Source organism: Sporosarcina aquimarina (genome assembly GCF_023715615.1).
Lineage (GTDB): Bacteria > Bacillota > Bacilli > Bacillales_A > Planococcaceae > Sporosarcina > Sporosarcina aquimarina_A.
Genome location: NZ_JAMBOM010000005.1, coordinates 1 through 57,671, shown reverse-complemented (window position 1 = coordinate 57,671; position 57,671 = coordinate 1). Strand labels below are relative to the sequence as shown.

Genomic DNA, 57,671 nt, shown 5'->3' with positions numbered 1-57,671 from the left:
GTATCGCTTATTTATGGAGAACCAGTTGAAGTTGGTTTGAACAAAGTAATTCCTGTTGCCAAGCTGAAGTATGCTATTGGGGGTGGAGGTGAAGGTGCTGGTGGAAGTTTCTCCGTCAAACCTGTTGGTGTGTTTGAAATCACACCAGATCACGTTACTTTCAAAACTACAAACAGTTATCGGAAGGCAGCTACAATTGGTCTGATTGTTACTGGAATAATAGGCATTCTGATCTCGCGAAAGAAATAATAGGAACTACCCTTTGCAGCGACTCCATGTTGAGTCGTTGCTTTTTTGTTTTGCTCAGGAATTAGCACTCTAAACATCACGTATTTATCATAATGACAAAACAACAATCATTAATTATGAATATTTGACAGTTAACTTTCATAAATGATATAGTGCCAATAGATTGAAAACGCTTACTAGTTATTTCTCGTTCAACGTCAAACAGCAAGGAGACTATCCATGAACAGCCAAGATTTACTGAAGCAAATACAACATTCCCTCGTTGTCTCTTGCCAGGCATTAGAGGATGAGCCGTTACACAGCTCATTCATCATGAGTAAAATGGCGCTCGCCGCAAAACTGGGTGGAGCGGTTGGCATCCGTGCAAATTCTGTAGAAGATATCCAAGCAATTAAACAAGAAGTCGATCTCCCTATTATTGGAATCATTAAGAAAGACTATCCGGACGAGGAAGTCTTCATAACTCCAACGTTTGCAGAAATATCTGCGCTAGCTGAAGAAGGCGTGAGTATTATTGCACTAGACGGTACCAAAAGAATGAGACCGGGTAACCAAACATTTGAAGAACTCCTCAGACAAGCGAAGGAAATGTTTCCTGAACAACTCTTTATGGCGGATGTTTCGACGCTGGAAGAAGGGGTGTATGCAGTAGAGGCAGGTGCGGACATTGTCGCTCCGACATTAGCAGGATACACGCCCTACTCAAAAGACGTGAAGCCATTAGAGCTTGTGAAGCAACTCGTTGAAAAAGTGAACGTGCCAGTCATTGCAGAAGGGAACTTTGATACTCCTGAAAAGGCAAAGTTAGCAATTGAACTCGGTGCTCATGCAGTTGTCGTAGGAAGCGCCATTACACGCCCTATGAACATCACAGAAAAATTTGTAACAGCAATTCATCATAAATAAGACATTCAAAACAATTAGTTAAAACAGAGGAGCGGATAAGCATGAAAGGTATTTTTACAGCACTAATGTGTGCATTTGACGAGCAGGGCAATATTCACGAAAAAGGATTACGTCAGTTAGTACGTCATAACATCGATGTCTCTAAAGTGGACGGATTATACGTCAACGGAAGTACAGGAGAGAATTTCCTAATCTCAACAGAAGACAAAAAGCGGATCTTTGAAATCGTCAAAGACGAAGCTGGAGACCAAGTGAAGCTCATCGCGCAAGTCGGTGCACTTAACATTGATGAAGCTGTTGAACTTGCTAAATATGCGACAGAACTTGGTTATGATTCTTTATCTGCCGTTACACCGTTCTACTATAAATTCGATTTCGAAGAGGTAAAAGATTACTACAATATGATTATTAATAGCGTTGATAATACGATGATTATCTATTCGATTCCAGCTTTAACAGGTGTCAACATGAGTTTAGAGCAATTTGGTGAGTTGTTTGAAAATGAAAAAATCATCGGTGTTAAATTTACAGCGCCTGATTTCTATTTACTTGAGCGCCTACGCCATGCGTATCCAGAGAAGCTCATCTATTCAGGATTTGACGAAATGTTATTATCTGCAGCAGTTTTAAACGTGGATGGTGCAATCGGAAGTACGTTTAACGTCAATGGTGCACGTGCACGATCAATTTTTGACCTTGCTCGAGAAGGAAAAATTGACGAAGCACGAGAAATTCAAAAAGTGACAAACGATCTCATTTCAGGCATTTTAGCAAACGGTCTTTATCAGACAATCAAGGAAATGTTGAAAACTCAAGGAGTGGAAGCGGGAGTTTGTCGCAAGCCAATGAAACAACTTTCAGCAGACAAAGTGAAAGTAGCACAAGAACTTGCAACAACGTTTTTATCTAAGTGAAGAATAAAAGACTTCTGCTGAAGTCTTTTGAAGTACAAGTAAGCGCTTACCTATAGACAAAGAAAAGTTAGGGGGAAAAGGGATGGATGGGAAGTTTGCAGTAATAGATTACGTTATTTTGGTTGCGTATTTGCTTTTAATTCTTTACATCGGAGTTGCTGTTGCAAAAAAGGAAATGAAAGGGAAAGAGTTCTTTAAAGGAGACGGCAGTATCCCGTGGTGGGTGACGTCTGTAAGTCTTTTCGCAACACTGCTCTCTCCAATTTCGTTCTTATCACTTGCTGGGAACTCATATCTTGGAAACTGGCAGCTTTGGGCAGGACAAATTGGATTGTTCATCGCTGTTCCAGTAGCGATTTACTTCTTCTTGCCGGTGTATCGCAATCTCAACATCGATACAGCATATGAATATTTAGAAAAACGATTTGGCAAAGGCTTACGAATTATGGGAAGTTCTCTTTTCATCATTTACCAAGTTGGACGAATGTCAATCATCATGTACTTGCCAGCGCTCGCATTATCAGCAGTTACTGGTATTCATACTGTGGCAATCATTCTATTCATGGGGGTCATTGCGACAATTTACTCCTCAATTGGTGGCATTAAGTCCGTTCTGTGGACAGATTTCATCCAAGGGATTGTCCTAATAGGTGGCGGGGTTTTCGCACTCATCGTACTGATTGTCTCTGTTAAAGGCGGCCTTCCTGAGATTATGAAAGTCGGTGTCCAAGACAACAAGTTCTTTAGTGAAGCAGTAATCTTTGACCCGAATATCTTCAATGATAGCTTGTTCATCATTTTCCTTGGTGCTGGCTTATCTACATTGTTCTCGTACATTTCGAGTCAAGACATGGTACAACGTTATTTAACTACGACAGATTTGAAACAAATGAATAAAATGACCATCATGAACGGTGTACTTTCTCTAGGTACAGCAACTTTGTTCTTCTTTATCGGAACGTCACTCTACGTGTTTTATAAGCAAGCAGGTGGTGACATGCCTGAAGGTGCTAAAGATCTTATCTTTGCGAATTTCATCGTCACTGAACTACCAGCAGGAATCTCGGGATTACTAATTGCAGGACTCTTTGCGGCAGGTCAATCGACGCTCTCTACAGGTTTGAACAGTGTCGCGACTAGTTGGACATTGGATATCCAAAAGGTGTTACGTCCGGATATGACCGATGAAACAGGAACGAAAATTGCTAAAGCTGTCAGCATCATCGTAGGTGTTTTGTCGATTGTTTTTGCAATCGTTCTCGCATATTCTAACGTTAGTTCTGCATATGAATGGTTCAACGGTTTGATGGGTCTTGTTCTCGGTATTATCGGTGGTACGTTCACACTTGGCGTGTTGACAAAACGTGCGAATACAAAGGGAGCTATTGCGGGCTTCATCGTAACGTCCCTTATCGCTATCTACGTATCTTATTTCACAGACACGACGCTATGGGCGTATTCACTTATTAACCTTGTTTCATCACTCGTATTTGGTTACTTGTTCAGCTTGCTGTTTAAAGGAAAGAGTAAGGCAGAGGATTCTTCAGCACAGCTCACTTATTACGATCAAAAGTAAAGTCTATAAGAATCGTACGAAAGGACAGCGCCTGTATACTAGGTGCTGTCCTTTACCGTTTCAAATGATATAGTAAATGGAAGAGATAAGGGGGAATCACCATGTACATCGGGGCGATTGATATTGGCGGAACATCCATAAAAACAGCAATTTCAGATGAGTTTGGAAAGTTGATGAATCCTAAAGCATATCCAACAGAAGCGAAGAAAGGCGGTTCGCATCTCATGGGAAAAATCCTGATGATTTGTGAAGAGATGCAAGCAATACAAAATCTGAGTGGGATTGCGATTAGTTCAGCAGGACAAGTAGATACCGAGAATGGAACGATTATCTATGCCACAGATACGATTCCAGGCTATTCAGGGATGAATGTATGTGAGCAAGTGACTACGAAGTTCAACGTACCAGCTACGATGGACAACGATGTGAACTGCACAGCACTTGGTGAGCAATGGGTAGGTGCCGCCCGGAACGTCAACGACTTCTTGACTGTCACGCTTGGGACAGGAATCGGTGGTGCGTTGTTCATCAATGGTAGTTTATATAGAGGAGCAACTTTTTCTGGCGGTGAAATTGGTCATATGATTTTGCATCCGGGGGGGATTCCCTGTACTTGTATGCAAGCAGGATGTTATGAGCGATATGCATCCAGTGCCGCGTTAGCTGTTGCAGTTCAACAACAGTTTGGTGAGTTGGAGCTTCCTGCGTTTTTTGAAATGATCCGTTTAGGGAATGATGAAGCAAATGCCGTATTTGAAAAATGGATCGACGATTTGACTACAGGATTAGCGTCACTAGTGCTGATTTTGAATCCTTCAGTAGTTGTGATTGGTGGTGGAATTTCTGCACAAGGCGAGTTGTTGCGAGAAGCGATTCAAACGTCTCTCGAGAAGAAACTGATGCCGAATCACAAAAAAGAGTTATCTGTGGTTTTAGCGGAAAAAGGGAATGACGCAAATCTGTTGGGAGCAGTACGACACTTTTTGAACAACAATCCTATTCAGAACAACTAAGTGGACGGAGGACGATTTCTATGCAAACAGGACCCCTAAAAGGAATGAAACCTTCGGTGCTTATGGAGCAATATAAGCCACAGTTTACCAAATCCGAGCATAAAATCTATACTTATTTGACAGACAATGAACCCCATGTAATCTATCTATCCCTCACAGAATTGTGTGAGGCAAGCGGTGTAGCAGAAGCGACTGTCCTTCGTTTTTTCAGGAAGCTCGGATATAAAGGGTTCCAAGATTTTAAGTATTCCTATGCTCAAGAGTTGGCGGCTGATGCAACTTTACCAGAACACGGTACTTATTTGGACAAAATCCGCAATAATATGGTGAGGGCAGTCGAAGACTCCGCAGGACTTGTGGATGAAAAGGAACTGCAGCGAACAATAGAAGTGATGAAACAAAAAGAGAACATTGTCATCTTTGGCGTAGGGTCTTCAGGGATCGCAGGACTCGATATGCAAAGCCGATTGATCCGGATTGGTCGTCAAGCGACAGCTGTCATCGATCCGCATTTTCAAGTGATGCTTGCTTCTTCCTTAAACGAAAACAGTGTTGTCGTCGCGATTAGTATATCAGGCGGTACAAAGGATATCGTCGATTCAGTTAAAATCGCAAAGGAAAAAGGTGCGACAATTATTGTGTTGACGAACTACTTGAAATCACCACTAAGCCAATATGCAGATCATATTCTCCTAGGAGCGGCGAAAGAAAGCCCACTTGATAGCGGATCATTAGTATCGAAAATCGCTCAATTGTTTTTAATCGATGTACTTTGTACTGGGTTGGCTGTAAATGATGTAGAAAAATCAGAAGAAATCCAGTCTGAGATTTCTGCAAATATCTCGACAAAACTGTATTGATTATGATTTTTCATCAATCATTCACTCGTGATCACCAATCATCATTATAAAATAGAACTTTCTTGATTCAAGTAGAATTTTAGTGAAAGTATATCTGGAAGCCTTCATTTTTTCTAAATAACTATGAAACGTTTTAGCAAGTCATCCGACTAATCCTAATAAGAACGGACATTTAGTGAATCGAGGGGATTTTATGAAAAAGTTAGCAGGAATCGCAGTGCTATTCATGGCAGTCATGATGGCAGCTTGTGGTACTCAGTCTTCAGACGAACCAAATAAGAATCAGGCACAGGAAGTGAAATTTACAGATATCCTTTCGAATATTAAAGACGAAATTTCAGCAGATTTGAAAGATGAAGGCGTAGAGGATATGAGTCAAACCCATCAAGAAGCGGATTTGAAAGATACAGACGCTGAAAATTCTGTAGCAAATATTTGGATTGAAAAAATGAAGCTGAATCCTGAAATAGTCGCAAATGGGACAGTCATAGCGGCACTAATGAACGTCAATGCAGATGAGATTATCTTACTGGAAGCGAAAGATGAAGAACAGGTTCCTGAATTGAAAAAATCGCTTGAAAACGAATTGGCTTCACAAGTTCAAACTTGGGAGCGATACTTACCTGACCAATATGAAAAAGTGAAGAACAATAAGATTGTCACAAAAGGGAAATTTCTGTTGTATGTGACATATACAGATCCGGAAGCAATCGAGAAAGCATTCAACGAAAGTTTCTAACAAAGTAAAAGGCACAGTGTGTGCCTTTTTCTAATTGGTTTGGTGAGGGAGTGTCGCGCATGGTATTCAGCAGTTTAACGTTTCTCTTTTTCTTTTTGCCTCTCGCACTTTCACTTTATTACATCAGTCCACGCGCGATGAAAAACTTCACGTTGCTTGGTGTCAGCCTGTTTTTTTATGCATGGGGCGAACCTGTCTACATAATTTTAATGATTTTTTCTGTACTAACGGATTACATACATGGTCGTATTATCGGACGGTATCGAGAAAAAAAGCCACTCTATGCTAAATTGGGACTCGTGTCCTCACTCGTTGTAAATTTAGCTGTTTTATCATTTTTTAAGTATGCTGACTTTCTAATTGGAAGTATCAACTCAATCATTGGAACAGGCATTGAACCACTGGATTTACCACTACCAATCGGTGTATCGTTTTATACGTTTCAAACGATGTCCTACGCGATCGATGTGTACCGAGGGAATGTCCGACCGCAAAAGAATATCATAATATTTGCGCTCTATGTCTCCTTATTTCCTCAACTGATTGCAGGACCTATTGTACGCTATGAAACTATAGAGAAAGAATTGATGAATCGGACGTTTCAGCTCAGTCAATTTGCTGATGGTGTTCGGATATTCATCATCGGACTCGGTAAGAAGGTGCTGATCGCCAATTCGATTGGTCAACTGTGGGCTAGTGTTGAAAGTCAGGGTGTTTCAGACCTGACTGTATTAGCTGCATGGCTCGGCATTATTGCGTTTGCGTTCCAGATTTACTTTGACTTCAGTGGGTATTCGGACATGGCAATTGGTCTTGGGAAAATGTTTGGATTTAACTTCCCTACAAATTTCAATTATCCATACATCGCTAAGAATGCTTCTGTATTTTGGCGACGTTGGCATATTACACTCGGTTCTTGGTTCAGGGATTACGTTTACATTCCACTTGGGGGGAATCGAAAGGGACAGTTAGTGCTTTATCGGAATTTGTTCATTGTCTGGGGATTGACTGGATTATGGCATGGAGCCAGTTGGAATTATGTGTTGTGGGGATTGTATTTCGGAGTGTTGATTGGGATTGAACGCGCGGGTCTAGTCAAATGGCTGGAAAAGCTCCCACGTTTTGTCCAGCATGGTTATTTACTCATCGCCATCTTGTTCAGCTGGGTGTTATTCGTCTTTGAAGATATTAACGAAGGGATTCGCTATGCGCAAGTGATGGTCGGGCTGGGAGGGCGCCCCCTCTACGATACAGCATTTTTATATGATCTTTATACAAATGGTGTTTTGTTGCTCGTTGCTGGACTTTTATCAACACCGCTATTTACGCGCCTGTGGAAGCAGCTTGTCGAACGTAATGAAATTATTCGAAACGAATGGATCCAGACAGCTTTGCAGGTGTTTTTTTTCATGGCGATTCTCTTCCTATCGACTGCCTACTTAGTCGATGACTCGTTTAATCCATTCCTGTACTTCCGTTTCTAACACAATCTGAAATTCGAACAAGACAGGAGGGGAAGAACTGTGAAACGATTAAATACAATAATGATTGTCGTATTTGCCGTTTTTATTGGTGGGATTACATGTATGAATCTGCTAGCAGAAGACCAACCGTTTTCACAAGCAGAAAATCGTCCTCTTATGGAATTTCCCAAAGTGTCTCTGGACAGAATCACATCAGGAGCGTTTACAAAAGATGTGGAAACGTACTTGAGTGATCAGTTCGTTCATAAACGTTTTTGGACAAGCATTAAAGCATCTGCTCAAAAAGCTGTTATGAAAAAGGATAACAATGGCGTTTACTTCGGGGAAGATGGTTATTTGTTTGAGAAGTTCGAAACTCCTTCAGAGCAACTCGATGCAAATAGTGAGAGTATTTCACGGTTTCTGGAGAACACAACAGGCGTTTCGGTTTACGGACTACTTGCCCCGACCTCTATCGAAATGTATCCTGAAAAGTTGCCTAAATTCGCACAAACAGCTAGTGAAGCAAATGCTATTCAACGCATTGAAGAACAAGTGAGAGGCGAAATCAGTTGGATAGATGTAGCCAGCGCATTAAAAACGGCAAAAGAACATCCGATCTATTTCCGCACAGACCATCACTGGACGACACATGGAGCGTATGTAGCTTACCAGGCGGCAATGGAGAAAATGGGAATGGAGCCGGTCCCGTCAAATGAGTTTACCGTTCGTACTGTATCTAAAAACTTCAGAGGAACGTACGACGCAAAGGCGAATGACCCCTCAGTTGCTGCAGATGAAATCGACGTGTTTGAGCCGAAGTTTCATGTATCCTATGATGTCGACATTGACGATGGTCAATCGAAAATGGATTCACTATATGCATGGGAGTTTCTTGAAAAACGTGATCAGTATTCATTGTTTTTAGGCGGCAATCATCGCGCTGTAACCATCCATTCCAATGTGAAAAACGGACGAAAACTGATGATTATCAAAGACTCATACGCCCATGCGCTCGTTCCATTTCTAGCGAATCACTTTGAAGAAATCTATATGGTCGATTTGCGATATGACCATCGGAATATGGCACAAATCGTTAAAGAGAAAGGGATTCAAGATGTGTTATTTGTGTACAATATCGCTGGTTTTGCAGAAGACGAGAACTTGATTTGGCTACGCCAATAAAAAAAGCAAAAGAAAGGCCGAGACGTCTTCAAAGCATCTCGGCCTTTCTATCATTTCATAGTGCAATCTGGAACTTATTTTGTAACATTCATCGATTCTTTTACTTCTTGAATCTGTTCAATATGTCGTAATTCATGGTAGCCCACGAACGGAATCCATTGATCTAAGCTCATCTCGCCAAAGACAGGGTGGGGATACGATCTCTCCTTCAGCTGTTCAATGGGAACAGTGTCTTCGATTTGTTGTAGCAAGGTGTGGGATGCATTTAGTTTATCCTTCAACTCTGCAGCTGTAGCAAAGGATTCACCTGGTGTTGCAAAGTCGGGCGCTTCAACTTTTGTTGACCGATCGACTGTCCGCTCAATTGGTTTGTCGGCGGTTTCATGAGTTTCTCCCTTTGTAAGTTGCGATTGAATTGCCTTTGCAACGCTGGATTCCATTAAATAAAGATGCTCTAGCACTTGACGGACGGACCACTTGTCTTCAGAGGCTTTCCAGTTCAGCTCTTCATCGCTGAGACCATTTACTGTATCAAATAGTTTTTTGCGTGCTTCCTCATTCACTTTCATCGAATCACTCCTCCTAAACTCTATACCTATTTATACCATTCATTCAGAAAATTAAACCCTTAACTAGCTCTTGGATAGATATGAAATATTTACAAACTATTGCTTTTTAGTGTCTAAATCGAATCGTTTACCGTATAATTTTCTTGATGGAGTCGCTTAACATAAACATTCTTTAGGCACTTTCAAACGCTATAAAGTATTGTAAGTTAGAGCTTACTTGCAACAACAAGACATAAAAGTGAATCAGCCATAAAGAAGGTGAAGGAATGGAAATCTTTGAAATTATTTTGCTCATGCTGAGCGCAGTTTTTCTATCTAATGTACTCAATCGTTTTTTACCTACCATAGCAATTCCGCTTATCCAGGTCGCCCTAGGAATTGTATTAGCCATTCCACTGACCAATCATTCTCTAGAATTAAGTCCAGAACTCTTTCTGCTTCTTTTCATAGCCCCGATCTTGTTCAACGATGGAGTGAATGTAGATAAAAAAGCGATATGGCGAGAGCGTAAATCAATCCTATCTCTCTCGATAGGTCTGGTGTTTGTCACTGTTGGGTTGCTTGGAGGATTCATCCACTTATTGCTACCATCCTTACCATTAGCGGCCGCGTTTGCGCTCGCTGCTGCACTTGCGCCTACAGATGCAGTTGCAGTTAGTGCACTGGCAGAAAAAGTGAAAGTTCCTCATAAAATTATGCATACGCTCGAAGGAGAATCCCTGATTAATGATGCATCAGGACTTGTATCCTTTCAATTTGCAGTAGCTGCTTTAATGACAGGTACATTTTCATTGTTCCATGCTAGTACTACATTTATCGTCATTTCTATCGGCGGAATTATACTCGGCGCGGTGTTGAGTTTCTTGGAAATTGCGTTAATGAGACGACTTCGTGAACTAGGGATTGAAAATAGCACGTCGTTTATCCTCATGGAAGTACTCTTGCCATTTCTAATTTTTGTAATCGCAGAAAAAGTGGGAGTTAATGGTATATTAGCTGTAGTGAGCGGGGGGATTGTCCACTCACTTAGTTATAAGAAGCTGAATGTCGAAGTTGCTCAATTGAATTTATTGTCTAGAAATACCTGGTCAGTCATTACATTCAGTTTGAATGGAATCGTGTTTGTATTGCTAGGGACTCAACTACCAAGTATTTTGCAAACGATTTTAAATGATCAACACCTTGAAATCATCTCGCTACTTGGCTATATTTTAGCCATTACTATTGCCCTGCTTGGCTTGCGATTCTTGTGGATTGTTCTCTTTAATAACTTCCAGAAAACGACAGAATTTGTTAGCAAAAGAAGATTATCGGATACGCTCCTTTATACAGTTTCTGGCGTGAGGGGGACGATTACATTAGTCAGTGTACTCTCCCTTCCATTATTCTTAAGCGATGGTACGCCTTTTGAGGGGCGTGATCTGTTGCTGTTCATCGCCGCAGGGGTTATATTATTGACCTTATTGCTGGCTAACTTCACATTGCATTTGTTCGCACCCAAAGTAGAGGGAACTATGCTTCAACATGACAATGAGTGGGAAATTGAAATGCTTCGAGAAGTGAAAAAAGAATTAAGAAAACATAGGACGAGTGAGAACAAGAGAGCGATTAGCAAAGTAATTCGGATGTACAACGACCGGATTTTTTCTCTCAGTAATTTAAAGGAAATGAACAACGGTGAGCGCAAACTACGCCGGCTTATTTTAGAATGGCAGTTAGAAAATACACTGGACTTAGTAAGACAGCGCCGTATCCGTATCCAACTTGCATTCCCGGTTCTAAGAAGGCTGAACAAAAGACTTTATAAACTGACGAAAGATAAAAAGTACAGAGTGAATTCCTTCTACAGCCGACTTTTAAAAAGACATCTTCAAGGAATGCGTATGACACCGCTCACTCCAGATCAGCGTAAAGAGCAGCGGATGATTCTCTTGCAAAGCAACAGTCATTTCATAACCGAAAATTTGAAATCACTAGAAGCCGGTCAATTCTCAGCAGAACTGATTGAAGCCTTCCTGTTGAATTATGAAAGAATGGGTGGCTATGGTCTTCCGAGGGAAGCAGCTCATCATTTGCATGAATGGATCGACTTTGCACTCCATACTGAACGGAGTTACATCCAGACAGCATTTGAAAAAGGAGAGATTTCGAGAAGTGAGATGAGGCAATACCGAGAAAACCTATTAGCCATCGAAAGTAGCCTCCAACTGCAAGACTGAGGTGTGGGGATGGAAAAAGGACTGTAGACAAAAGAGATGAGAATCGATTTGATTTCCATCCCTTTTGTCTTTTTGCATCGTTGACTCAGGAAATGAAGGATGACAGGCCGTTGTTCTCCGTTCCGGACGGTCGCTTTCCGGGGGCTTGCCCTCAGCCTCCTCGTCGCTTCACTCCTGTGGGGTCTTCGCGCTGCGCTGATCCCCAGGAGTCGCCGTCCTGCATCAATCAACTGAATGTCCTAGGACACATTCACATCATTCAAGCAAAGAATGTAATTGGGGGCTTCATGTCCAGCTGGCAGGAATAACTAGATGTAGCAGAAGACTTCGATATGTAGTCCAGGAAGTGTAGAGAAATGTAAAGAGACAGTTCAAAGTGTTTTTGCCGATGCTAAGGAGAAGCATGGTATGCGATGGATAACCCTAAGAAGGCTATTGTATTGAATGAATGACATTTAATGAGAACAACAGAATCTATGCGGGATCTTCCGATTAAGGAATATAGATCTGCAACCAATGGATAAATGAAGGGAAAATCAATTGCTGCCTCTAATTTACGGACTATATGGTCTTGCCGAACTAACTGTTAGATTCAAAGCATCTCCGTCTGTTTTCGTTGTTTGATTTGATTCTTCATCATCATTTCCAGTACCTCATTTGATAGTTGGGAGATCCTGTTGATTGTAGCGGAGAGCGGCGACTCCGGAGGGATAAGCGAAGCTCGAAGACCCTGGACTGAGCAAAGCGAGGGAGATGAGTGCTGCCTTAATTTCAGCCAAGTTCGCTAAAATACGGCAAATCGAACTCTCCGTCGTTCGATTGGCTGAGAGCAAGCCCCTCGGAAAGCGTCCGCTCGCAGCGGAAATCAACTATTCATTGTTAATTCTATTGTAAAAGAAAAAGGCTGTGGGCAAGCCCCATGATTTATGGAGTTTGTCTACAGTCCTTTTACTATTAGTTAATGTATTATGCCTTTGCGCCTTGTTTTTTAGGTTGTGTTAGAAGACCAGGTTCTTTCAAGTACTTGATAACCCCTTCTGAAGCGCGGTACGAAAGGGCACCGATTGTTGCAGTAGGGTGGTGACCACCGAATTGTGGGAACGCAGATCCGCCGACGACGAATAGGTTTTCCATATCCCACAGCTGCAAGTAGTTATTAATAGCAGACGTTTCGGGATCTTCACCCATACTAACGCCACCAGCGTAGTGTCCACCATCATAAATATGGTCGAACTCTTCAGGGATGCTATCTGGGTCGACAATATCCGCACCCATATTTTTCATGATTTCCGTACATTTTTCAATACCGAATTTAGCCATGGCTTTATCATGATCTGTATACTTGTTCGTGATTCGAAGCAATGGATCTCCGAACTCATCCGTATATGTTGGATCGAGAGACGTATAGTTGTGCCACCATGACATAACTGCTGGGGTATACCAAGCAACTAAGCTACGATTTGTGTAGTGGACAGATTTCTCTTTAAATTCAGGACCCCAGCCTTTTGTCCCTTTTGGAACACTGTTCGTTGCAATCGGTCCATGCCCATACTGACGTAATTCAATGCCGCCACCGTTGATGAAGTCGAGATCAGTGTGGTCGAAATTATCGCCAGCGAAGTCACTTAAAGTTCCACCGAGTGCTCCAGCGCCCATGAATAGGTTGAATTTCTTTTTATCGAAGAAGCCGCGTGCTCCTAGGAAAGTAATGTTGAATTGACCATTGAAGTTACGGCCAATAACGCCCTTACGCGTGACAGGATCATATTGCTCACCGATTTTCGAAAGCATGAGAAGTCGGTTGTTTGTGAATGAGAATGCCCCAAGCACAACGACATCTGCTGGCTGAATATATTCAAGACCTGTTCGAAGGTCGACATACATCACGCCTGTAGCTTTACCATTTTCGTGCAACACACGACGTACAAGGGAATTTGTACGGATTTCACAGTTACCTGTTTTAATCGCTGTCGGGATTACGGTTACGAGAGGATCTGATTTTGCACCAAAGTCACAACCATACTCCGTACAGTATGAGCAAAACATACATTGAGCAATGGTTTCGCCGTCTGGATTTTTATACGATTGTGAAAGGTTGGCAGAAGCTACTTGATAAGGATGATAGCCCATCTTTTTCGTTGTATCTTTAAACAAACGGACTGCTGGTGATTCCTTCATTGGAGGGTTCGGATAATCGTTTGATCTCTTGTCGCCAAGTGGATCCGGTTCTCCAGAAATCCCCGCTGTTTTTTCCCACTTATCATAATAGGGTTCCATCTCATCGTACGTAATACCCCAGTCACGAATAATCATGCCTTCAGGAATTTTCTTTTCGCCATAACGCTCAACAGTTTTTGAACGAATTTCGAAGTCGATCGGTCTCCATCGATACGTAGCTCCAGCCCAGTGGACACTACCTCCGCCTAAGTCGGTTCCTGCCATCATTTCATTTCTTGTACGAACCGGCAAAGCCTCTTCGTCCAATGTATTTCGTGATGTAATCGTTTCAGGAGCTAGGTTCTGCATCATTTCATAGCGATCTGAAAAGCGAAGTTCGTCCTTTACACCCACATAGTCCCCACGATCTACAGGTTTTCCTCGTTCGAGTGTTACGACTTTATGTCCTGCTTTTGCAGCTTCGGCAGATACAATACCGCCAGCCCAGCCACTACCTACAACAACCACGTCTACTTTTTCTAATTTTTTAGCCATTTAGTTTCCTCCTAGCCCCACATTTCTTGATAATCGCGTAGGCTTTCCTGCTTCATTACTGCGAATTCTTCATCTTCAATTTGTCCAAGATACCCCATGCGAGGTCCAGGGAATTCTTTCATCTTCCAGCCTGCCATATTACGATTTCCACCATAAACAGGGTCTGCGTACGCACCTTCAATGGTTGTTTGCAGCAACAGGTTAAAGAAAACAGTTGAATGGATACCGTTCATACGAACTTTTCCTTCTTCTAACATTGTCAGGATTTCATCCATTTGTTCACCTTCGAGTTCAAAGAATTTCTTCTTATGCTTCGACTGTGCTGTAGCTTGAAGCGTCTTGACGCCTTCTCTAAAGATTTCCCCGCGATTCATACGAGTCTGATAGCGTGGAGTGGGTGCGGCTACTTGAGTCACAGAGTTAGGTCCTTGCTTATTCTGGTCCTTGCTTTGATCCTCATAGTAGGCAGCTTCCTGATTTTGCGGGAAAGGTCCCTTCATGTATTCTTTTGCGTTAGATCCCCAGTCACTAGAGAGCTGACGGTCGATGAAATAAGGAACTCCAAGACCAATCGCTCCAGGACCTAGTTTGTCCTCAGGGAAAAGACGTTCAGTCGCAGCAGAAATCGTTTCGAAATCTTCCGTTTTACTGAAAAAGGTACGGGCTTCCATGTCCTTGTTCTCGGACGTAGCAGGCTTTTTATCAGTCGCAGGTTGCTTTTTCATCTGATTCGTAATCAAACCACCGAACAAACCACCACCGACTAAACCACCGGCAAGGAGGCCCGTATTCTTCATGAAATTACGGCGGCTCATTCCTTTTTTGTCTTGCGTATTTTTTGGACCTTGCGCTTTAGACATTACTTTCTCCTCCTTTTTTTGGTTTGTAGATATACCGTACGTCACCCCTATAGCTGATCTTCAGTGATGTAAAGTTGGATTCGTAACTTCATATGAGAAATAGATAATTAAAAAAAGAAATAAGTTCATCCATCAAAGAAGACATCCAAGGAAGTGCTAACTAAGTATAATGCTACAGCGTTTAAGTATAACCTTTCTTAAAGCGAATATCTCGGTTTACGAAATAAATTATTCAATATGCCTATGAAGATGGTGGAATGCACATTAAATGGGAAAATAAGCAAAAGTAACGGGATTTTGTAGCTGATTAGTACTATTTAGCTCTTGTGATAAACAGTATGTCCTGTAAAACGAAGAGTTAAGCAATTATTGTGGAAAAATTATGAGTTTCATACAAATTTCTGGCTAACTACAACTAAAGATCCTTTGAGGATCCGTGCAACTAGTTCACACACGTGAATGAACTAGTTGGCCTTGAACCCACACATCCCGAATATTTTCAGGTCGTACCAGGTACATCATCTTTTGAAAAATATCAAGTAGAGGTTCGTTTGGATCAAATAATGGAAGCTTTGCTGTCGAGATTGTAGGGTCCACGCATTGGACATCCCATGCATAACCTTCTTCAAGACGTCCTATAGGCAGACTCAAACTCGCTCCACCACCGGCAGTCACCAAGTGGAATGCTTCTGCAATCGTAATGCGAGAATCGTCTACACCACGTTCTTCAGCACGTACGCTAGGATTTACACCATCTTCTAACATACGGGAAGACATGACTGCTTGACGAGAATTATCGTAAAGACTTGGAGAAAAACCTCCGGAGATATCCGAACCTAGTCCGATATCCACACCCATCCGTGCAAATTTTGCAATAGGAATGACGCTATTCGCAAAGTACGCATTAGAAACCGGACAGTGGGCTATCGCACTACCTGTTTCGGCGAACAATTTTGCATCATCATCAGAAAGGAAATTACTATGGGCCATTACGGACTTATCCTGTAACAATCCAAAGTCGTTTAAAGCCTGTGCATCGTTTTTCCCAAAACGCTGTTGGACATGCTGATGAGCCCAATCGCTTTCACTACAATGTGACTGAATATGTGTATCATACTTGGCTGCAAGCGCACCAAGGCCTTCAAGGACCTCATCTGTACATGTAGGGATGAATCTTGGGGTTACAACTGGATAGACTCCTTGCTTAGTCGTCTTGGCAATCTTCTTCACTTCTAAGATAAATTCTTCAGTGTCTTGTAACGCAGACTGTGTACTTGAATCTCGATAAAATTCAGGACATTCTTGAACTAAATCCATCACAACTTTTCCAACAAGAGCACGTTGACCACGTTTTGCACAAATTTCCGCTAGTAAAACACTGGCTTCTTTGTGAACTGTCGCAAAGTAAAGAGCCGTGGTTGTACCGTTTGCGAGAAGCGTGCTGACCACATCTTCATAAACTAATTTTGCATAGTCAAGATCTGCGAATTTTGCTTCAGAAGGGAATGTATACGTGCTTAACCAATCATGGAGAGGAATGTCCAGTGCTGTTCCGGCTTGTGCCCATTGAGAAGCATGTATGTGCAAGTCGACAAAACCAGGAAGCAAATAGGACCCCTCATCAATCTTTGTGAAAACATCTGTATGTAAATACTCATTGAGCACTTCTTCGTAATCAGACTGGTCGGGGCGTACGATACGTTCGATCATACCGTGTTCGTCAATACAGAACAGGCAATCTTTTAACACCTCTACCTCTTTTGGTGACTTACTTGTAAAGGCTGTTGCTAAAAAAACGTTTGTATACATAATTGATGGTCCCCCTTCTTATTGTTTAAGACTAATATACCATTACAGATTTCCTGTTTGTAAAGTCGATGTCCTTATAATAAGCATTCTTAACAAGCAAATTAGGTCCTAGACAACGAACAGCCGGGCAATGACAGCTAACAGATTTTGCGAGCGGATGCTGTTGCCACGTTTCATACATTTCCGGTAGGTTCTCATGTTGAATATTACCGAGAGGTGGCACGTCTCCGAAATCAGTGACAATGACATCTCCAGTGAAGATATTGACGTTCAAGCGGGATCGTCCATCGGGATCATTTCGGACCGACACGTTAGGACTCGCTTTAAGTTGAGCCAATAGTTCCTGATCTGCAGCGGTTGGACTGCAAGAATAGAAAGGCAGCGTACCAAACAGCATCCAAGTGGAAGGATCACGGAATTGAAGGATTTCTTTTATAGCTGTGCGGGTTTCGTCCAATGAAAGGACTTCCAGAGTTGAAGCGAAGTCACTTGGGTACATCGGGTGTATTTCGTGTCGAGCACATTTCATTTCGTGTACAACTTGTTCGTGAATTTTTTGTAAGTGAGGAAGCGTTCTGCGATTCAACATGGTTTCTGCGGAGACCATTACCCCTAAGTCTGCCAGTGCACGGCTGTTTTCAATCATCCGCTGAAATTGTTCTGCACGACGTTCAAAAGAAGGGATGCGTTCCATATTGGCAAACCCACCTTCAGCAAAATCTTCAACGGTACCCCAGTTATGGGAAATGTGAAGAACATCGAGGTAGGGAGCGATCATTTCGTAACGCTCAAGTGGCATCGTCAAATTAGAGTTCATCTGGGTACGAACGCCACGTTCGTGTGCATATTTAAGGAGAGGCAGGACGTAACGTTCCACCGACCGTTTTGAAAACATCGGTTCGCCTCCGGTTAAGCTAATTGTACGTAAATGAGGGATTTCCTCTAATCGCTGGATAAGCAACTCTATCGGAAGCGCGTCGGGGTCTTTCGGTTGAAGCATATAGCCAACCGCACAGTGTTCGCAGCGCATATTGCACAAGTAAGTCGTCGTAAATTCAATGCTTGAAAGAACTTGGTGTCCGTGGGTATCCACGTCTAAATAAGCTTCCCAAGGATCTTGGGAAATCATGTCATTAGTTGAAATCATAAGTCAAACTCCTATCTTCTAAATGTACCTAACTAAGTATGCGCTGAATCAGAAGACGATGCAATAAGAGAACAAATTCGCAGAACAAGGTGAAAATTCTTAGTGGTAAGAATGGACCGTTTCAGTGCTTCATAGGAAACTGATTACACAAATGTATCATTCTGAACAAACTCTCTCTAAATCTCTAAAAAAAGTGATATTTCTACGAAAAACGGGTATTAGTAGGAAAGCCGTTGGCACAAATTTAGAAAGCAGGTGCACAGAATGAAGCAATTGTTTATTTCATTCGTCATCCCTTCATATAATGAAGAAGGCAATATTTTTAACATGATGAAAGCATTGAACGAAATCATGTCGTCAAGTGGGTTACCTTATGAGGTGTTATTTGTAGATGATGGAAGTGAGGATAAAACCATGGACGAAATCCGTGGGGCACTAATCGATTATCCAGAAGTGGAATATGTATCCTTTACACGCAATTTCGGGAAAGAGGCTGCCATTTTGGCGGGCCTTGAATATGCAAAAGGGGATGCCGTGATATTAATGGATGCAGATTTGCAGCATCCTCCAGAATTGATTCCCCAATTGATCCGTGGATATGAAGAGGGGTATGACCAAGTCATTGCGAAGCGTAATCGGAAAGGGGACTCACCAATTCGTTCTTTGCTTTCTCGCGCTTACTACTGGGGAGTGAACAAAACTATCGAAGTTGAGTTACATGATGGCGAAGGGGATTTCCGTTTGCTCAGCCGCCGCGCGGTCGATTCGTTGTTGCAGCTCAGTGAAGGAAATCGTTTTTCTAAAGGGCTCTATTCATGGATTGGATTGGAACAGAAGACGATTTGTTATGACAATGTCACACGACAACATGGTGAGACGAAGTGGTCATTTAAGCAATTGCTCAACTATGCAGTCGACGGTATTGTTTCATTCAACACAAAACCGTTGCGCTTATGCTTCTATGCAGGAATATTAAGCATGTTTTTAGCTATCTCATATATTGTGTTTACATTAGCTGATATTGCAAGAAACGGCGTGGACGTACCAGGTTATTTCACGACCATATCAGCAGTACTCTTTCTTGGTGGTGTCCAATTACTATCTCTTGGAATCATCGGGGAGTATGTTGGAAGGATTTACAATGAAACAAAAAAACGCCCCCATTATCTCGTCCGTCGGACAAGCGCCGCGGTGAAAGGAAAACCAGTCTCTCATGCCAAAATTCGAAGTTCGTGAATTCATCACATTCGCCATTGTTGGCGTTATTAACACAGGAACCTATTATGCGTTCTACTTGTTTGGATTAAAAGCGCTAGGACTTGTTTATATGGTTGCGCATTTCAGCGCAGTCATTTTAAGCATGATTATTTCGTTTTTCTTGAATAGTTATGTGACATACAAAGTAAAACCGACGTTAAAAAAGTTTTTAGTCTATCCTGTGACTCAACTCGTCAATATCGTGGTGACTGCTGTGTTGCTCTACATTCTAGTGGACATATTGCATGTGAACAGTAGCATCGCACCATTAGGAGCATTGATCATTACAGTTCCTGTGACATTCGTTGTGACTGGAAAGGTGCTGAAGGCGTCATGATGACGAAAAAGAGTTGGACTGGACTTGTTGTGGTGAGTGTACTCACCGCTATAATTGCCCATGGGTTCATGCTATTGGAATGGATGCAAGGGAGCTACGTCGTAGGACCGAATGATGGTTTGTCACAAATGATTCCGTTTAAACATTTTCTGTACGAATCTATGAAAGAAGGAAATTTCTTTTACTCCGAACGCTTCGGATTAGGGGGAGGGACATTTTCCCAACTCGGTTATTATTTTTCTACATCTATAGTGTTTCTAGTAACTGCAGCGATTACCGCGTTTTTAGAATGGATTGGGTTGTTGGCAACACCTGATCTTCAATATTGGGCGGACGTTACCGTTTTTGTCAGCATCATTCGTCTGTCAGTGATTTTGATCATTACAACACTGTTCTTCCGATTAATTGGTTTAAAAAACAGGTTCTCTTATATTGCCTCAGTCATTTATGGAATCAGTATTTTGTATTTCCGACATGTAACGTATTGGGAATTCTTTGCAGATGCTATGTTGTTTTTGCCACTATTACTCATAGGTGCAGAGCGAATTATGCGCGATGGAAAACCAGGTTGGTTCATTGGAGCAGTCGCGCTTAGTATGGTGGACAACTTCTACTTTGCATATATTAACTTCCTATTAACATTCATATACATAGTTTTTCGGTGGTTCATACCTTTAGTGGACGGTGAACTGAAGCGAAAGCACCAAATCGCATTTTTTTTAGTGGGTGGAGTGCTCGGAGCCGGGATAAGTACGCCATTTTTCGTTCCAGCAGTTTATGGATATTTGAATAACTTCAGACCCCCATTTGAAGGGGAAATCCCTCTTTTCGACATGACAGAAAATATATTGTCCGATGGCAAGTTGGTTGTCATACCTGCGTTTGCGATCATTTGTTTATTTCTATTCCCGATGTATAAAAAGAATGTGTATCGGTTGTTTGCAATAATGACCGTACTGTTAGCGGTGATGCACGCATCTCCTGCCGTTGGAAGTGTGTTCAACGGATTATCCGCACCACAATTTCGCTGGGAACACATGCTCATGCTAGTTGCTGGAGGAGTAATAGCTGTTACGCTTCAAAATTGGAAGGTAATCCAACTAAAGCATGCAGGCATTGCGGCATTAGGAACGATTGGACTCTACATGTTATTTTCAGAATTAGAGTTAGAAGGAAAACCGAGTTTGTATGCAGACAGTTTAGAAATGATGGCAGTCATCACGTGCGCAATTGCGATCTTAGCTACTGTACGCCAATTTAAGCATTGGGACATAGCGTTGTGGATCGGGATTGTTGCGTCTAGTTTAATTACGGTGAATTTATTTCAAGAGGAGAAGTTGACAGGAAATCATCCAAAAGTGGAACAAGTTGAGGGGCAAGGGATTCCAAAGTCCTTTTTCACAAGTGATTCCTATAACGGGGAAGCATCACGTGAACTTGTTCAGCGGTTGACGGGACATGAAGAAGATCCACTTGCTCGTATCGATTGGATGATCGGCACACGTAATAACACACCGATTGTCCAGGATTTTTTAGGGACGAGCATTTACTCCAGTATTTTGAATCAGCACTTGTTACATTTTTACTTAAACGATTTGTCGATCGATATGGGACGGGAGAGTGTTAGTCGCTATGCCGGATTTGGAGGTCGGGCAAATCTATATAGCATACTGAACGGGGTGTATGCGGTTCGTTCAGACAAGGGGAATCCGGTTCCGTTTGGCTTTGAAGAAGTTGAGCAAAATGGTGATTTCAAAGCATTTGAAAATGAACACCGTCTTCCATTTGTTCGGACAACGAATAAGGTTTATACAGAAGAAGAGTTGGAGGAAAGTCCTGTGCTTGCACGCGAGCATGCCATGTTAAATGGAGTGATCTTAGAAGAATGGGATGTCCGATCACAAACTTCCCCAGTTGTAGAAAATTTAATGGATCAAGTTACTGTACAACCTGTACAAGCGAAGTACAAAAATGACAAGCTTGTTGTTACAGGAAAGAACGGCGGTATCGATTTGAAAGTCTCGGACGTCCATCTATTGAAAGAGGACACCTACATTTCGTTTTACTTAGAACGCTTAACTGCAGATAAAGGCTTTCACTTGAAAGTGAATGAGTATAAAACGACCCGTAAACGAGCGGATTCGATATACCGCACGCGTGTCAATGACATAACGATCCGGGTTCCGTCTGAAGAAACGATTCGAATTCGTGTTCCTAAAGGGACGTATACATTAAGTGATTTAGCACTTTACGCTGAGGATTATTCGACACTTGAGGAGGCTGAGCGAAAGAACGAACAGACTTCTCCAGCTAACGTTGAGTGGAGCGGAGGACATGCAACCGTTAAGCTCGATAATTCGAACGGAGACAGCTTGGCTGTAGTGCCAATTCCATTTGAAAAAGGGTGGACAGCGAAAGTGAATGGTGAAAAAGTGTCTGTGTTGAAAGCGAATTATGCGTTTACGGGTATCCCGATTGAAGCGGGGCTCAATACAATTGAAATGTCCTACCGGCCACCTTACTTCGTGGCATCACTGATGATCAGTTTCCTTGTGCTAACAGGATTGTTCGTCTGGATGATTAGGAAAAAGGGACACACTCCTTTCGCAGACTGATGCGGAAGGAGTGTTTTCATCATAAGCAATTATGTTGTTAATCTCTGTGTTGAGCGAGCGCTCAGTCTGCGATATAATTGAAGTATCATATGGACTGGAGCTGTTAATCTAATTATGACGAAACATTTGAGCGAGCAAGAATTCATGGCACTAATGCAACCTGGCACTGATCTCGTTATTCCCATTGCAAATGGGGAACCTCACTTGTTACTGGATCTATTAGAAGCAAATTATAAACAATTGGAAAACATAATCGTTCACCAGATGTTGGCACTCCGGGAACGTGCTTATATTCGAGGAGAAATGAAAGGCCATTTGTCGCACACGTCGTATTTTTTGAGTGGAGCAACACGCAACGCATTCCGTAGTGGAGCAGTCGATCTTGTTCCTAATGTATTTAACGAAGTCCCAAGGTTGTTACGAGAAACACTGAGACGTCCAGTGGTCATGGCAGTTGCATCTTTACCGGATGAGCACGGGTACTTCTCACTTGGAACGCAAGCCGATTATGTCTCCGAGTTCATCGGGAAAGTTCCATTCATCCTCGAAGTGAACAAGTACATGCCACGCACCTTCGGGAAAAACCAAATACACCTAAGCCAAATTGAAGGCTATGTCAAACACGACGCGTTTCTTGCAGAAGAGAAGTGTCCGGTTAGTACTGAGAAAGACAAAAAGATTGCTAGTTATATCACGTCTCAAATTCAAAATGGAGATACGTTGCAGGTGGGAATTGGAGCGGTTCCGAATGCCGTGATGAGTATGTTGAGAGACCACCGTGATTTGGGAATCCATACTGAAATGTTGACGGATGGAATTGTGGATCTCGTTTCCTCAGGTGCGGTGACAGGGATGAACAAATGCACTCATCAAGGGAAAATTGTGACGACGTTTGCCTATGGAACTCAGCGACTCTATGAGTTCCTTCACAATAATCCAAGCGTTGAATTTTTGCCTGTGAGTATGGTCAATGATCCCTATGAAATTGCAAAAGAGGACAATATTGTATCCATCAATGCAACGACAGAAGTGGACTTGTATGGCCAATGTGCATCTGAAACGATTGCTGGAAACTACTATTCGTCAACAGGCGGACAGGCAGATTTTGCGAGGGGAGCACAACTTGCGAAAAATGGGAAAGGGTTCATTTGCATGTACTCGACATTGAAAAATGATTCCATTTCACGCATTAAATTGAAGCTTACTCCTGGTTCTGTCGTAACGACGTCTAAAAACGAGGTCGATTGCATCGTAACAGAGTATGGGATTGCTAAATTACATGGTAAATCGATCCGCGAACGTGCGAAAGCTTTGATTGCAATAGCACATCCAAAATTCCGAGATGAATTGCGCAATGAGGCGATTGCCGCTGGAATCTTGCCTGCTCTAGGGAAACAATCAGCAACAAAGATGGTCGAGCGCTCATAAATTTTGGAAAGTGATCATAAATCTTGATAAATGCTCATAAATCATGGATTATGCTCATAAAATATGAAAAGTGATCATAAACCTTCAAAAGTGATCATAAATCCTGGAAAGTGCTCATAAACCTTCAAAAGTGCTCATAAATTCTAGAGAGTGCTCATAAACACAAAGTTGAGTCCCAATCAATAGCAGACGCTATGAAAATAGACGCCTACACAACTATCACACGACCAATCTAGTTTTAGAACCCTGATTAGGTAAGCTTCGCATCTGCGAAGTAATTCTAATAAAACATCCTAACAAAAACAGGAGCTCCCAATACAAGGAGGCTCCTGTTTTATTAATTCAACTCTTGAGCAAAGATTGAAACACCGAATTCCGTAAGACCTCATATGGTCAGAAAGATAAGTGACTCAAGTAAACAACCATACAAGTTATTTGGCGATCATTCAATCTCAATATAGCTTATCGACTTTAGGAGTTCGCAAGTGCTTTTTCTAAACGGTTTTCAAACTTATCATGCCAATCGTCAGCGAGTGCTTCTATTGCTAACACACGACGGATTCCATCGATATCTTTTGGATTATGGAAGTACGTTGAATTTGCTTCAAGTACTGAGACTCCATGTGAATCTTTTTTGTGTAACGTTATCTGGTCATCTGACTGAACCATTCCTTCTTTTAGAACGCGACATAAGTAGCCAGTATATCCGGTCTGAATCATGTTTTTCATCATCGGGTATCCAAGACGCTGATCGATGGTATTGCATGGAATTCTGCCTTGGGTCACTTGGATGACGGCGTCTCCTAGTGTAAAGATATCACCTATACAAATTTCAGCTTCGGTCATACCGGATGCAGTGATATTTTCTCCGAATGCTGCGGGTGGAAGTTGACATTTGAACTCTTCATTCCATTGCGCATAATGTTCATGAGGATACATACAAACTGCGCGATCTGGTCCGCCATGGTGTTTTTTATCAGCTACGTCATCGCCTTTAAAACCATCAAATGACAAGAATGCTTCTGTAATCGTTTGTTTACAAATCCCCGTGACGAGTTCTTTCCCTTTTGAAGTACTAATTTGCTTAGGTAAACCCGTAGATAGTGTCACTAGTTTCATGGTGGCCCCTCTTTTCTATTCATTCAATTATTGATTAAGTATAGCAAAGTTGACCATAGTTAACGACAGTATTCTGATAACTAAATGAATACCAGAGAATTGGTCGACCAAATGTGACTTTGCCCCTATAATGGGTACAGGAAAACTAGAACGTATTACGGAAATGGGGAACAAGTGTGAAGAAGGCAGTAATATTCGATTTTGATGGAACGATCATTGATACAGAATCAGCATGGTTTGATATTTATCAAGAAATCTTGAAGGAGCAACATGGATTCAACTTGACGTTGGAAGAATTCGTAAAAGTGGTTGGTTCAACGGATGGTGCATTATTTGACTTTATAGACCAGTCGCTAGATGTGCCAATGGATCGTACTGTTTTTCATAATCAAGTCAACTCCCGATTTGAAAAAATTCGGGAACAATTGGCATTACGGGATGGGTTTTTAGAGACTGTAAAAGAACTAAAAGAACGAGGAATCTTGCTTGCCGTTGCGAGTAGTTCAAAGCGGAATTGGATTGAAGGGTTTCTTACTCAACATGGCTTGCTGGAGTATTTCCCGATTATCGTTTCAGCAGATGATGTCGATGAAGTGAAACCAAATCCAGCGATTTACGAAGTGGCATTGGAACGACTCGGTGTTACCCCAGACGAGGCAATTGCTGTGGAAGATTCCTATAACGGATCGATTGCAGCCATAAGTGCAGGCGTTCATTGCTTAATCATCCCGAACGATGTGACGCGTTCGTTATCGTTCCACGAAAAGGGGCAACTGATTGAGTCGTTTTCTGATTTTGACTATCGTTTACTGGAGCAGTAAATAAGTAATTCGAGAGCGTTCTATCCAAAAATGGATGGAACGCTTTTATATGGTCGGATTAAGGGGAAGAGACATATAAGTGGTCTAATATTTCGAGCTTTGAAACTATAGGGATGGACATTCGTAATAGAAAGAAGGGAGTGATGGACGTGAAAAAAGCAATGTTAAGTGCTGTGATGTTGGTAGTGTTGATTGTGTTTCCGAATCCGGCATTTGCAGAAGACTTCACAATCAAGGATTTTAAGATTGATGCACAACTCGAAACGGATGGGAATGTGCAGGTGAAGGAACGGTTAACGTATGAATTCGATGGCTCTTTCAATGGAATCACCCGTGATATTTATCCAAAAGAAGATAGCAAAATCAGTGACCTTCATGCTGATGAAAACGGAAAACCCCTTAAAATCGAAGGGAATGGCGGTAGCTATAAAATCTACAGAAAAGCAAAAGATGAGAATGTCACTATTGAATTATCCTACACGATTGAAGGTGGAGTAGAAAAATACTCTGACATGGCACAATTTTACTGGCCGTTTTTTGACGATCGAAACGAAACTGACTTTGGAAATGTAATGATTACCGTTCGCCCGCCGGAAGTGACGGATGATGTAATTGCGATGGGCTATGATGCTGCTCGTGGATCAGAAAAGACGGATAAAGAGGGAACGGTTGTATTTAATCTTGGAAAAATATCAGCTGGGACGAATGCAGATGTCCGTATAGGTTTTGACGAAGCACTGTTCTCCGAGGCTGTACGCACAAGTGACAAAAAAATACGACCTGTTTTGGAAAAAGAGCAACAATCACTAATTGCAGCACAAGCTCGTTATGACAAGATGCATAAGTTGTCTGGAACAGTAGCGCCCTATCTATTTGGAGGTGCTGTACTGCTACTACTTCTCATAGGCGTATATACAATGCGATTGCAAAACAAACGTCGAGAGCAAGCTGTCTTGGATTACCCAGAAGCCTATTTTGTTCCCGAAGCGATTATGAGCCTACCTTCAACACTTCGATACACGGTGCCACACGTTGGAAGTACACAAGTCCAAACAACGGCACTCTTGGACTTACTTCGAAAAGGCTACATTAAAAAAGAAGGTGAAGATGCATTTCGTGTAGTTAGTCGTGATACGGAATATGAGCATGAGCGATTGCTTATTGAATGGTTATTCGATGGTTTTGGAGATGGCCAAACGTTTTCCTACAGTAATTTAGATGTATTGGAAGGGGACAAATTATCAGCTCAACAGGAAGTCAATAAATACAATACATTGCAAAGTGCATGGGAGAAGTCTATAAGAGAGGAAATAGATAACAATCATATGAAGGGTGGCGGTAAAGGCGTACGTGTCTTATCTGTCATAGTAGGATTTTTACTCATTGCTCCGATGATTGTATTTGGAATCTACGGTCAGACGATGTGGCTATTGTTTTTAATAATCCCAAGTCTAATTCTTGTGTTATTTGGATTGTTGTACGCTCCTAAAACAGTCAAGGGACTTGGAATCCAGTACCAATGGGATGCTTTCCGGAAGCGATTACCTGATGTTTCCGCTACTGATTTGAATGATCAACTGGATGACGAGCAAAAGCGTGCAGTGATTTTCGGAATTGGTACAAAAACATGGGATGAAAAGAAAATGGAGGATTTAAATTCAATTTACGAACGTGGATATGTTCCCCCAATCATGTACTACTTCCCAATAGGAACGCTTGCCTATTCGCAATTAAATCGGGCAGATAGTGCAGTTGCTGCATCTACTACCTCATCATCCTCATCGTCTTCAAGTGGTGGTGGAGTTGGTGGCGGTGGCGGAGGAGCTGGTGCGTTTTAACGTGCAAAGACAAAAGTTCGTCACAACCCATGAATACCTGAATACAATTGGCTAGGTTACCAACCACAACCGTGATAAAATGAAGAAATATATTATTTTAAGGACGATACTGGTTGTAGGAGCGGAACATATGAAAAAATCATCACTTACACTGTGGTTATTGTTAACAAATTTGCTCATCGCTTTCTTAGGCATAGGTCTTGTAATTCCCGTTATGCCAACGTTAATGAATGAATTGCATCTATCAGGAAAAATAGTCGGCTATCTAGTCGCTTTCTTTGCAGTCGCACAGCTTGTAGCCTCTCCGTTATCGGGGCGTTGGGTAGATTCCTTTGGACGGAAGAAAATGATCGTCATTGGATTGCTAATGTTTAGTGTATCCGAACTTTTGTTTGCTGTTGGTCAAACATTATCTGTCCTGTTTGCTTCGCGAATTGTCGGCGGTGTTAGTGCAGCTTTCATCATGCCAGCGGTCACAGCATTCATCGCAGATATCACCACAAACGATACTCGAGCTAAAGCACTTGGCTATATGTCCGCAGCAATTTCCACTGGATTTATACTAGGACCAGGAGTAGGTGGATTTCTTGCGACTCTAGGTACGCGGGTTCCATTTTTCTTCGCAGCGGGTCTTGCACTTTTTGCAGCAATCTTCTCTCTGATTATGTTGCGAGAGCCTGACCGGCAATATGAGGAAACAATGAATACAAAAAAGCCAGGATTCACACGAATTTTTGCACCCATATACTTCATCGTGTTCCTCTTGATTTTTGTATTGTCATTCGGACTTGCATCGTTTGAATCCATCTTTAGCCTATTCGTCGATCATAAGTTTGCGTTCACACCTGCAGATATTGCGATTGTTATTACAGGAAGTGGGATTGTCGGTGCAATCGCACAAGTTGTTTTGTTCGATCGACTCGCAAAACGTATGGGTGAAAAAAAACTCATATACTGGTGTTTAGTGTTATCCGCTGTCTTAGTTGCAGCCATGACGGTAGTAAGTTCTTACTTTGCAGTTTTGGCAGTTACAATTGTCGTGTTTGTCGGATTTGATTTAATCCGCCCAGCTGCGACTTCCTACTTGTCTAAAATTGCAGGGAATGAACAAGGATTTGTCGGAGGGATGAACTCCATGTTCACAAGCATCGGGAATATGATTGGCCCGATAGTAGGAGGCATTCTGTTCGACATTGATCTCGATTATCCGTTCTACTTTGCAACGATTGTACTCATCGGAGGAGCTATACTCGCATTCGTTTGGATGCGCAAGCCAGACGTAACAAAAGACCCTATCCATCAGCCTTTGTAATTGGCTGATGGACAGGGTCTTTTTCTATAAGAAGAACACAATCAATTGGGATGCAATTGCAACTAGAATTAGTGCAAATGGATATGCAGCTGCATACGCAATCGCAGGGTCTTCAGAGTCAATGAGTTGGTTCAAGGCACCAAGTGCAGGTGTACTTGTCATACCACCTGAAAGTCCGCCAAGTGAGTGGACGACACTTAGTTTTAATAGTTTGCGCGCAGCAAAATAACCGGCGAAAATAGGAATCAGTGTTATTAGAACTCCTGCAAATATGAGTTTCAAGCCTTCTGTCTGGATCACTTCTACAATTCCTGCACCGGCGGTCGTTCCGGCTCCAGCAAGGAAAAGTACTAGGCCGAGCTCACGAATTACGTGATTGGAAGGACCGTAATAACGAACGTGGATAGGTCCAAGCTTACCGAAGTGCCCAATAATCAGAGCGACAAAAAGTGGTCCCCCTGCAGTACCTAACTGTATCGTGCCAAGCCCCGGGATTGGTATCGGCACCATCCCAAGTAGTACCCCAAGAAGCAACGTGACACTAATTGAAAAGATATCCAAATTTGTGATGGCGAGTTTTTTGCGGCTGAAAAGTTCTTCGACTTCATCGAGACGCTGTTCTGTACTGACAATTGTCAAGACGTCTCCGCGGATTAACGGCAAGTTCGGATTTTGCGTCAGTTCAATCCCTTCACGTGTGATGCGAGTGACGGTAGTCCCGTGATCCTTACGTAATCTGAGGTCTTTGAGTGTTTTCCCCATTACTTCATCCGAATCGACGGTCACTTTCCGGAGATGGACATTGTCGGGATTCGCTAAATCTGTGTCGACAGGTCTCCCAACATATGCGATCAGTCCATCGAGCTTCGTTTCGTTACCGACCACAACTAGGTTGTCTCCGTTCAGCAAAATTGTATCACCTAGGGCAATCATCGTATGGCCATCACGGATGACCCGACTGACGACAGCGTCATAGGGAGCAAAATTCAATTCGCTCAAACTACTTTTGTGAAGCATCGGATTCGTCACTTCAAGAGTTGTGAGGACGGGTGAACCAACTGTTCGGATTGGATTCGCGGTTTCTTCCAGGTCCTTTTGTAAATCGATCTTCCCGATGCGGGGGAGCAATTGCACGAACAAGACAACGGCCAATACGCCGAACGGATAGGCGATCCCATAACCGACCGACGCAAGCGGATCATGCGTTGCTTGCAAGGCTGCAGCTAAACCAGGTGTACTTGTAAGAGCACCGGTCATGAGTCCAACACTGAGTGCCGGGTCCAGGTTGAGTCCTTTTGCGACCAAAATCGTCGTGACAACCGCAAATAGGATGATTAGTAACGATAAAATTCCGAAAATCAGACCACTAGATCGCAGCATGCGGAAAAACTTCGGACCTGCCTGTAATCCGATACCGACTATGAAAAGACTCAATCCAAAATTTTGGATCACTGGCGAAATGGCAAAGCCGAAATGTCCAAATACCATTGCAACTAGCAAAACTCCTGCTGCACCCAAGTTAAGACCCTTAATGGACAATGAGCCGAACCAGGAGCCAAGAAATAAGATAACGAATAATAAAATCAGTGGTTCGTCGAGTAACGAGCGCAGTAATTCCATCCAATTCACCTCTATGAAACAATCTACCCCAAGTATACTGTAATGAACCAGCTGAGTGCAGTGACAAGTCCTGAAACGCTCATTGCTTTAAACGATAGTGAATCTGTGGATTTTCTTGGACATCCCCGCTTATTTTGAGAGTTGCTGTTTAATTAAAACAAGACGCCTATTTTGCTTGGTCACTACTCTTGGTAGAGTGTTTGTAGCTGAAAGGCGTTGAAGCTTATTCTAATGTAAATTAGTAAATTGGGAAGAGAAGGTTAGCGAACTTTCACAATAGGGAAAGAACGAAATGAGGAAGTACACTAGCTACGCATGGAAAGGAGTTTTCACATGGGAATATTATTAATCATTTTCATCGCTCTCGGTGCAGCGGGGGTGCTCCTTCAAGGGTTAATGTATACGAAGCAATTCAACTTGAATTTAGGAATTCGTGTCATGAATACTGTACTCGGACTACTCATTGCATACATAACATTCACTTCGTTTCCAGAAGGGGAAACTATACGAAAGTCAATTGCTGCAGCACTGGGAATTAGCGCTATTGGTGGTTTAGCAATTAGTTTTGTAAAACGGGAGGCACTCGGGGGGAGAGTACTTCTCACCCTTTCCGTATTAGTCGGACTCGGATTTTTGTATGCTGGAATATGAATCGGAACAGGTAGGATGCTTCTAAAAATAAGCGGTCTATTTTTTCTAGTTGACTCTTACGTTACGTCAGCCTTTACACTGAAAGTATGAAAGGAGGCTGGGTATGAAAGTGAAAGAAGTAGCAGCATTATCAGGTGTGAGTGTCCGAACGTTGCATCACTATGATGAACTAGGATTACTGAAACCCGCAGAAACGACAGAAGCGGGATATCGGGTTTATTCTGACGAAAATCTTGCTGAGCTCCAACAGATTTTGTTTTACAGAGCACTTGGTTTTTCGTTAAAACAAATCAAAGAAATACTGTCCAATCCATCATTCAATCGACTTGAAGCGTTAGTTAGTCAGCGACAGATGCTTCATCAGAAGCGGTCTCAACTCGACGACATGATACGAACGATTGAACAAACCATAAAAGAAGGAAAGGGTGAAGTGACGATGACACGAGAAGAACGATTTAAAGGATTCGACTTTAGTGAAAATCCTTATGAACTGGAAGCGAGAGACCAGTGGGGGGATGGAGTTGTGGATGAAACGAACAAGAAGTTGCAACAGTTCGGTGGGGAACAACAGGAAAAGATGAATGCGATCTATCGACGTCTTGCTGAAGTGCGACATCTCCCAGCGAATTCTGAGGAAGCACAAAAAGCAATCGGTGAATGGTACCAGTTTTTGAATACGATTGGTACGTACTCAATGGAAGCATTTGAAGGCCTTGGGGAGATGTATGTTGCCGACGAACGGTTCACAACGAACATTGATCAGTTTGGCCAAGGGCTCGCGAACTTCATGCGCGATGCGATGAAAGAATACGCACAACGAAATAGCTAGAAATGAACAGGCATCCTTCAAAGGGTGCCTGTTTTAATTTGACCCCGTTTGTTCATTGTTCTATGATTAATCAAAACAGTTTGACACTAGATGAAAAGGTTGTGATCCAATGATTGTTCCTGCTAAATTACAAATTGGTGATGAGATTCGTATTGTCGCGCCGAGTCGAAGTGGTGCCATATTATCTAAAGATGGAGTGAAGAGCGCAACCGAACGATTAGAAGCACTTGGGTTCAAGGTCACGTTCGGTACGTACGCGTTTGAATCGGATCTTCATCACTCCGCTTCGATTGAACACCGAATCGAGGATGTCCATGAAGCGTTCAGAGATCCTGCCGTCAAAGGAATTCTAACAGTCATTGGCGGGTTTAATAGCAATGAATTGCTGCCGTATCTGGATTACGAACTGATCAAAAACAACCCCAAAGTATTTTGTGGATATAGTGACATTACTGCAATTGCGTCAGCGATTACGGCTAAAACAGGGATGGTCACGTATTCAGGACCTCATTTTTCAAGCTTTTCGATGGATATTGGCCGAGACTGGCAGACAGAGTTCTTTAAAAAGTGTCTTATGCAAGAGGAGCATTTTTCGCTCACACCTTCTGAACAATGGAGCGATGATTCATGGTACTTGGATCAGGAAAATCGAATGTTTGAACCGACTGAATGGAAGGTTTATAACAAAGGAACGGCCCAGGGGCGAATCTTTGGCGCAAATTTATGTACGTTGAACCTGTTGCAAGGAACGGAGTATATGCCTGATTTAAGCGATTCAATTTTATTCATAGAAGATGATGAAATGACGATACCCGAGACGTTTGCACGGGATTTGACTTCGCTGCTCCAGGTCGCAGGTGAAATCCGTGGACTGGTAATAGGGCGGTTTCAAAGGGGATCCAAGGTTTCCAATGAGCAAATCCACTATATCCTCGATAAACTCCCAATTCTCCAAAACATACCGGTGCTCTATGACGTCGATTTCGGTCATACACAACCGATGTTCACTTTCCCAATCGGTGGCGAAGTAGTTTTGAATAGTGCGGATTGTTCAATCGAATTGACAAAGTTCTAACGTGACAAACAATCTCTCAAACTGGGCACTGCTTTATGCAGTGTCTTTTTGCAATAGGTTCTCTAAAGTGAAAGTTTTTTGTATTAAGCACTTAAATAAGATATATATGCTAGTTTGTTTGATCGAATAATTCGTTCGTTAAATCTCCGTTTATGCCAATTGCCGCCGCACTTCCACTGCCTGCTGCTACAATAAGCTGTGCAGGGACGATATTTGCCGCATCACCTGCGGCGTATACGTTCCATACATTTGTACGTCCATATTCGTCCGTTTGAATTCCTCCGTATTTGTTCATTTTACAGCCGAGTAGTTCGGCAAAACGGTTAGGGTGCGACCACAGGGGAGTAACGAAACCATATGATCGGTCAATCAGCGTGCCGTCTTCTAGACGCACGCGTTCAAGTTGACCGTTTGTGCCTTCAAGCCCGGAAAGAATATCTTCCACAACTTTAATACCGCGTGTTTCCAGACTCTCCCTTTCGTCTAGTTCGAGTCGTCCTTCTCCGTTAGTGAACACAATGAGATCGCGACTCCATGTAAAAACCTCTTTTGCAAGCTTATAGACATTTTTGTCCGCAATGACGGCAAGAGGCTGATCGCGAACTTCCCAGCCATCACAGTACGGGCAGCTAAACAAGCTTGTCCCATAAAATCGTTCAATGCCCGGTACATTCGGCTGTTCATCTTTTAAGCCGGTTGCCAGTAAGATTTTAGTGCTTTTATATACGTTATTGGATTCTGTGGTTACTTCGTAATTTGATGCTGAAATGCGTTCAATAGAGAGTGCTTTTTCAGGTTTTACTTGAATGGTAGGATAGGCTTTCAATTCTTGCAATGCGAGCTGACGTAATTTTGCCGGTTGGATTCCATCACGTGTTAAAAATCCGTGCGATTCTCGGACGACATGGTTACGGGCTTCATTACTATCGAATAAAATAACATTTCTACGAGCTCTCCCTAGGACAAGTGCGGCGTTTAATCCTGCCGGTCCCCCGCCTATGATAATGCAGTCATAGTCCATCTTCTTTGCTCATCCTTTCTATATACATTCATTTTACCCATGTCTACTGTGATTAAGCTTAAAAAAGGAATTAATGTTAGATGTATGATGAACAATCATGGAAGTTTTTTGCACTTAGCAATTAAAGAGAAACCTAACAGAGCACTTGCAGAATGGCAGCAACTGCGTATATTGAGGATTATACCTAGTCCAATCCATTCTTTTTCAAAGCCATTTAGATTATAGGATTAAGAAAGTAACTCACGAATATGTAACTTTTCTGAACAGCAATTTTTGCTTGGTTATCGAGTTTGGACGGGTTTTTATAATCATCATTAAGTTTGTTGAAATATGAAAAGACAGGTCCGAAAAACTCTGGACCTGTCTTTTTTGTTTGAATATCTTTTAATACCGTTGATTCATATTCTATAGTTATGAACAAATCCCTTGCACTCTGTTCAATAAGATATCCAGTTCATGACTGCATTCGACAACACTTGGATGTGTGAATCCTAAGTGTTCTGCTTTTTTATACATGACTTTTCGTTTTACCTTAATTCTCAACAACAGTAAGTTCATTTTGCCCGCTTTATACATTTCTACGCCCCCGTAATATAGATTACGCTTCAAATCATGTAGTAAATTTCTTGTAAGTATAGAAGCAACTTGTTCATCATATCTAATGCGGAATGAAAAGTATGTCGGTTCTTGGGGAGCTTCTAATTTGCTGTTAAAATGTGACGGAAATGTGTACGATGTTTGATTATTCAGATGAATAAAGCGGTGCAAACAAACTTTTGATGGAACGAAGTTTAATTTTTAATCGGGCGATAGAGTAAAACGTAGAGGATCTAGTAGGAGTGTTGACGGAGGAATAGGTACACTAGACTTTATCGTAAGACTGTCTACGTTTCCCTTTATCTTGCTTCCTTATATTCCCTCTTTAGCGTTTGAAGATTTGTGGGGATGAATACTTAAACAAACGGGAGCTAATTATGGAAGACGAGATATTTAATTGCACATTATAAATTGAAAAATGACACCGATCCTGTAGTTGGAGAGTTGTCTTCCTTTTGACAGTAGAAAAAAATATAAGATTCTTTTCTGTTGCTGCATTGTATAATAAAATTAAAACTATGAAAATTCACAACATGACAATAAAAGGGGTTACTATGCAAAGGTTAATGGAGTTACTTAAAAAACCATGGTTTTTAGGAAGTCTAGTTGTTGTTTTTGTGGCTGTCGTTTTATGGAACATCCCGATAGAGAAAAGGAAATATGGGCTCTCACAAGGTAGTTTAGTAACAGATTATACCGGACTTCTTCCTCAACGCGTTGAACGAATCGTTAAGGCGGAAAACCGACAGGATCTGCAAAGGATTGTCAAAGAAGCAAACAAAGATGGACAGAAAATCTCGGTTGCCGGATTACAGCATTCGCAAGGTGGTCATACGTATTACAAAGATGGTGTCGTTCTGGATATGCGCACTTTTAACCGAATATTGGAGATTGATGAACAACAAAAAACAATTCGTGTAGAGGCAGGAGCCTCATGGGAAGATGTCCAAGAGGCCATACAGCCTCATGGGTTAGCCTTGAAAGTAACTCAATCCCAATCTATTTTTACAATAGGTGGTTCTCTTTCTGTAAATGCGCACGGGCGGGATATCCGTTTTGGTTCGATGGCGGAAACCGTGAAGGAAATGACCTTATTAACCCCTTCAGGAGAGATCAAGACCATAACCCGGGATGACCCAGATGACTGGATGAAGTATGTATTTGGCGGATATGGATTGTTTGGTGTGATATTAGATGTGACACTGGAATTAACGGAAAATGACATATACACGATTCATACAGAACAATTGAAAACAGATCAGTATGAGACCTATTTTAACGAATTATTGACCCATCGGAACACAGCGATGCACTATGCCAGAGTAAGTGTAGCTCCTAGTACCTTTTTAGACGAAATGGTTGTTGTCAATTACGATTACACAGAAAAACAGGATCATAAAACGGTACTCAAAAAAGAACAAGGTGTTCGGCTAAGTAAGATAGCACTTGATGTAGGGCGTCAGGGTGGGGCTTTGGAAGATTTGTTTTGGGGAACACAAAAGCTTTATATTGGTTCTCTTGATGGAAAAGAAATTACGCGGAACAATGTAATGCGCTCGGAATCCACATTTATGGAATATACGAAACCAGGGAGAGTCGAAGTGTTGCAAGAATTTTTTGTTCCAATTCATGCCTATGGAGACTACATAAATGATTTAAAGCAAATAATCCCATCGAACGACAGAAGTGAGGATTTTAAAGTTCATAATATTACGGTTCGCTACGCGGCTAAAGACGAAGTCACGACATTGAATTATGCGAAAGAGGATATGTTAGGTTTGGTTGTATTAATCCAGCATGGACTCAAGGAAGATGAGATTGCTAACGCCACGACACTCATCCAGAACTGGACCCGCCTAACGCTCGAACACGGAGGAACCTATTATTTGCCTTATTATCGGTATCAAACGAAAAAGCAATTTAGGGATTCTTACCCGGGGTGGGAAGAATTTGTGGAAGAAAAATTACGTAAAGATCCAAATAGCGTCTTCCAGAATATGTTTTATGAGCACTACCTTAAGTGAAGGAGCACAGTATGAATTCTAAAAGTGTACGGTATCTACCGCTTGTTGTTACAGTGGGGCAAGTTGTTATTTTCCCATATTATATCATTTGGCTAAAGCAAGTATCTTTGACGTTTACATTATTCGCTTGGTTTTTCGCAACATTTTCTTTTTCGGCTGCATGGGGGTACCGAATCTATCAGACAAAGAAGAATAAGGAACAATCATACGTATTTATTATTTATGCAGGTATGGGAATTGTGTACGTACTTATTGGCTTGATCAAGAACTCGTACGAATACCTTCCGTATATTGTGCTTCCGTTGCAAGTCACCCTTGGATTATTACAAGGATACTTTCGAGCATGGCATTCTGAACAGGACACGTACCACTTACATGCGGTTCATCACTATTTAATTGTCGGTTTTATGATGATCGGTTTTAGTTTTACTAGAATCATTTCCCCTGTTGTTTTTATTGCGATTTTTGGTCTATTGTTGTGTTTATGTGGCTTTTGGGATTTTATCAGAAGAGGAAAGTTGAGCGAACCTAAAAAAGTATAGAAACATGTAGAAGGCCGCTGTTAGAACCTAAAGATAGTTTCATATACTGCAACTTATCAGTGCATGAAAAGGACCGCTAATCAGTTACGGATTAGCGGTCTTTTGATAGGGATGGACAACACAGCGTCTTCTAATTTGTATTATTCACCTGGTCTGATTGAGGTATTTTTTGTTCTAATGATTTATCCACTGGAATGACCAAGTTTAGGATCACTGTCGCAATTGCACCAACTGAAATCCCAGAAGAAAGCAGGTAATTCGCCCAGTTTGGAACGGTTGCTAACACTTCTTTCGGAAGCACGGTAACCGCGATTGTCAGTAAGATTGGAACACCGATGACGATCATATTTCGGTCATCGATTATAATCGGTTGAATAATTTTCATACCATTCGTGACAATTGCCACACAAACAATTCCGAAGATCCCGTTAATGACGGATTCCGGGATGCAAATAATGATTGCGGACAATTTGGGGATGAAGCCAAGTAATACTAGGATGAAACCGCTCGCCATGATGACCATTCGGCTACCGACGCCAGTGATTGCCAAAAGTCCTGCGTTCGATGAGTAGCCAGTAAGTGGTGTGCTGCCGAATAGGGAACCTACGAAACAGCCGAGTCCTTCACCGAACGAAGCACGGTTCAGACGCTTTTCATCCAACTCTTCCTCAGTAATCGTTGAAACGACGAACCACGTTCCAGTCGTTTCAAGTAGGATAATTAAGTATACAAGCATCATCGTGAGGATAGCACCCATATCGAATACCGGTTTTCCAAATGGCAATAGTGTCGGAAGGGAGAACCATGCCGCATCTTTCACCGGAGTGAAGTCAATTGGATAAAAGAGACTAGCAGCAATCGATCCCGCAACGATTGCAAGGATGACAGAGACGAGTCGGAAAAACGAGCCAAATCGAGGTAAACGTTTGCCGAGAACCATACACGTTACCAGTACACCAGCTGAAATCGAGGCGATTGCTACGTTTTGACCGATGGTACCTTCTGCAAAGTAAATATTGTTTAAGCCAACAGGCATTAATGCAATACCGACGATTATGATAACCGTTCCTCCAACGATGGGGGGAACAATTTTACGGACGGTTTTTGCGAAAACTTTTAATGGATAGCCAAGGAGTGCAATCATGATGGCTCCAGGAATGAGACTTCCTGCAATAGCACCGAGTCCTAGCTTTCCACCAATTGCAGCAATGGCACCGATGGGTACATAAGAAGGACCTTGAACAACTGGAAGTTTTAAGCCGAAACCTGTTTGAATGAGTGTCGCAAGTCCAGTTGCAAGGAAACACATTTGAACGAAGAACGAAGTATTTTCGGTACTTAAAGATAGTAAGCCCGCTACAATGATGGGCGCTATGTACAAATCCATTGCGAGTACGTGCTGTAAACCGAGTGCGATAGCTTTCGGATAACTAACTTTCTCATCAACACCGATGAGCAAACCATCTGGTCGTTTCTTGGACAACATGAACACTCCTTAGTTCGTTTTTGTTGAGGTATAGATTGGAGTATAAAGAATGAAATTCGATTTGTACAGTCAAATTACGAACAATTATTTATTTTTAATAGAATTAGTTCGCATTTTTAGGTTGACCAAACTGAATTCCTTTCGTACACTTGGAGTAACTAAGAGAATGGAAGGGGATCTATCGATGTTGAAAGATACAGCGTTACAAGAAGATTGGCTCGTTGCTTGCCGATCTCAAGATGTCCAAGAAGCACCTATTCAAATTGTTTTAATGGGAGAACGACTTGCGATTTTCCGGAATAGTAAAGGGGTTCACGCATTTAAGGATTTATGTATACATAGAGGAGCTGCACTATCACTCGGTGAAGTGAAAAATGATTGTCTTGTATGTCCATATCATGGCTGGGAGTACGAAGACGAAGGGGATTGTGTGAAAATTCCACAGTTACCTGAAGGCAAATCGATTCCGAAGAAAGCAAAGGCGGTTGTCTACTCCTGTATCGAAAAATATGGATTTATTTGGGTGAACCTTGCAGGTAATGAACCTGAGTTCTTTAAGTATCCAGAAATGGAGTCAGGAGGATGGAGAAGTGTCATCTGGGGTCCCCAGGAAGCAGAAGCACTTCCACCAAGAATTGTTGAAAACTTCTTGGATGTTGGTCATCTAGCTGTTGTCCACCAAGGTTTTCTCGGTGAAGAGGCACACCGTGAAATTGAACCTTATAAAATGAATGAAGTAGATGGAAGAATGTATTCAGATGAAATCCGTATTTTCCAACCGGATGCGGATGGAACTGGAGTTGCAAAATACGTGTACTATACGTATGAAATTGTTCGTCCACTCACAGTGCGTTTTACGAAGCGAGATGCGGAGAATGATACGTTGATGACGATTTTGCTAACGGTTCGTCCGATGTCTGAAACGCATTCCGTGGCGTATGGAATATTGTCGTTCAACTACGATACAGGGCAGACAGATGAAGAAATCATAGAGTTTCAAGATATGATATTCGCTCAAGATAAACCAATTGTCCAAAACCAGAAACCAGAAGAGCTCCCACTCGATTTACAAGTGGAATTATCTCTTGTTTCGGACAGAGTCAGCATTGCGTATCGTCAGTATTTGAAAAAATGCGGTGTCGTTCTAGGTACAGCTTAATAGGTTTGCAAAAAGCTATCCGATTTGGATAGCTTTTTTGTGTTGTGTGATAAACTAATAGAAAGAATGTTCGATATGATTGGCAGCGATAAAATAGAACAGGAGGAACCTTATGTTGAAACGGAAAATAATGTTGATTTTAATGATTTGTACGGTCTTTCTTCTAGCTTCCTGCGGTGACAATGCTGGTAGACCAAGTACGGAGCCTGAACCAGAAGATGGTTATGTGTTGAAAGATGATGTGACCAATATTAACGAAGCCTTGAATTACGATGATAGTGAGATGCACAAAATTTACTTCGCGGGCGGCTGTTTCTGGGGAGTAGAAGCGTATTTTGCAAAACTTTATGGGGTGCAAGATACTGTTTCCGGATATGCGAATGGCACAGGTGAAAACCCTAGCTATGAAGACGTCATTAAAGGAGATCGGGATTTTGTGGAAACTGTAGAAGTCACGTATGATCCAGACAGAATTTCGCTGGAATCTCTCATTGATCATCTGTTTCAAGTGATTGATCCGACTTCCGTTGACAAGCAAGGAAATGATGTAGGAGTTCAATACCGTTCAGGAATTTATTATTCTGATGAATCGGATGCGGAAATTGTGAAAGAAGCAGTCAAAGACGAGCAGCAGTTTTATAAGAAAGACATTGTAACAGAAGCGGCACCCCTCGATAATTTCTATAAAGCTGAAGAGTTCCATCAAGACTATTTAGTAAAGAATCCGAACGGCTATTGTCACATTAATTTACAAGCTTTAAATGATGTTAAAATCCAACCGATTATTCGTGATGAAGAAATAGTGAAGCAGTTGAGTAAACCGAAAGAGGAAAAAGAGACGAACTAATGGAGGGAATGCTCGATGAAGACGTTGCTTATTAGGAATGCACGTATCCGGGATGATCAGGATCTGCAGGACATTTGGATTGAAGAGGGGGTCATACGGAAAATTGGACCGGGGTTATCTGAAAATCCAGACCAAGTAATAGACTGTGAAGGAAAGGTAGTTCTTCCAGGCTTAGTTGAAGGGCATATTCATCCTGATAAGGCATTTTTAGAGGATCGTAAGCCAAATGTATCGGGTACGCTTGAAGAGGCAATTAAAAATACAGGTGAACTGAAAGCACAGTATACGTATGAAGATGTGTATGCACGCTCTGAGAAAGTGCTGAAATGGGCGATTGCTAAGGGTACCACTGTGATGCGAGCTCATCCTGATGTCGATCATATTGAGAAATTACTCGGCGTGGAAGTATTGCTAGATTTAAAAGAGGTCTATAAGGACAAAATCGATTTGCAAATTGTTGTCTTCCCACAAGAAGGAATTCTGAAATCTGAGGGGACGCTAGGACGGATGGAAGAGGGCATTCAGATGGGTGCTGATGTTGTTGGAGGGTGTCCTTACAATGAAAAGACATTGGAAGATTCCATTCGTCATTTGGAATTGGTCTTTGACTTAGCGGAAACGCATGGGTTGCCACTCGACTTGCATGTGGATTTCGCGGATCATACCGGGGATCCAAGATATATGCTGACGGAACGTATTTGCGACATGACAATTGAGCGAGGGATGCAAGGACGTGTGACGCTTGGTCATGTGACGAGTCTTGGATCGCTTGAACCTGAAGAAGCATCTGCCTTATTTACGAAGATTGCGGAGGCAGGAATCACGATTATGCCCCTGCCCGCAACGGATGTCTATTTAAATGGCCGCAATGATAAGAAAAATGTGCGACGTGGCATGGCACCTGTTCTTCAGATGCTTGACCATGGTGTGAACGTAGCATTCGCATCGAATAATATTCGGAACGCCTTTACACCATTCGGCAATGCAAATTTGTTATTAATCGGGTATTTGCTAGCGGAAACGCAGTTCATGGGTTCAGCAGAACAGCAGCGAACGGTTCTCGATATGATTACGTACAATGCAGCAAAGTGTTTAGGGATTGAAGAGACGTACGGGATTGCTGAAGGAAAAAAGGCGGATTTGGTTGTGTTTGATTCGCAGAAATTGAGCGACATTATTCAGGATCAGCCAATTGCAAACTTCGTCATTAAAGCGGGTAAGGTGATTGTAGAACAGTCAATGAATCGCGCTACCGAATAAAGCGTAATATTGTTAGATTGTTTTGGAAACTTCAGGGTATGTGATAAAGTAATACCATTATAATGTTTGAATAGGAGGCGACTTGGATGACCACAGTTGGATTTGTACGCCACGGAGTGACCGCCTGGAACAAACAGGGACGAGCACAAGGGAGTACGGATATTCCGTTGGATGAAGAAGGAATTATGATGGCGGAACGAGCCGCAGAGCGTTTTTCTGCAGAGAATTGGAATGCAATTTATACAAGTCCTTGGCAGCGTGCAAAGCGAACTGCAGAACTAATCGGTAAGCAAATGACGAATACAGAAGTGATTGAAGATAAACGTTTGCGTGAACGGGCTGGCGGATTGATCGAAGGCACCACGGAAGCCGATCGTTTGGAAAAGTGGGGGCCAGATTGGAAGCAACTCGATCTTCAAGGAGAGACGCACGATAGCGTGATTGCTCGCGGGATGTCGTTCATCCAGGAGATGCAACAGAAGTATCCAGATGGACGAGTGCTTGCAGTGAGTCATGGCGGTTTCATCAAACGATTGTTGTCCGAGTTGTTGCCAGGAACGACGTATGAAGAACCACTTGGGAATACGTCGTTGACGATTGTTAAGATCAGTGAGGATGAAAATTTGTGTGAGTTGTTTAATTGTACGAATCATTTGCTTGAAATGAAATATTGAAACCGGTTGCCCTCGGGTAGCCGGTTTTTCGATGAACTCTGTCGATCAGGATCTTGGATTTGTCGGACACATTGGGTCGATTGTCCGACATTTCGGGGGATTTCTTCGACACACGATCGCGTTTCTCCATCACTAAGAGAGATTTCTCCGACACTCAGCGAAGTTTCTCGATAACGGGACACAATTCACCTGATTTAAGAGATTAATTGGAGGCGCTTCGCTTGTTCTAGAAAGGGCTAACTCACTGATAGAGATCAATCCACGTTGTCCGACACATCGAGTCGATTGTCCGACAAGCTGAGTGATTTCTTCGACACTCAGCAAAGTTTCTCGATAACGGGACACAATTCACCTGATGTAAGAGATTAATTGGAGGCGCTTCGCTTGTTTTAGAAAGGGCTAACTCACTGGGAGAGATCAATCCACGTTGTCCGACACATCGAGTCGATTGTCCGACAAGCCGAGTGATTTCTTCGACACACGATCGCGTTTCTCCATCACTAAGAGAGATTTCTCCGACACTCAGCGAAGTTTCTCGATAACGGGACACAATTCAATCGGGTTAAGAGATTAATTGGAGGCGCTTCGCTTGTTCTAGAAAGGGTTAACTCGCTGGGAGAGATCAATCCACGTTGTCCGACACATCGAGTCGATTGTCCGACAAGCCGAGTGGTTTCTCCGACAATCAATCGTGTTTCTCCATCACTAAGAGAGATTTCTCCGACACTCAGCGAAGTTTCTCGATAACGGGACACAATTCACCTGATTTAAGAGATTAATTGGGGGCGCTTCGCTTGTTTTAGAAAGGGCTAACTCGCTGGGAGAGATCAATCCACGTTGTCCGACACATCGAGTCGATTGCCCGACATTTCGGGGGATTTCTTCGACACACGATCGCGTTTCTCCATCACTAAGAGAGATTTCTCCGACACTCAGCGAAGTTTCTCGATAACGGGACACAATTCAATTGGGTTAAGAGATTAATTGGAGGCGCTGCGCTTGTTTCAGAAAGGGCTAACTCGCTGGGAGAGATCAATCCACGTTGTCCGACACATCGAGTTGATTGTCCGACAAGCTGAGTGATTTCTTCGACACACGATCGCGTTTCTCCATCACTAAGAGAGATTTCTCCGACACTCAGCAAAGTTTCTCGATAACGGGACACAATTCACTTGGGTTAAGAGATTAATTGGAGGCGCTTCGCTTGTTTTAGAAAGGTCTAACGCGCTGAGAGAGATCAATCCACGTTGTCCGACAAGCCGAGTGGTTTCTCCGACACTCAATCGTGTTTCTCCATCACTATGAGAGATTTCTCCGACACTCAGCGAAGTTTCTCGATAACGGGACACAATTCACCTGATTTAAGAGATTAATTGGGTGCGCTTCGCTTGTTTAGTGCGTGGCGTGTGACTCAGAAGATGTGCAAACAAAAGTTTGGGTGGCGGAATAATGCATGCACAGCACAAAGTGGATTACTAGCAAGTACAATAGGGTAGTACAAACAAATATGACTGTAGAAGAAGAGGTGGAAGAGATGGCAGAACATGAATTTCATTTGAAAGCGTTTTGGCCAGGCGGCCGGAATAGTGAAGGGTACATTGAAGCTGGAAATCTTCAAACTAAAATATCAATTCCTTCTGCAATGGAAGGTCCAAATGTTGGGACGAATCCCGATGAAATGTTACTCGGTGCAGCCGCTACGTGCTATATTATTACACTGGCAGCGATGATTGAGCGGACACACTTGCCGCTCGAAAACATGTCTCTTGAATCTATCGGATTTGTCGATGTGACTAGGGGAGTCTTCACCTATAAAAAGATTATTCATAAGCCAACAGTTTCATTAAAATCAGAAGCGAGTGCCACAGATTTTGAAAAGCTGAATGTACTACTAGTAGAAGCAGAAAGAAACTGCATGATATCCAAAGCGATTAAAGGTAATGTAGACGTGGAAGTTGAACCTATCGTATCTAAATCACAAGTATAACTGGCAAGATAGGGATGTTTCCTATCTTGTTTTTTATTTAGATGCATCTAATATTATTCGCAATCTTTGAAAAGTCTTGCTAGAATAGATGAAACTTAACGGAAGGATGATGAATAGTGACCAAAATGTTGTCGTGCCAGGATGTCATCTATGCATTCAGTAAAACACATCCACCAGTAGAGAGAATCGAATCAGGAACAACGATTGAAATTGAAACGTATGATTGTTATAAAAACCAGATCCAATCAGCTGATACGAAAATAAGTGGGATCGACTGGGATGCCATCAATCCTGCAACGGGACCAATTTTCGTGAATGGGGCTGCGCCTGGAGATGTGCTGAAAGTGACCATTCAAAAGCTCAACATTGGCAACCAAGGTGTTATGGTTACCGGACCTGATCTTGGCGTGATGGGGCACCGTCTGACGTACCGGGAATCGAAAATCATTCCAATTGAAAATGGTGTTGCTAAATTCAACGAACGACTGTCCATTCCGTTAAACCCAATGATTGGTGTCATTGGTGTTGCGCCTGAAGGAGAACCGATTTCGTGCGAAATACCGGGGACTCATGGTGGCAATATGGACACGCAGTTGATCACTGAAGGAGCAGTATTGTACTTTCCTGTGTATGCCGAAGGTGCGCTATTTGCACTAGGAGATTTCCATGCAGCAATGGGAGATGGAGAAGTTGGCGTTTCTGGAATTGAAGTGCCTGGAAGTGCTGTCGTTACGCTGGATGTTATTAAAGACACGTCACTCAATCACCCCTTACTTGAAAATGAAAAAGGATTTACATTCCTTGTCTCGGCTAACACATTGGACGAAGCAGTAAAAATCGCAGTCGAGGAGACAGCAGACTTATTGGTAGCCAGGACAAAACTCAGTTTGGCGGAAGTCACGATGCTGTTGAGCGCTGTTGGGCAAGTTCAAGTGAGTCAAGTCGTAGACCCACTTGTAACGGTTCGATTCTTTGTTCCGCGTTATGTATTAGAGACATATGGGGCTCCACTATTAAGCATATAGGTAGTTTAGGGGACCAGCTTCTGTAGGCAGGAAGCTGGTTCTCCTTATGCAACAGACGGTTGATAACTGAAACTTTATGCAACTACATCCCGTATAGCAGTTATAGAAAGTTTGATGAGTGGAGGAGGTATAGCATTGACTATATTTAACAAAGACATCGTGTTTTGCCATCCTTGGAGATCTTATCAGGCGCGGATTCTTTCGGACTTGGATCATCATTTGAAAAACAGGCATCTCCACTTAGTCGCACCGCCTGGATCAGGAAAAACGGTTCTGGGTCTGGAAGTGATGCTTAGATTAGATGAACCCACACTCATTGTTGCACCAACACTTGCAATCCGAAATCAGTGGATAGAACGATTTGTGGAGTCATTTTTGCACGGGACTCACCAACCTGACTGGATTTCAACAGATGTTCGAAACCCGGCTACAGTAACGGTGACGACATACCAAACTTTACATAGTGTGTTAAAAGGGGAAGACCTAGAAGTCTTCTTTGCAGAATTCGACGCTGTAAACTTCAAAACGATTATTTTGGACGAAGCTCATCACTTGCGGACGTCATGGTGGCAAAGTGCGATGATGTTCCGTGATCGTCTGGAAGAACCGAACATCGTTGCTCTTACAGCAACGCCACCATACGATGTTGGGCAAAGAGAATGGAACAACTACATACAGCTTTGCGGTCCGATTGATGAAGAAATCTACGTACCGGAACTTATTCGTGAGGGGGATCTATGTCCGCATCAGGACTATGTTTATGCATCTGTTCCCTCATCGGAAGAAGCAGGAATGATTGCACAGTTCCATCGATCGGTGGATGCGTTAGTAGTACATCTTTTATCCAATCAAGAGTTCCTTGAGTTGTTGGAAGGACACCCATGGATTCAGACGCCAGAAGAATGCATGGATGAGTTGCTTGGAAGTCCTGCATATTACTCGAGCTTGCTGTTGTTTCTAAGAAATGCAGGAAGTGAAGGGTGGCAGATGGGACTCGAAATTATCGGAGGGGATGAAAAGAATATACCCGAGTTTTCACTCGTATGGCTTGAAGAATTATTGAATGGTCTTCTGTATAAGGATTCATATTACGATGGTGATCATCCTGTTTTGAAGCCGATCCGACTGGAATTATCCAGAATTGGTGCGATTGAACGGCGAACGGTATCTCTTCGTTCTAGCCATGCCATCCAGCAAACTCTTGTCAAGAGCGTGACAAAACTAAAAAGTATCGAAGAGATTGTTTCGTTTGAGACAGGGCAGTTAGGATCATCTCTACGACAAGTGATCTTGACAGATTACATCCATAAAGAGGACCTTCCGACAAAAGTAGATGATGAAAAAACCCTCGTACGTCTAGGGGTTGCACCTATTTTTGAAAGACTGCGCAGAAAATTTGGATCAGACACACGTCTAGGTGTCTTGACGGGTTCGCTCATCATTATTCCAGCCACTGCATGGCCGACACTTGCTGAACTTGCTCTGAACACTGGGGTGGAGCTTTCTTCAGTACCATTAGTGCAGGATGATGAATATTTACAGATTGACGTAGCTTCTAATCGACAAAAAGTAACATCCTTAATGACAGAAGTGTTTACTAGAGGTGAAATCCAAGTGCTAATCGGTACAGCAGCACTTCTTGGTGAAGGTTGGGATGCACCTGCCATCAATTCACTTGTCATTGCATCGACGGTAGGAAGTTATATGTTAAGCAACCAAATGAGAGGGCGTGCCATACGGACTCAAACAGGAAATCCAGATAAAACTGCTGCTATCTGGCATTTAGTATGTATTCAACCAGTCATGGAAGCAGGAGGGCCAGACCAGATTGCCCTTGAGCGCCGATTCCAATCGTTAATAGGATTGGATGCTGAACTTCCTCGAATTTCATCGGGCATCGAGAGACTCCATTTGACGAAGAACCTGGATTCCGGGAGCCTAGTGGAGTTGCAAAATCAAACGACACTTCAGCGAGCTATGAATCGGACCTCATTGCGGAAAAGATGGCAGCAAGCGGTAGGAAATGCAGAACGTGGAGAACGGAAAGAAGAACTAGTTACAGAACGGAAGAGAGTCCCGAAACCTTTCGTCTACGCAGGGACTGTCAAGTCTCTTGTTATTGTTGGAGCAGCGGTGTTTTTTGAAACTGCTCGAGAAATTATGGGGCCAATCCCTTTCAATATATCGAAAGAACGGTTGCTGATCGCGTTTCTAGTCGGCATGGTATTAGCTTCTCCGTATCTTTGGAAATCAGGGAAAGCAATGATCCGCCATCGTTCTCTGGAACGCAGTATAATTCAAGCAGCAACTGCGGTCTACGAGACACTGTTTCATGCTGGTTTACTATCAATTCCACTGACAGAAAATCGTATTCGTACAGAGGGAGGAGAATCGGTATCCTGCAGTTTAGATCAGGGAACGATTCACGAACAGACGACTTTCCTCAAAGCGATGCAAGAGCTGCTTGACCCGATTGAGAATCCGAGGTATTTGTTAGTACGCAAGTCAAAACTTCTTTTCATCCATCGACGTGACTTCCATTCAGTTCCTGAGGAAATTGGTCGTAAAAAAGAATATGCCGAGTATTTCTTGAAAGAATGGAATCATCATGTGGATCACGCAAGCTTGACTTACACACGAACTCCTGAAGGTCGGAAAGAATTGCTGGTTGCGAGACTTGCTGCAATGTCAGCTATTTTCCTAGACAAATCAGAGCGGATGAGTGTGTGGAGGTAGAGGAACCCTACAAAAAATTGAATGATGAAAGCAAGGTCTTGTAAGTTAGGAAGGAGAAAATATGATTGAGTACATACTAGTATTTTTAGGGGCAGCAGTACCCGCGCTTGAAATTGCAATTGTCATTCCGGTCGGGATTGTCCGAGGATTGTCCCCGTTCTGGGTGATTTTTTTAGCGTTTGCGGGGAATATGTTGACTGTGCTCCTCCTGATCGTCCTATACCAGCGAATCGAACAATGGTATAGAAGTCGAAAAGGAGAATCTACTGAAGGGGAGTCCAAACGACAACTCAGAGGAAGAAAGATTATGGATAAATACGGAGTTGCCGGACTCGCATTGGCAGGGCCAATTCTCATTGGCACACACATCGCTGCCTTTTTTGCTCTTCTTTTTGGCGCCTCCAAACGGAAGACAATCATTTGGATGGCAATCAGTATTGCGTTATGGTCGCTAATTTTTGGAATCGTAACTGCAATGGGATTTACTTTTTTCGTTAAAGATTAAATAATTTAGAAACCAATGTAAGAACAGGAGCGATAATTACACCGTATACAAGAAAAATGGCCGCAAATGTCCCTAAAAGATAGAGTACCTTGTGTCTTTGATAGGCACTCACTTCGGGTGATTCAATCAGATGGAAGGAGCGCTTTTTGTGGCAGGATTCGCAGAAGAGTCGGTAAGTAACGTTTTTCCGTATTTCTGATTTGTTTAGGACAACTTTCTTCACTCTCGTTTCTTTCCTTTTGAACGAAATACCGAATGTCTCTGCGTACGGAATTGTTTTAGTATGTGGGCAGTTCACAGATTCGAACTCCAACTGAAGGCCATCGAACCAACTTTTTTGACGAAGGGTCTTCTTATACAAGATAATCCCTGCAATTCCTACAATGATTATGGTTAGTGGGAATGCGGAAATCATAAAAATTAATTTCACTAGATATTGACCACCTTTCAGACTGATTTGAATACCTTGTTTTCCAGTCTATCAATAATAGAATCATGATTCCAGAACTAGCCTAATTGGTCATATTACATATATAAATTTATAACACTATTTAACCATTTTAATTTTCATTCAATTAAATTTTGAAAATATATTGACAGGAAAAACACAATCCTATACTATTGTTTTCAGCATGAATAAAGTCATTCTTATTAGTAGCCGCGGAGACGAGGGGTCGACGATGCGGTGGCAAACCCATTCGAAAGATTTTTTTGGATAGGGCGCCCAACCTGAGCGCAGTTTCGTGATGGAACTGTGAACAATAAGAGGATAAGCAGCTGATGCAGATCGAAGCTTTCCTTAGGTTGTAGGAGAGCTTTTTTTGTGCTCCAAAACACATTTTTTGTAAGGAGCGGATTATATTGGTTGAAAAGATTTTATTTACTTCAGAGTCAGTATCAGAAGGGCATCCGGACAAAATTGCTGATCAAATTTCGGATGCAGTCTTAGATGCAGCACTTGCACAAGACCCATTTTCACGGGTAGCGTGTGAAGTGTTTACGACAACGAACACCGTAATCGTTGGTGGAGAGATCACAACAGGAGCGGTGTTGGATATAGAAAAGATCGCTCGACAAACGTTAGTTGACATAGGATATACGAACGATGAATTAGGAATCGATGGCTCTTCATGTAACGTGCAAGTACTAGTTCATACACAATCACCAGATATTGCAATGGGTGTTGACACATCTAGTGATACAAAAGAAATCGGTGCTGGAGACCAAGGCTTGATGTTCGGGTTTGCGACGGATGAAACAACAGGGTTCATGCCGTTGCCGATTGAATTGGCGCATGCGCTAGTGAAGAAAGCGTCTGTTCTACGGAAAAATGGACAGTTCCGTTGGGCACGTCCTGATATGAAATCACAAGTGACAATTGACTATACATCGAAAGAAACGCCGAAGATCGATACGATTTTAATGTCGATTCAGCATGACGGTGATTTTGACAAAGAATCATTCGAAGCGTACGTGAAAGAAGAAATTATCTTAAGCACAGTTAAGGAATTCAACTTGCAAGGGGAGTTCCGGGTGCTCATTAATCCGACAGGTCGATTTGTAACCGGCGGACCTCATGGAGACGCAGGATTAACAGGACGAAAAATCATCGTCGATACGTATGGTGGGGCAGCTCGTCATGGTGGCGGTGCGTTTTCTGGGAAAGACTGTACGAAAGTGGACCGTTCCGCGGCCTACGCAGCGCGATATGTCGCTAAAAATATTGTCGCTGCAGGGCTTGCTAAGAAATGTGAAATTCAGTTGTCCTATGCCATTGGTGTAAGCGAGCCAATTAGTATTGCAATCGATACGTTCGGAACAGGGACAGCTGCAGATGAACTATTGCTTCGTGCTGTCCGTAACGTATTCAATCTGACACCTGCAGGCATTATTGACATGCTCGATTTACGGACACCACGTTATCAAGCGACAGCTGCATATGGACATTTTGGACGTACGGAACTAGATTTACCGTGGGAGCGGACAGACAAAGTCGATGCATTAACGCAATCTGTATATGACACAGTCGGAGCCGGGTGCTGATGAACATCGTCAAAGAGACGACAGTTCCAACAAGAAACCTTCTCCAAACGGATGCTCCACTATTTGATGCACTCGTTCGATATGCGAATTCTGAAACAGTTTCGTTCGATGTACCGGGGCACAAAATGGGCACAATGAAAACCCCGTTTCGCGATGCAATCGGAGAGCAGGCACTCAAAATGGACGTCAATTCAATGGCGGAATTGGACTTGTTAAGCCATCCGAAATCGGTCATTAAAGAGGCACAAGAGTTAGCTGCACAAAGCTTCGGAGCTGATCATGCGTTTTTTCTAGTCAACGGCACAACTGTAGGCATCCACGCGATGATTCTCGCTACATGTAAACCAGGTGAGACACTTCTTGTGCCAAGAAACTGCCATAAGTCGGTCATTGACGGAATGATCTTAAGCGGAGTCATTCCTGCATTCATGCAACCGGAAGTGGATGATCATTTTGGAATTTCACATGGCGTTTCAGTTGAAAACGTCTCACAAGCATTACGTGAACATCCATCTGCCAAAGCATTGCTTATTACGTATCCTACGTATTTTGGAACGATGACCGATCTGAAGACGATTTGTGAATTAGCCCATAAATCAGACGTCATCGTATTGGTAGACGCTGCACACGGTGCACATTTAAAGGTTCTCGATGAAATGATTGATCCGATAGTAGCAGGTGCAGACCTTGTCACAACAAGTATGCATAAAACAGGTGGTTCACTTACACAGAGCTCACTATTGTTGCTCCAAGGCAATTGCATTTCTGCAGATAAAGTACGAAAAGTGACCGGCATGCTCCAAACAACGAGCGCTAACTACTTTCTTATGAGTTCATTAGACGCAGCTCGGAGAGAACTTGTGCTACACGGTGCAGATGCGTATCGACGACTGAAGCCGATTGTAGCTGAGGCAATTGAAGCAATCGAATCAGGAAAACATTATGAAGTGTTGAAAAGTGGAAATATCAACACTCGCTTTCTACAGTCACATGATTGGACAAAGTTAGTTATACGAGTGAATGGACTAGGGCGGACTGGTTTTGAAGTTTATTCACTATTAAAACAACGGTATGGCATTCAGATGGAGCTTGCTGAAGGGTACGTCGTCATGGCGATAATCACGCCGGCGGATACAGAAATATCAATCGGACGTCTTACAGCAGCTTTGCTAGATATAGAACGAACACACAAAAAATCGCACGTTCTCCACTCTGCATGGACAGTTGTGGATTCAGTCAATGAACTAGTGATGACACCACGAGACGCCTATTATGCAGAACAAGAGTCAATTGCGATTGATGATGCAATTGGTCGTATTAGTGCCGATACATTAATGATATATCCACCAGGGATTCCGTTGGTCATTCCAGGTGAACGGATTACATGTGAAGTGGTACAGCACTACACCTACTATGAACAAGAATTCGGAAGCGTGTTATCGGGGTCAAAACAAACAGGCAGTGTGACTGTCGTAAAAGGGGGATATTAACGATGAGTTTAGAATTATCGGCGCTAGGACGCCATGTGTTGATTGAATATTATGGGTGCCCGAGCGAAATTATAGAGAATAACAAAGTGATTGAGCAGTTCATGAAAGAGGCTGCAGATTACTCAGGAGCAACCATCGTAGAATCGGTGTTCCATCATTTTAATCCATACGGAGTATCTGGTGCTGTGATTATCGCGGAATCTCACCTGACGATTCACACATGGCCAGAATATGGTTTTGCTTCTGTAGATGTCTACACATGCGGAGATTCTGTTAGCCCTTGGAAAGCGGCGGATTATTTAGCTGAAAAACTTCAAGCGAAAAAAGTGGAGTCATTTGAAGTACCGCGCGGAATGGTAGAAAAAATTCGACAGTTTGCAGAAAAAGAGATTGAAGAAGTGACTGTGAAGCCAGTAATGGTAGGTGCGAACGTATGAGTTGGTATACAGAACAATGGAGCGAAGACTGCAAGTTTTCTATCGGATATGAAAAACACCTGCACAGTGAAAAGTCACCGTTCCAGCAGATTGATTTTTATGAAGGTAAGGAATTCGGTTCGTTTTTCACATTAGATGGGTTGATGATGGTCAATGAAAAAGACGAATTCATCTATCATGACATGATTGTTCACCCGGCATTTGCAACGAACCCAGATATTAAGAAAGTGCTCGTGATCGGTGGAGGAGACGGGGGGACTGCGCGTGAAGTCTTGCGCTACCCTGGAGTAGAAAAAGTCGTACTTGCTGAAATTGATGAGCAAGTGTTCCGTTTGTGCCAACAATATTTACCGATTACAGCAGCAGGTGTAGAAGAAGATTCTCGCATGGAGCTCGCTTTTGGTGACGGGCTTGCCTATGTCCAAAACGCACCGGACGCTTCGTTTGACTTGATTCTCGTTGACTCCACTGACCCAATCTCAGTAGGAGAAGGGTTGTTCACGACAGCATTCTATAAGGAATGCTATCGTGTGTTGAATGACAAAGGGATTTTGATCAACCAGCATGAGTCCCCTTATTTCTCCGAATATGCGGAGAACATGAAGAAGGCACGGACGAAGATAAAAGAAATTTTCCCTGTCGCACGGGTCTATCAATACCATATGCCGACGTATCCATCGGGTCACTGGCTATTCGGATTCGCTTCGAAGTCGCTCGATCCATTAAAGGATGCAGATGCAGACGTGTGGAACTCAATCGGTTTGAAGACGAAGTATTACAATACAGATCTTCATCACGGAGCTTTTGCATTACCGAGTTATGTAGTGGAGGCGCTTGATAGTGAAGAATAATGCATTGAGTACGAACGCATTCATCGGCTGTGAAACCGTGTACGAAGAAGCGGAAATCGTATTATTCGGTTCTCCATTTGACGGGACGACAAGTTTCAGACCTGGTACTCGTTTTGCCGGCCAAGCGATTCGTCCGGATTCCTATGGATTAGAAACGTATTCTCCTTATTTGGATAAAGACTTAGAAGATGCTCGCGTTTTCGACGGGGGAGATTTGGAATTACCTTTTGGAAATACGGAGCGTGTCCTTCAGGAAATTGGAATGTACAGCGGTCAAGTATTGGCAGATGGTAAGAAGTTTCTGATGATCGGTGGCGAGCATTTAGTGAGCTTGCCATCTATCCGAGCTGCTTATGACACGTTCCCAAATCTGCACGTAATCCATATTGATGCGCATACTGATTTGCGTGAAGACTATATGGGGGAACCGCTCTCGCATGCATCCGTCATCCGTCGCTGCCATGACTTCCTCGGTGACGGTCGGATTTTCCAGTTCGGCATCCGCTCTGGTTTAAAGAGCGAGTTTGACTGGGCAAGGACGCATACCCATTTGGAAAAGTTCACACTGGAGACATTACCAGAAGTAGTAAAATCATTGAAAGACGTTCCGGTGTATGTGACGATTGACCTGGATGTGTTGGATCCAGGGACGTTCCCTGGAACCGGTACCCCTGAGCCCGGCGGCATTACGTACCGAGAATTGCTAACGGCGATTGGACACCTTCAAACGCTTGAAAACATCGTTGCGGCGGACGTCGTAGAATTATCTCCACAATACGATCCGTCCGGTGCTTCGACAGCGGTTGCTTGTAAAACCATTCGTGAGATGCTACTGACGCTTGCAAAGTGATTTATATATAATAGAAGAAAGCCGTCCCGAGTGTTAAGGGACGGCTTTCGTTTTTGTATTAATTCAAGTCAACAGCAGGTGTACTGTTTGTAGATGGAGTCTCTTTTTTCGTGTGTGAAAGTGTCAACATGAAAATGAACGACACACAGAACAGGATTGCGAGGTAGATCATCGCGGCAGTCATATCATAGTGTTGTAAGATGTACCCGACTAGTATTGGTGAGAATCCACCGACAGCACGCCCGAAGTTGAAAATTGTATTCGTCGCAGTACTGCGGATTTCTACCGGATAGAAACTGCTAATCAAGGCACCATATCCTGCGAACATCCCGTTAGAGAAGAATCCGACGATTGCTCCGCCGATTAAAACACCAGCGCTGCCAGTTGCATAGCTGTAAAGGAACACGGCTATTGCCGACGCAATTAAGAAAAGGCCGTATGCTTTCTTCGCGCCAAGTCTGTCCATAATTTGTCCGAAGACGAGCATACCTGCAATCATCCCGACTGCTGTACTGATTGTCCAGAGAGCTGAGCTTGAAACGGAAAGTCCTTGAGATTGTTGCAACATCGATGGGAGCCAAATCATGAGTCCGTTATATCCTGCAATTTGAACAGTCGCCATCACTGCAAGTGTAAGAGTTGTGAAGGCAATCCGTGGAGAAGCGACAAGTAAACGAAGTTTCCCGGCATTCTCTTTTTTCTTTTCTGCTTTTTTTAATTTCTGAGATTCTAGCCACTCAGGAGATTCATCCAAATTACGGCGCACGATAAATGCGAAGATGACTGGGATGATTCCGACAAAGAACAAGGCTCTCCAACCGAAAGCAGGTAAAATGAGCGCGCTTAGCAAAGCTGCTAAGATTACACCGTATTGAGCCCCAACACTAACATAAGAAGATGCTCGACCTTGTTTGTTTTTTGGCCAAGCTTCAGCGACGAGGGCCATTCCGATTCCATATTCTCCACCTGCCCCAAGTCCAGCGAGGAAGCGGTAGATATAAACTTGTTCAATATTTGTAGCAAGTCCAGTAAGTGCTGTTCCAAGTGCAAAGAGCAAAATACTGTATGTGAACACTTTAACCCGTCCAAATTTATCTGCCATTATCCCGAAAAGCACGCCTCCTACGAGCATTCCAATATTCGTGACAGACGAGATCATACCTCCTGTTGCAAAGTCGATGCCAAAGTCCGCAATGATCATCGTCATTGCAAAGGAAATGAACATGATATCCATGCCTTCGAGAGTAAGACCAGCGACCGAAGCCACCACCGTTTTCTTTTGATAATTCATCGTAAGTTCCGCCTTCCTATTGTAGGGTGTTGCTCAACGTAAGAAGAATGGAACCGTTATTCACAGCGATTGCCATCCTCTTTTTGCGTCTCACAGAACGCTAATTAAAAGAGTGCGCAGTAACAAAATGTGCACAAAAATGCCCTCACCGTCTAAAGAGGACAGTAAGGGCAAAGTACAACAAATTACATGAGACGCAGCAGAGCCAGTCTCATAATCCGGTACCCTTTCCGGCCTCTCTGGACCGTGTTAAAGGAGCAATTTAATTGTTCTTATCCTACCAGAAGAAATTTAGTTGTACAAGATATTTTTACTGGAAACAGTAATGTTGGAGTTTTCGATAAATAATTTTAAAAGCATGAGGATGATATTAGTGATATAATTATTCAGTTGTTCATTTTTTACTGGAGGTTATATGATGAATAAGACAGAAGTACATCAACAAGGTCACTCTAAAAGAGTTCTTCTATATAGTGTAATCTTTTTAGCAATTGCTATCATTGGTCTTACTTACGTCAAATGGATGCCTTATTTGGACAAAAGCATCACTGCTTTTTCTACACATTCCATAGGGGATTCAATCTTAGGATCAAATCCTGGTAAAGCGGAATCCGCTTCTTTTGCAGGGGCATGGGATTATGCAGTGACGTATTTTGCTGCTGTATGGAAAGCAGCTGTCCTCGGAATTCTATTAGGCTCATTATTGCAAGTGCTTCTTCCGGCAACTTGGCTCATCCGTGTTCTTGGTAAAACGTCGTTTGCAAGTACAGCTACAGGCGGACTTGCCGCAGTACCTGGCATGATGTGCACGTGTTGCGCAGCGCCTGTAGCAGTAGGGCTCCGTAAAAAGAACGTGTCAGTTGGTGCGGCGCTCGCATTCTGGATTGGAAATCCGACGTTAAATCCAGCAGCGCTCGTTTTCATGACATTCGTGTTGTCCTGGAAATTCACGGCTCTACGGTTAGTGTTTGGTCTTATTTTGACGTTTGGTGTGAGTTATTTAGCAAACCGATTCGTGCCCGCCTTAAAACCATTGGATACGGAAAAACTACTGCAACAAGCTGTTGAAGAAGAACAAGGTTCGTTTCTTTCGCGCTGGCTGAAAAGCCTCGGTAAAATGACACTGTACATTTTGCCTGCTTACTTCCTATCTGTTTTGTTGATGGGTGCAGTGAAAGGGTGGTTATTCCCTCAATTGGGGGAAGCGACAGGTAGTTCAATTTTACTCTTGTTACTCGTTGCGATTGGTGGCATGCTATTCGTCATTCCGACAGCTGCAGAAATCCCAATTATCCAGACATTCATGGCATATGGTATGGGCGGAGGACCGGCAGCAGCGTTGTTGCTAACCTTGCCAGCAGTCAGTTTGCCGTCATTATTGCTCGTATCCAAGTCGTTCCCGAAACGGGTACTCGTCTTCGTCAGTGTATCTGTCGTTGTACTCGGCGTTGCTGCAGGAATTGTAGGGAATTATATACTGTGAAGCAAGAAGAACCGTATTCTTATAGGAAACGGTTCTTCTTTTGATGAACAACATAAATAAACCTCAATCATGCCCGTGCTCGCGGGGTATGATACACTCTTTTCAAAGACTAGTAGGAGCATTCCTGTTAGAAGCTTTTTCGGGGACTTGAATAGAAAAAGCCCTCTTGGTATGATGCGGGGTGTCAAATCTGCACGAATTGACCCCTAATTTGCATACCAAGGAGGACTCATCATGAAT

Annotated in this window: 48 protein-coding genes and 1 pseudogene (1 of these 49 running past the window's edge); 36 read left to right on the top strand and 13 right to left on the bottom strand. The window is 42.7% G+C overall.

What is annotated here, in order from left to right:
* The 9 genes from M3197_RS12770 to M3197_RS12730 all read left to right on the top strand — a co-directional run.
* Positions 1-249, top strand: the 3' portion of a protein-coding gene (locus M3197_RS12770; RefSeq protein WP_251661967.1) for a hypothetical protein. Its footprint begins 99 nt before the window's first position; only the last 249 of its 348 coding nucleotides appear in the window; its start codon lies beyond the left edge, outside the window; its stop codon occupies positions 247-249.
* 219 nt (positions 250-468) lie between these two features.
* Positions 469-1,155 carry an N-acetylmannosamine-6-phosphate 2-epimerase gene (locus M3197_RS12765; protein ID WP_251661966.1) on the top strand — a complete coding sequence of 229 codons (687 nt, stop codon included), beginning with the start codon at positions 469-471 and terminating at the stop codon, positions 1,153-1,155.
* Between the two features lie 41 nt (positions 1,156-1,196).
* Positions 1,197-2,069 carry an N-acetylneuraminate lyase gene (locus M3197_RS12760; protein WP_251661965.1) on the top strand — a complete coding sequence of 291 codons (873 nt, stop codon included), beginning with the start codon at positions 1,197-1,199 and terminating at the stop codon, positions 2,067-2,069.
* Between the two features lie 82 nt (positions 2,070-2,151).
* The gene (locus M3197_RS12755) at positions 2,152-3,645 is read left to right on the top strand and encodes a sodium:solute symporter family protein (protein ID WP_251661964.1); all 1,494 of its coding nucleotides are present in this window, start codon (positions 2,152-2,154) and stop codon (positions 3,643-3,645) included.
* Between the two features lie 101 nt (positions 3,646-3,746).
* Positions 3,747-4,658 (top strand): ROK family protein, encoded by a 912-nt coding sequence (locus M3197_RS12750; RefSeq protein ID WP_251661963.1) that lies wholly within the window; start codon positions 3,747-3,749, stop codon positions 4,656-4,658.
* 20 nt (positions 4,659-4,678) lie between these two features.
* Complete coding sequence (locus M3197_RS12745) at positions 4,679-5,518, top strand: MurR/RpiR family transcriptional regulator (RefSeq protein ID WP_251661962.1); 840 nt, start codon at positions 4,679-4,681, stop codon at positions 5,516-5,518.
* A gap of 193 nt (positions 5,519-5,711) precedes the next feature.
* Positions 5,712-6,257, top strand: a complete 546-nt coding sequence (locus M3197_RS12740; protein WP_251661961.1) for a DUF4358 domain-containing protein — start codon at positions 5,712-5,714, stop codon at positions 6,255-6,257.
* Between the two features lie 59 nt (positions 6,258-6,316).
* Entirely contained in the window at positions 6,317-7,741 is a 1,425-nt protein-coding gene (locus tag M3197_RS12735; RefSeq protein ID WP_251661960.1) for an MBOAT family O-acyltransferase, read from the top strand.
* 39 nt (positions 7,742-7,780) lie between these two features.
* Positions 7,781-8,905, top strand: coding sequence for a DHHW family protein (locus tag M3197_RS12730; RefSeq protein WP_251661959.1), 1,125 nt, complete (start codon positions 7,781-7,783; stop codon positions 8,903-8,905).
* Positions 8,906-8,979: 74 nt separating this feature from the next.
* Here the strand turns inward: M3197_RS12730 and M3197_RS12725 are convergent, their stop codons facing one another.
* On the bottom strand, positions 8,980-9,474 hold the full coding sequence (locus M3197_RS12725) for a DinB family protein (protein WP_251661958.1): 495 nt from the start codon (positions 9,472-9,474) through the stop codon (positions 8,980-8,982).
* A gap of 266 nt (positions 9,475-9,740) precedes the next feature.
* Here M3197_RS12725 and M3197_RS12720 point away from each other — a divergent pair, with 266 nt between their 5' ends.
* Complete coding sequence (locus tag M3197_RS12720; RefSeq protein ID WP_251661957.1) at positions 9,741-11,693, top strand: cation:proton antiporter; 1,953 nt, start codon at positions 9,741-9,743, stop codon at positions 11,691-11,693.
* A gap of 454 nt (positions 11,694-12,147) precedes the next feature.
* Here M3197_RS12720 and M3197_RS12715 read toward each other — a convergent pair.
* From M3197_RS12715 to yfkAB, 5 genes and pseudogenes are all read right to left on the bottom strand, one after another.
* Positions 12,148-12,285 (bottom strand): annotated as a pseudogene (locus M3197_RS12715) (transposase); the annotation flags it as partial.
* A 374-nt stretch (positions 12,286-12,659) separates the two neighbouring features.
* The gene (locus tag M3197_RS12710) at positions 12,660-14,405 is read right to left on the bottom strand and encodes a GMC family oxidoreductase (RefSeq protein ID WP_251661956.1); all 1,746 of its coding nucleotides are present in this window, start codon (positions 14,403-14,405) and stop codon (positions 12,660-12,662) included.
* A gap of 11 nt (positions 14,406-14,416) precedes the next feature.
* Positions 14,417-15,265 (bottom strand): gluconate 2-dehydrogenase subunit 3 family protein, encoded by an 849-nt coding sequence (locus tag M3197_RS12705; protein WP_251661955.1) that lies wholly within the window; start codon positions 15,263-15,265, stop codon positions 14,417-14,419.
* 447 nt (positions 15,266-15,712) lie between these two features.
* Positions 15,713-17,074, bottom strand: coding sequence for a guanine deaminase (guaD, locus tag M3197_RS12700; RefSeq protein ID WP_251661954.1), 1,362 nt, complete (start codon positions 17,072-17,074; stop codon positions 15,713-15,715).
* A gap of 31 nt (positions 17,075-17,105) precedes the next feature.
* The gene (yfkAB, locus tag M3197_RS12695; protein WP_251661953.1) at positions 17,106-18,221 is read right to left on the bottom strand and encodes a radical SAM/CxCxxxxC motif protein YfkAB; all 1,116 of its coding nucleotides are present in this window, start codon (positions 18,219-18,221) and stop codon (positions 17,106-17,108) included.
* A 264-nt stretch (positions 18,222-18,485) separates the two neighbouring features.
* Between yfkAB and M3197_RS12690 the strand changes: the two genes are divergently transcribed.
* From M3197_RS12690 to M3197_RS12675, 4 genes are all read left to right on the top strand, one after another.
* Complete coding sequence (locus tag M3197_RS12690; RefSeq protein WP_251661952.1) at positions 18,486-19,457, top strand: glycosyltransferase family 2 protein; 972 nt, start codon at positions 18,486-18,488, stop codon at positions 19,455-19,457.
* Positions 19,435-19,815, top strand: a complete 381-nt coding sequence (locus M3197_RS12685; protein WP_251661951.1) for a GtrA family protein — start codon at positions 19,435-19,437, stop codon at positions 19,813-19,815. The genes M3197_RS12690 and M3197_RS12685 overlap by 23 nt, the downstream gene beginning before the upstream one ends.
* The gene (locus M3197_RS12680) at positions 19,815-22,430 is read left to right on the top strand and encodes a YfhO family protein (RefSeq protein WP_251661950.1); all 2,616 of its coding nucleotides are present in this window, start codon (positions 19,815-19,817) and stop codon (positions 22,428-22,430) included. Before M3197_RS12685 ends, M3197_RS12680 begins: the two co-directional genes overlap by 1 nt.
* 114 nt (positions 22,431-22,544) lie before the next feature.
* Positions 22,545-23,858, top strand: a complete 1,314-nt coding sequence (locus M3197_RS12675; protein ID WP_251661949.1) for an acetyl-CoA hydrolase/transferase family protein — start codon at positions 22,545-22,547, stop codon at positions 23,856-23,858.
* Between the two features lie 471 nt (positions 23,859-24,329).
* Here the strand turns inward: M3197_RS12675 and M3197_RS12670 are convergent, their stop codons facing one another.
* Entirely contained in the window at positions 24,330-24,977 is a 648-nt protein-coding gene (locus tag M3197_RS12670; RefSeq protein WP_251661948.1) for an MOSC domain-containing protein, read from the bottom strand.
* Between the two features lie 176 nt (positions 24,978-25,153).
* Here M3197_RS12670 and M3197_RS12665 point away from each other — a divergent pair, with 176 nt between their 5' ends.
* From M3197_RS12665 to M3197_RS12655, 3 genes are all read left to right on the top strand, one after another.
* Complete coding sequence (locus tag M3197_RS12665) at positions 25,154-25,798, top strand: HAD family hydrolase (protein ID WP_251661947.1); 645 nt, start codon at positions 25,154-25,156, stop codon at positions 25,796-25,798.
* A gap of 149 nt (positions 25,799-25,947) precedes the next feature.
* Entirely contained in the window at positions 25,948-27,636 is a 1,689-nt protein-coding gene (locus M3197_RS12660) for a DUF2207 domain-containing protein (RefSeq protein ID WP_251661946.1), read from the top strand.
* A 130-nt stretch (positions 27,637-27,766) separates the two neighbouring features.
* The gene (locus tag M3197_RS12655; protein WP_251661945.1) at positions 27,767-28,948 is read left to right on the top strand and encodes an MFS transporter; all 1,182 of its coding nucleotides are present in this window, start codon (positions 27,767-27,769) and stop codon (positions 28,946-28,948) included.
* Between the two features lie 24 nt (positions 28,949-28,972).
* Here M3197_RS12655 and M3197_RS12650 read toward each other — a convergent pair whose 3' ends face one another.
* Positions 28,973-30,568: an aspartate:alanine exchanger family transporter gene (locus M3197_RS12650; RefSeq protein WP_251662088.1), complete on the bottom strand. Its 1,596-nt coding sequence runs from the start codon at positions 30,566-30,568 to the stop codon at positions 28,973-28,975.
* Between the two features lie 333 nt (positions 30,569-30,901).
* Between M3197_RS12650 and M3197_RS12645 the strand changes: the two genes are divergently transcribed.
* The 3 genes from M3197_RS12645 to M3197_RS12635 all read left to right on the top strand — a co-directional run bounded on the left by M3197_RS12645 (position 30,902) and on the right by M3197_RS12635 (position 33,123).
* Positions 30,902-31,219, top strand: coding sequence for a hypothetical protein (locus M3197_RS12645; RefSeq protein ID WP_251661944.1), 318 nt, complete (start codon positions 30,902-30,904; stop codon positions 31,217-31,219).
* A gap of 97 nt (positions 31,220-31,316) precedes the next feature.
* Positions 31,317-32,048 (top strand): MerR family transcriptional regulator, encoded by a 732-nt coding sequence (locus M3197_RS12640; RefSeq protein WP_251662087.1) that lies wholly within the window; start codon positions 31,317-31,319, stop codon positions 32,046-32,048.
* Between the two features lie 109 nt (positions 32,049-32,157).
* Positions 32,158-33,123 (top strand): S66 family peptidase, encoded by a 966-nt coding sequence (locus M3197_RS12635; RefSeq protein ID WP_251661943.1) that lies wholly within the window; start codon positions 32,158-32,160, stop codon positions 33,121-33,123.
* Positions 33,124-33,232: 109 nt separating this feature from the next.
* Here the strand turns inward: M3197_RS12635 and M3197_RS12630 are convergent, their stop codons facing one another.
* Positions 33,233-34,144 carry an NAD(P)/FAD-dependent oxidoreductase gene (locus tag M3197_RS12630; RefSeq protein WP_251661942.1) on the bottom strand — a complete coding sequence of 304 codons (912 nt, stop codon included), beginning with the start codon at positions 34,142-34,144 and terminating at the stop codon, positions 33,233-33,235.
* A gap of 411 nt (positions 34,145-34,555) precedes the next feature.
* The gene (locus M3197_RS12625) at positions 34,556-34,720 is read right to left on the bottom strand and encodes an aspartyl-phosphate phosphatase Spo0E family protein (protein WP_251661941.1); all 165 of its coding nucleotides are present in this window, start codon (positions 34,718-34,720) and stop codon (positions 34,556-34,558) included.
* A gap of 539 nt (positions 34,721-35,259) precedes the next feature.
* On the opposite strand from M3197_RS12625, the gene M3197_RS12620 reads away from it, so the two are divergent.
* The gene (locus M3197_RS12620) at positions 35,260-36,765 is read left to right on the top strand and encodes an FAD-binding oxidoreductase (protein ID WP_251661940.1); all 1,506 of its coding nucleotides are present in this window, start codon (positions 35,260-35,262) and stop codon (positions 36,763-36,765) included.
* Positions 36,766-36,776: 11 nt separating this feature from the next.
* Complete coding sequence (locus tag M3197_RS12615; RefSeq protein WP_251661939.1) at positions 36,777-37,307, top strand: hypothetical protein; 531 nt, start codon at positions 36,777-36,779, stop codon at positions 37,305-37,307.
* A 130-nt stretch (positions 37,308-37,437) separates the two neighbouring features.
* On the opposite strand, the gene M3197_RS12610 is transcribed toward M3197_RS12615, so the two are convergent.
* Positions 37,438-38,790, bottom strand: coding sequence for a uracil-xanthine permease family protein (locus M3197_RS12610; protein ID WP_251661938.1), 1,353 nt, complete (start codon positions 38,788-38,790; stop codon positions 37,438-37,440).
* Between the two features lie 187 nt (positions 38,791-38,977).
* Here M3197_RS12610 and M3197_RS12605 point away from each other — a divergent pair, with 187 nt between their 5' ends.
* The 8 genes from M3197_RS12605 to M3197_RS12570 all read left to right on the top strand — a co-directional run bounded on the left by M3197_RS12605 (position 38,978) and on the right by M3197_RS12570 (position 48,986).
* Entirely contained in the window at positions 38,978-39,952 is a 975-nt protein-coding gene (locus tag M3197_RS12605) for an aromatic ring-hydroxylating oxygenase subunit alpha (RefSeq protein WP_251662086.1), read from the top strand.
* A gap of 115 nt (positions 39,953-40,067) precedes the next feature.
* On the top strand, positions 40,068-40,799 hold the full coding sequence (gene msrA / locus M3197_RS12600) for a peptide-methionine (S)-S-oxide reductase MsrA (RefSeq protein ID WP_251661937.1): 732 nt from the start codon (positions 40,068-40,070) through the stop codon (positions 40,797-40,799).
* A 15-nt stretch (positions 40,800-40,814) separates the two neighbouring features.
* On the top strand, positions 40,815-42,059 hold the full coding sequence (locus tag M3197_RS12595; protein ID WP_251661936.1) for an amidohydrolase family protein: 1,245 nt from the start codon (positions 40,815-40,817) through the stop codon (positions 42,057-42,059).
* Positions 42,060-42,145: 86 nt separating this feature from the next.
* A complete protein-coding gene (locus tag M3197_RS12590) occupies positions 42,146-42,733 on the top strand; it encodes a histidine phosphatase family protein (RefSeq protein WP_251661935.1) in 588 nt (195 codons plus the stop codon).
* A gap of 1,534 nt (positions 42,734-44,267) precedes the next feature.
* On the top strand, positions 44,268-44,720 hold the full coding sequence (locus tag M3197_RS12585) for an OsmC family protein (RefSeq protein ID WP_251661934.1): 453 nt from the start codon (positions 44,268-44,270) through the stop codon (positions 44,718-44,720).
* A 125-nt stretch (positions 44,721-44,845) separates the two neighbouring features.
* A complete protein-coding gene (locus tag M3197_RS12580; protein WP_251662085.1) occupies positions 44,846-45,745 on the top strand; it encodes an acetamidase/formamidase family protein in 900 nt (299 codons plus the stop codon).
* Between the two features lie 135 nt (positions 45,746-45,880).
* Positions 45,881-48,481: a DEAD/DEAH box helicase family protein gene (locus M3197_RS12575; RefSeq protein WP_251661933.1), complete on the top strand. Its 2,601-nt coding sequence runs from the start codon at positions 45,881-45,883 to the stop codon at positions 48,479-48,481.
* A gap of 61 nt (positions 48,482-48,542) precedes the next feature.
* Positions 48,543-48,986 carry a small multi-drug export protein gene (locus tag M3197_RS12570; protein WP_251661932.1) on the top strand — a complete coding sequence of 148 codons (444 nt, stop codon included), beginning with the start codon at positions 48,543-48,545 and terminating at the stop codon, positions 48,984-48,986.
* Here the strand turns inward: M3197_RS12570 and M3197_RS12565 are convergent.
* Positions 48,976-49,416 (bottom strand): hypothetical protein, encoded by a 441-nt coding sequence (locus M3197_RS12565; protein ID WP_251661931.1) that lies wholly within the window; start codon positions 49,414-49,416, stop codon positions 48,976-48,978. The genes M3197_RS12570 and M3197_RS12565 overlap by 11 nt on opposite strands.
* Positions 49,417-49,844: 428 nt before the next feature.
* Here M3197_RS12565 and metK point away from each other — a divergent pair, with 428 nt between their 5' ends.
* The 5 genes from metK to speB are packed head-to-tail and all read left to right on the top strand — an operon-like array spanning position 49,845 to position 54,657.
* Positions 49,845-51,029 carry a methionine adenosyltransferase gene (gene metK, locus M3197_RS12560; protein WP_251662084.1) on the top strand — a complete coding sequence of 395 codons (1,185 nt, stop codon included), beginning with the start codon at positions 49,845-49,847 and terminating at the stop codon, positions 51,027-51,029.
* Positions 51,029-52,519: an aminotransferase class I/II-fold pyridoxal phosphate-dependent enzyme gene (locus M3197_RS12555; protein ID WP_251661930.1), complete on the top strand. Its 1,491-nt coding sequence runs from the start codon at positions 51,029-51,031 to the stop codon at positions 52,517-52,519. The genes metK and M3197_RS12555 overlap by 1 nt, the downstream gene beginning before the upstream one ends.
* A 2-nt stretch (positions 52,520-52,521) precedes the next feature.
* A complete protein-coding gene (speD, locus tag M3197_RS12550; protein WP_251661929.1) occupies positions 52,522-52,956 on the top strand; it encodes an adenosylmethionine decarboxylase in 435 nt (144 codons plus the stop codon).
* The gene (gene speE / locus M3197_RS12545; RefSeq protein ID WP_251661928.1) at positions 52,953-53,807 is read left to right on the top strand and encodes a polyamine aminopropyltransferase; all 855 of its coding nucleotides are present in this window, start codon (positions 52,953-52,955) and stop codon (positions 53,805-53,807) included. The genes speD and speE overlap by 4 nt, the downstream gene beginning before the upstream one ends.
* On the top strand, positions 53,791-54,657 hold the full coding sequence (gene speB, locus M3197_RS12540; RefSeq protein ID WP_285851354.1) for an agmatinase: 867 nt from the start codon (positions 53,791-53,793) through the stop codon (positions 54,655-54,657). Before speE ends, speB begins: the two co-directional genes overlap by 17 nt.
* Before the next feature lie 58 nt (positions 54,658-54,715).
* On the opposite strand, the gene M3197_RS12535 is transcribed toward speB, so the two are convergent.
* Complete coding sequence (locus M3197_RS12535; protein WP_251661927.1) at positions 54,716-55,948, bottom strand: MFS transporter; 1,233 nt, start codon at positions 55,946-55,948, stop codon at positions 54,716-54,718.
* A 418-nt stretch (positions 55,949-56,366) separates the two neighbouring features.
* Here M3197_RS12535 and M3197_RS12530 point away from each other — a divergent pair, with 418 nt between their 5' ends.
* Positions 56,367-57,431 (top strand): permease, encoded by a 1,065-nt coding sequence (locus M3197_RS12530; RefSeq protein ID WP_251661926.1) that lies wholly within the window; start codon positions 56,367-56,369, stop codon positions 57,429-57,431.
* Positions 57,432-57,671 lie beyond the last annotated feature (240 nt).

What these genes read in the sequence shown, in the direction of transcription:
- M3197_RS12680 (WP_251661950.1), top strand. Translation starts at nt 19,815, where the DNA reads ATGACGAAAAAGAGTTGGACTGGACTTGTTGTGGTGAGTGTACTCACC.
- M3197_RS12580 (WP_251662085.1), top strand. Translation starts at nt 44,846, where the DNA reads ATGTTGTCGTGCCAGGATGTCATCTATGCATTCAGTAAAACACATCCA.
- M3197_RS12735 (WP_251661960.1), top strand. Translation starts at nt 6,317, where the DNA reads ATGGTATTCAGCAGTTTAACGTTTCTCTTTTTCTTTTTGCCTCTCGCA.
- M3197_RS12585 (WP_251661934.1), top strand. Translation starts at nt 44,268, where the DNA reads ATGGCAGAACATGAATTTCATTTGAAAGCGTTTTGGCCAGGCGGCCGG.
- M3197_RS12625 (WP_251661941.1), bottom strand. Translation starts at nt 34,720, where the DNA reads ATGTATAAAGCGGGCAAAATGAACTTACTGTTGTTGAGAATTAAGGTA.
- M3197_RS12675 (WP_251661949.1), top strand. Translation starts at nt 22,545, where the DNA reads ATGACGAAACATTTGAGCGAGCAAGAATTCATGGCACTAATGCAACCT.
- M3197_RS12635 (WP_251661943.1), top strand. Translation starts at nt 32,158, where the DNA reads ATGATTGTTCCTGCTAAATTACAAATTGGTGATGAGATTCGTATTGTC.
- M3197_RS12595 (WP_251661936.1), top strand. Translation starts at nt 40,815, where the DNA reads ATGAAGACGTTGCTTATTAGGAATGCACGTATCCGGGATGATCAGGAT.
- M3197_RS12615 (WP_251661939.1), top strand. Translation starts at nt 36,777, where the DNA reads ATGAATTCTAAAAGTGTACGGTATCTACCGCTTGTTGTTACAGTGGGG.
- M3197_RS12555 (WP_251661930.1), top strand. Translation starts at nt 51,029, where the DNA reads ATGAACATCGTCAAAGAGACGACAGTTCCAACAAGAAACCTTCTCCAA.
- yfkAB (WP_251661953.1), bottom strand. Translation starts at nt 18,221, where the DNA reads ATGATTTCAACTAATGACATGATTTCCCAAGATCCTTGGGAAGCTTAT.
- M3197_RS12530 (WP_251661926.1), top strand. Translation starts at nt 56,367, where the DNA reads ATGAATAAGACAGAAGTACATCAACAAGGTCACTCTAAAAGAGTTCTT.
- M3197_RS12650 (WP_251662088.1), bottom strand. Translation starts at nt 30,568, where the DNA reads ATGGAATTACTGCGCTCGTTACTCGACGAACCACTGATTTTATTATTC.
- M3197_RS12685 (WP_251661951.1), top strand. Translation starts at nt 19,435, where the DNA reads ATGCCAAAATTCGAAGTTCGTGAATTCATCACATTCGCCATTGTTGGC.
- M3197_RS12750 (WP_251661963.1), top strand. Translation starts at nt 3,747, where the DNA reads ATGTACATCGGGGCGATTGATATTGGCGGAACATCCATAAAAACAGCA.
- M3197_RS12745 (WP_251661962.1), top strand. Translation starts at nt 4,679, where the DNA reads ATGCAAACAGGACCCCTAAAAGGAATGAAACCTTCGGTGCTTATGGAG.
- M3197_RS12760 (WP_251661965.1), top strand. Translation starts at nt 1,197, where the DNA reads ATGAAAGGTATTTTTACAGCACTAATGTGTGCATTTGACGAGCAGGGC.
- M3197_RS12710 (WP_251661956.1), bottom strand. Translation starts at nt 14,405, where the DNA reads ATGGCTAAAAAATTAGAAAAAGTAGACGTGGTTGTTGTAGGTAGTGGC.
- M3197_RS12645 (WP_251661944.1), top strand. Translation starts at nt 30,902, where the DNA reads ATGGGAATATTATTAATCATTTTCATCGCTCTCGGTGCAGCGGGGGTG.
- M3197_RS12755 (WP_251661964.1), top strand. Translation starts at nt 2,152, where the DNA reads ATGGATGGGAAGTTTGCAGTAATAGATTACGTTATTTTGGTTGCGTAT.
- M3197_RS12630 (WP_251661942.1), bottom strand. Translation starts at nt 34,144, where the DNA reads ATGGACTATGACTGCATTATCATAGGCGGGGGACCGGCAGGATTAAAC.
- M3197_RS12720 (WP_251661957.1), top strand. Translation starts at nt 9,741, where the DNA reads ATGGAAATCTTTGAAATTATTTTGCTCATGCTGAGCGCAGTTTTTCTA.
- M3197_RS12570 (WP_251661932.1), top strand. Translation starts at nt 48,543, where the DNA reads ATGATTGAGTACATACTAGTATTTTTAGGGGCAGCAGTACCCGCGCTT.
- speE (WP_251661928.1), top strand. Translation starts at nt 52,953, where the DNA reads ATGAGTTGGTATACAGAACAATGGAGCGAAGACTGCAAGTTTTCTATC.
- M3197_RS12655 (WP_251661945.1), top strand. Translation starts at nt 27,767, where the DNA reads ATGAAAAAATCATCACTTACACTGTGGTTATTGTTAACAAATTTGCTC.
- M3197_RS12670 (WP_251661948.1), bottom strand. Translation starts at nt 24,977, where the DNA reads ATGAAACTAGTGACACTATCTACGGGTTTACCTAAGCAAATTAGTACT.
- M3197_RS12605 (WP_251662086.1), top strand. Translation starts at nt 38,978, where the DNA reads ATGTTGAAAGATACAGCGTTACAAGAAGATTGGCTCGTTGCTTGCCGA.
- M3197_RS12765 (WP_251661966.1), top strand. Translation starts at nt 469, where the DNA reads ATGAACAGCCAAGATTTACTGAAGCAAATACAACATTCCCTCGTTGTC.
- M3197_RS12590 (WP_251661935.1), top strand. Translation starts at nt 42,146, where the DNA reads ATGACCACAGTTGGATTTGTACGCCACGGAGTGACCGCCTGGAACAAA.
- speD (WP_251661929.1), top strand. Translation starts at nt 52,522, where the DNA reads ATGAGTTTAGAATTATCGGCGCTAGGACGCCATGTGTTGATTGAATAT.
- M3197_RS12690 (WP_251661952.1), top strand. Translation starts at nt 18,486, where the DNA reads ATGAAGCAATTGTTTATTTCATTCGTCATCCCTTCATATAATGAAGAA.
- M3197_RS12740 (WP_251661961.1), top strand. Translation starts at nt 5,712, where the DNA reads ATGAAAAAGTTAGCAGGAATCGCAGTGCTATTCATGGCAGTCATGATG.
- M3197_RS12705 (WP_251661955.1), bottom strand. Translation starts at nt 15,265, where the DNA reads ATGTCTAAAGCGCAAGGTCCAAAAAATACGCAAGACAAAAAAGGAATG.
- M3197_RS12725 (WP_251661958.1), bottom strand. Translation starts at nt 9,474, where the DNA reads ATGAAAGTGAATGAGGAAGCACGCAAAAAACTATTTGATACAGTAAAT.
- guaD (WP_251661954.1), bottom strand. Translation starts at nt 17,074, where the DNA reads ATGTATACAAACGTTTTTTTAGCAACAGCCTTTACAAGTAAGTCACCA.
- M3197_RS12535 (WP_251661927.1), bottom strand. Translation starts at nt 55,948, where the DNA reads ATGAATTATCAAAAGAAAACGGTGGTGGCTTCGGTCGCTGGTCTTACT.
- M3197_RS12620 (WP_251661940.1), top strand. Translation starts at nt 35,260, where the DNA reads ATGAAAATTCACAACATGACAATAAAAGGGGTTACTATGCAAAGGTTA.